Genomic DNA, 54,400 nt, shown 5'->3' on the forward strand with positions numbered 1-54,400 from the left:
GCCGACACCGCCGCATCTGCTGTCGCCACCATCACCGCCGACGGCGGACGCGCAGTCGCCGTGGTCGCGCCCGTCGGCAGCACCGAGACCGCCAGGCAGCTCGTGACGACCGCCGTCGGGCAGTTCGGCCGCCTCGACATCATGGTCACCAACGCCGGCATCCTGCGCGACAAGGTGCTGTGGAAGATGACCGGCGACGACTTCGACGCGGTGATCAACGTGCATCTCAAGGGCACCTTCACGTGTGTCCGGGAGGCGGTGAACCGTTTCCGCGAGCAGGGCGAGGGCGGTCGGGTCATCTGCATCGGCTCCCCCGCCGGGCAGCGCGGCAACTTCGGGCAGACCAACTACTCGGCCGCGAAGGCCGGCATCGTCGGCATGGTCCGTACCTGGGCAATGGAGCTGAAGAGGGCCGGAATCACCGCCAATGCCGTCTGTCCCGTCGCGGTGACCGCGATGACCAAGACCATCCCCGTGTTCAAGCCGTTCATCGACGAGGCCGAGGAGACCGGTTCGCTTCCCGACGTCATCCGTCGCGAGGTCGGCATGGGTACCCCCGAGGACGTCGCGGGTGTCATCGCCTTCCTCGCCTCCGATGCGGCGGCCGACATCACCGGTCAGGCCATCTCCATCGGCGGCGACCGGTTGGCGCTCTGGTCACATCCAGAGCTCACCGAAACCTCCTACCATGATGGCGGATTCAGCGCCGACGACGTTGCCGCGGTGTGGCCCGGCACCTTCGCCAATCATCTCGAGACCGTGGGCGAAGAGTTCCCCGCCGAGGTTCTGGCGGCCGCGAAATGACCCGTACGCGTTACGAGTACGGGATCGACTTCGATGCGATCGATGCGATCGACATCCACACCCACGTCGAGATCGACGGCTGCGGTCACCGTTCCGTCGACGACGAGTTGATGGCGGCGTCGGCGAAGTACTTCAAGTCCGGCGAGGAACGCACCCCCACCATCGAGACGATGGCTGCGCTCTACCGGGAACGCAACATCGCGGCGGTCGTCTTCACCGTCGACGCCACCTCCGCCAGTGGGCATGTGCCCAACAGTGTGGAGGAGATCGCGGAGAAGGCAGCACAATTCAATGACGTGCTCATCCCGTTCGGCTCCGTCGACCCATTGCAGGGCAAGGCCGCGATCAAACGAGTCCATCGGTTGGTCGACGAGTTCGGCGTACGCGGCTTCAAGTTCCATCCGAGCATGCAGGGTTTCGAACCCAACGACCGGCAGTTCTATCCGCTGTACGAGGCGATCGTCGAAGCCGGTGTGCCGGCGTTGTTCCACACCGGTCAGACCGGCATCGGCGCGGGACTGCCCGGCGGACACGGCATCAAGCTGCGTTACTCCGATCCGATGTTGCTCGACGACGTCGCGGCCGACTTCCCCGACCTGACCATCGTGATGGCTCACCCGGCGGTGCCGTGGGTCGATCAGCAGATCTCGATCGCCACCCACAAGGCGAATGTGTACATCGATCTGTCCGGATGGTCACCGAAGTACTTCCCGACACAGTTGGTGCGCGCAGCCAACTCGATGCTGCGCCACAAGGTCCTGTTCGGTTCCGACTTCCCGGTGATCGGGGTCGACCGGTGGCGCAGGGACTTCGAGAACCTCGACATGAAGCCGGAGGTTCTACCGCTGATCTTCAAGGAGAACGCGATGACCGTTCTCGGCATCAAACACTGACACCTTCCCCGGTTCCACAGGAGTATCCGATGACCACCGCAACACCCACCACCACCCACCTGGGCACCCTCGCCGAACTCGACGACCTCGTCGGCACCGTGATCGGCGTCAGCTCATGGCTGCCCGTCGAGCAGGAACGCATCGACACCTTCGCCGACGCCACCGACGATCACCAGTGGATTCACGTCGACCCCGAACGTGCCGCAGCCGAGAGCCCCTTCGGCGGCCCGATCGCCCACGGCTACCTCACCCTGTCGCTGTTCATCCCGATGTGGGCCGAGGTGCTCGTCGTCGACAGCGTCACCATGGCAGTCAACTACGGGCTCAACAAGGTTCGCTTCACCAATCCCGTTCCCGCCGGCGCCCGGGTGCGCCTGCAGGCCACCCTCAAGCAGGTCGATCACCTCCCCAAGGGCGGCGTGCAGATCACCGTCGACGGCATCATCGAACTCGAGAACAGCGACCGGCCCGCCGTCGTCCTCAAGGGTGTGTACCGGTACTTCGAGGGCTGAGGGTCTGGTTCGACCAGCGCGAGTGAATCTGCTAAGGATGCCCACCGGCGGCCGATCGCGCCGCCGTCACCACCGCGAAGATTCCGCCGCCACCGTCGGTGGCAAAACGCACCATTCCCGCCTCGTCGCAGGCCCGAAGCACCTCTGCCACTTCGTGTTCGGCCGTCGGCAACGACATGATCCGACTCTTCCTGCGCGGCATGGACCCTCAGTACGATCCCCGGTTCGGCGCGGCGTTCTATCACGGCGCCTGGAACGCGGGATTCAATCATGCGCAAGCACTTCCGGCGATCACGGTGCTGACGATGCTTCTGCATGCCGACCACTCGTGGACCGACGACGGCACCCTCTTCGGTGCGATGGACCGGAACGACGCCGATCGGGCAATGGGTTTCCTACGCAACGGGATCTACCGGCGCATCGACGCCGAACACGTCATCCACCTGGATACACCCGGGAGGTTCTCTCGGCTGTGCACGAGATCTCCTGCCGACAGCACCAGCAGTAGGGAAAGGGCGGGCGCAGAAAAGATTCCGCGGTCAGGTGATCGTGGTCGACAGACCTCTCGCACGTCCCGCCGAGAGTGTCACCGGCCCGCGCGGAACCTGCTCGGACTGACACCGAAATGCTTGCTGAACGCCCGGGAGAAGTGGGAGACATCCCGGAACCCCAGTTCGGAGGCGATCGCCCCGACGTTGCGGTCGGTGTCGGTGAGCAGTGCCGATGAACGCTCGAATCTCTTGCTGTAGAGCCAGGTTCGGGGTGTCACCCCGATATCGCCGAACAGCTTGTGGACGTAACGCACCGACATCCCCAGCCGGTCGGCGACGTCTGCGAGAGTGATGTCCGGATCGGCGATGTGACGCAGCATCTCCTGCTGCACTGCGCGTAAGTCCTCGGCGTGTGCCCGTTCGGTGGCCGAGACCCCCGGCACCTGGTACGTCAACGCGGCCGACACCACGTCGAGCATCGCCGACGCCACCGCACCAACCGGCCCGGCACCGAGATCGTCGTCGTGGCTCGCCAGGTCGACGAGGATCGACGACGCGATGCGTCCGACGCCGCCGGATGCGTCGACGCGCACCCCGAGGGCGTCGTCGACGAGGCTGCCGATCCGGCCCGCCACCAGTTCACGTGGCACGCGCAGCACCACCTGCTCGAACTCGGTGACCCCGCTGACCACGAACGGCCGCAGCGCGTCGACGACGCCGAACGCGCCGTGGTCGAGGGTGGCGCGTCGGGATCCCTGCGCGATGGTCGCCGTGCCCTTGGTGATCAGGCACAACAGCAGACAGTCGACCGGATCCGACTCGATCATCGCGGGCGTCCGGACCACGGTGTGCGGTTCGGCACGCACCACGCTCAACGCCAGATCACCCACCGGCCGGGCGACGATGTCACCCCCGAACGGCGACGTGAGGCCCGGCCAGTCGACATCCATCTCGCAGAACGTCGAGTCCAGGGTCTCGGCCCAGAGCTCACGGCCCTCCGACGACGCGAGCTCACGGGTCGTCACCGCGACGGCAGTGGACGCTGCGCGGTCGGTGCACTCAGAAGCAACGATCGGTGCACTCTCGGTCATTCTCTGGTCCCACCTCCGCCCATAGTGTTCCAGATCACAGCCATTCCGCCGAGCCCGGCATCGCATCCCGGATACCCGACCGATGTCGATCGTGGCTGTTCGGAATACCCAGACGGAGGAACCCATGACCCTTGCATCTCCGGTGACACCCAGCTGGATCACCGACATCACCATGGCCGAACTCGAGGCCGATCCACGTCCGTTCTACGAGCGTCTGCGCCGTGAGGCGCCGGTGGCGTTCGTCCCGCAGCTCGGCCTGCACATCGTCTCGACCAGGGAATTGTGTATGGAGATCGCCAAGGATTCGGATCATTGGCCTGCGGTGATCTCCCCGGCCGGCGGGCGTACCTTCGGTCCCGGCGCGATCCTGAACTCCAACGGTCCCGAGCATCGGGAACTGCGCGGCATGGTCGAGCCGCACCTGCAGCCGTCGGCGGTCGACACCTACATCGACGATCTGGTCCGGCCGTTCGCTCGGGCGCGACTCGAGGACTTCGAGGGCAACGGCAGCGCCGACATCGTCGCCGAGTATTGCGAGCCGGTCAGCGTCCGCGCCCTCGGCGACCTGCTCGGTCTGAACGACGTCAGCACCGACAAACTCCGCGAATGGTTCCACAAGCTCAGCGTCTCGTTCACCAACGCCGATATGACCGCCGACGGCGAGTTCGCCAATCCGGACGGATTCCTCCCCGGTGACGAGGCCAAGGCCGAGATCATCGCCCACGTCGACCCGAAGATCGACCACTGGATCGAGTGTCCCGATCACACCGCGATCTCCCACTGGCTGCACGACGGAATGCCCGAGGGTCAGACCCGCAACCGCGACGTCATCTACCCCAATCTCTACGTGTTCCTCCTCGGCGCGATGCAGGAGCCGGGTCACGCGATGGCGACCACGCTGGCCGGATTGTTCAGTCGTCCAGAGCAATTGGAGCGGGTCATCGACGATCCGGCACTGATCCCGCGGGCTGTCGCAGAGGGGATGCGGTGGGTGGCGCCGATCTGGTCGGCCGCGGTCAAGGTGGCCACCAGCGAGGTCACCGTCGGCGGCGTCACCTTACCCGAAGGCTCGCTGGTGATGCTGTCCTATGGCTCGGCGAACAATGACGAAACCGCCTATGACGCACCTACGGCATACGATCTCGACCGCCCGGTGATCCCGAACCTCACCTTCGGTGGCGGTGTCCATGCCTGCGCCGGAACCTATTTCGCGAGTGCAGTGGTCCGCATCGCGCTCGAGGAGCTCTTCGAGACCATTCCCAACATCGAACGCGATCCCGGCCACGAGATCGACTTCTGGGGTTGGGGATTCCGCGGACCCAAGGAACTCCATGTGCAGTGGGAGGTCTGAGGTGACCGTCACGACGACAACGGCAGCGTCACCGACACCCACGGCGACGCACCGGGTTCGAGTCGGATCGACCGACCTCGACGTCGGCGCCTATCAGACGATCCTCGACGCCGCCCTGCGCGCCAATACCTGGATTCCGCACTCGTGCACCCAGGGCACCTGCGGCTCCTGCAAACTCGTGGTGCGCGAGGGGATCGTCGACCATCGGGACTCACCGGAGTACACCCTGACCACCGATGAGCGGGAAGGCGGAATGGCGTTGGCGTGCATGGCCACACCGTGCTCCGACGTCGTCGTCGAACCGACCGGGGCGGTCGATGATTCCATCCCGCGTCATCCGTTGCGGGATCTCACCGGCACCGTCGTCGAACTCGACGACATCGCTTCCTGCACGAGGCGTCTGGTGGTGGAGCTCGACGACGACCTGGCCTTCAACGCGGGTCAGTACTGCGAATTACTCGTGCCCGGAACCACAGTGGGACGTCAGTACTCGATGGCCAATCCGCCGGGAGAGACGCGACGCCTGGAGTTCCACATCAAACTCACGCGGGGTGGGTTGGCCACGGAGAACTGGATCTTCGCCACTCTCGCCGTGGATGACCGGATCTCACTGCGCGGCCCACTGGGTCAGTTCCATCTGGTGGCCGAACAGGAGCAATCGGCCATCTTGATCGGTGGCGGTACCGGACTGGCACCGCTGAAATCCATTGTGCAACATTCTCTCGCGCACACGTTGATCCCCGAGATCCACCTCTACCACGGCGGACGGACCCGCAACGATCTCTACGACGTGGACTTCCTCACGACCCTCGCCGAGGAGTACGACACCTTCCACTACCACCCGGTTCTCAGCGAAGAGCAGTGGGGCGGGGCCACCGGTCTGGTGACCGACGCGGTCCTGGCCGACTTCTCGTCCTGCAAGGGCATGAGCGGATTCCTCTGTGGGCCACCGCCGATGATCGACGCCGGCGTCAAAGCCCTCAAACGCCGAAGGATGGCGCCACGACTGATCTTTCGCGAAGAGTTCACCTCCGCATTGCCGACCTCGGTATCCACACCCCTATCGACACCAGAGGAGTAACACCCATGTACGTCATCACCATCATCTACAACCAGCCCACCGACCCGGCCGCATTCGACGAGTACTACACGGCGAACCACGTGCCGCTGGTGCACACGATCGGTGGCGTCGCGACCTTCAGCATGAGCCACTGTGAATCGATGGACGACACCCCACCGGCCGCCTTCGCCATCGCGCGGCTGGGATTCGCATCCAAAGATGATGCGGTGAAGGCACTCTCGTCGCCGGAGGGGCAGGCGGCGGCCGCCGACGTCGCGAACTTCGCCTCCGGCGGGGCGACGATGCTGTTCGGCGAGGTGCCGGACGAGGGCTAGCCGGCCCGGAACCGCCCCGGACTCACACCCACGTGCTTACGGAAGAGCCGTCCGAAATGCGACACATCACGGAAGCCCACCCGCTCACAGATCGCCGCGACCGGATCACCGGTGGTCAGCAGCAGATGCTTGGCACGCTCGATACGCGCCGCGTACAGCCAGCCATTGGCGGTCTGGCCCTGCCCCTGCGCGAGTTTCTGCAGGTTGCGCAGCGACATTCCGCTGCGGTGGGCGACGTCGGCGAGCGTCAGGTCGGCGTCGTGCAGATGGTCGGCGATCACCTGCTCGATGCGGGCGAGGTCCTGCGCACGGTAGCTGTCGGCCGGACTGAGCACCGGAGCCGATTCGAGGATGGTCGCCGACAGCATGCCCAACGCCGAGGTGGCGAACGGCGCCGCGGTGGTGGACGGCAACTCGGTCTGCGCCAGATCGACGAGGATTCGGCCGACGAGAGTTCCGGGCACGCGCACCACCACCTGCCGGAACGTTCCCGGCGCGTGGAAGACGAATGGAGCACCGAGGTCGAGGAGGGCGAAGGCCCCACCGGACAGCGTGGCCGTGCGGCCGCGTTGCTGCACCTCGACCTGACCATCGGTCACCACGCACACCAGAAAGTCGGCGCAGGAGTCGGAGGCGATCATCGCCGGACTCCGGATGACCGTCTGCGCATCGCAGCGGATCGAACTCACGTGCAGGTCGCCGACCGGACGTCCGCCCCATTCGGCATCGAGGCCGCGGCGGGTTGCCGGCCAGTCGACGTCCATCTCGGCGTAGAGCGAGCCCAGCGTGCTGCGCCATTCGTTGCGGCCCTCGGCCACATCGAGTTCGCGGGTGTCCAGCGTCAGGACCCTGTCGGAGCCATCGGCCCGTGTGCGCTCAGAGTCCATCGAGTGTGCGCGCTCAGCCATGTTGTGCCACACCTCCGGGTTCTAGTGTTCTACGTCACAGGGACGTGGCTCCGCCACCATATACCGCTCACACCGAATTGCGCGAGCATCGTCGACCGGCCAAGCGCCGCAGGGTATTCGACCACATCCCTGGTTTCCCACCACTCCAAGGAGGAATCTGTGACCACCGCACCGCTTGCCGAACGAACCACCGCCGCCGGCCCCAACGACGTCCGCCCGATGACGGGTGAGGAGTACCTGGAGTCGCTCCGCGACGGACGCGAGATCTATTTTCGGGGTGAACGCGTCGACGATGTGACCACCCATCCGGCATTCCGGAATTCCGCGCGGTCGGTGGCCAGGATGTACGACGCACTGCACACCCCGGACGCCCAGGGAGTCCTCGCCGTCCCCACCGACACCGGCAACGGCGGCTTCACGCATCCGTTTTTCAAGACCGCGCACAGCGCCGACGATCTGGTGGTCGCGCGCGACGCGATCGTCGCCTGGCAGCGGGAGGTCTACGGCTGGATGGGCCGCTCCCCCGACTACAAGGCATCGTTCCTCGGCACCCTCGGCGCCAACGCCGAGTTCTACGGCGACTACGCGCAGAATGCCCGCGACTGGTACAAGAAGTCGCAGGAACGGGTCCTCTACCTCAACCATGCGATCGTCAATCCGCCGATCGACCGGGACCGCCCCGCCGACGAGACGGCCGATGTCTGCGTCCACGTCGTCGACGAGACCGACGCCGGGCTCATCGTGTCGGGCGCCAAGGTGGTCGCCACCGGATCGGCCATCACCAACGCCAACTTCATCGCCCACTACGGACTGCCGCTGCGCAAGAAGGAATTCGGGCTCATCTTCACCGTGCCGATGGATTCCCCCGGCCTGAAACTGCTGTGCCGCACCTCCTATGAGATGAACGCCGCGGTGATGGGCTCACCGTTCGACTATCCGCTGTCCAGCCGGTTCGACGAGAACGACTCGATCATGGTCTTCGACCGCGTGCTGGTGCCGTGGGAGAACGTCTTCGCCTACGACGTGGAGACCACCAACAACTTCGTGATGCGCTCGGGCTTCCTGAACCGCTTCATGTTCCACGGATGTGCCCGCCTCGCCGTCAAACTCGACTTCATCGCCGGCTGCGTGATGAAGGGCGTCGAGATGACCGGTTCGGCGGGATTCCGTGGTGTGCAGATGCAGATCGGCGAGATCCTCAACTGGCGAGATATGTTCTGGGGTCTGTCCGACGCGATGGCAAAGTCACCCGACGAGTGGGTCGGAGGTGCGGTCCAGCCGAACCTGAACTACGGCCTGGCGTATCGCACCTTCATGGGTGTGGGATATCCGCGCGTCAAGGAGATCATCCAGCAGGTGCTCGGTTCCGGCCTGATCTACCTGAACTCGCATGCCTCCGACTGGGGTAACCCCGACATCGAGCCCTACCTGAACCAGTACGTCCGCGGCTCCAACGGCATCGCCGCGATCGACCGCGTGCAATTGCTGAAGCTGCTGTGGGACGCGGTCGGCTCCGAGTTCGGCGGCCGTCACGAACTGTACGAACGCAACTACGGTGGCGACCATGAGGCCGTCCGCTTCCAGACCCTCTTCGCCTACCAGGCCAGCGGTCAGGACCTCGCACTCAAAGGCTTTGCCGAACAGTGTATGTCGGAGTACGACGTCAACGGCTGGACCCGACCGGATCTGATCAACAATGACGACCTGCACATCGTCCGGGGCCGATGATGGACACCGCGTCTCACCCTGCTACCGGCGCCGATCTGGATCCGTCCCCGCTGCGCATGCGAAAGGCACTGGGCCGCTTCGCCAGTGGCGTCACCATCGTGACCACCGCCGAAGGCGAGAGCGAGGAGTCGGTACACGGCATGACCGCGAACGCGTTCACGTCGGTGTCGCTGGACCCACCGCTGGTCCTCGTGTCCATCGCCAACCGGGCCAGGATGAACGCCAAGATCGCCGAGACCGGTCGGTACGGCGTCTCGATCCTGGCGTGCGATCAGGAACCGCTGTCCCTGCATTTCGCGGGTGCGGCATCGGAACCCGACCTCGTCCGGTTCACCTGGCGGCGTGGGGTTCCGCTGCTCGACGGCGCGCTGGTACATCTGTCGTGCACGGTGACCGACAGTCACCCGGCCGGTGACCACACGCTGCATGTCGGACGCGTCGAAGAACTCTGGTTTGACGACGGGCATCCGTTGCTGTTCTACACCGGCAGTTTTCGCGCCCTCGAACTCCAGGGAGATGACAGCTGGGGGTTCTGATTCCGATGAATCCACCGGCATGTGCCGCTGAGCGGCACATGCCGGTGGACATCCCTCCTCGACCCACACATAGTGGCCTCCCAACCGGGCCAGGCAGGTTCAAGAAAGGTCTATATCCATGGCAGCGTTGCAGACGGTTCAGAAGATCGGACCGGTGTTGGACCTGTTCACCGTGGCCCGCCCCGAATGGGGCGTGTCGGAAGTCTCGGCGGCCATCGGCGTCCCCCGGTCAAGCGCCCACGCGCTGCTCGCGTCGCTGGTCGACATCGGTCTGCTGCAATGTCGCTCCCGCGGCCGCTACCGCATCGGCTGGCGCATCGTCGAACTCAACGAGACCCTGCAGGGTACCGTCGATGTGAAGACCTGTGCCGCACCGATCTTGGCGTCGCTGTCGGAGAGATTCGGTGAAACCACCCATCTGGCCATCATGGAGCGCTACCGCGTCATGTACGTCGACAAGGTCGTCGGCAACCAGGTCATCAACGTGTCCGGGGCACGCATCGGTGCCCACCTCGATGCCCACTGCAGCGCGGTCGGTAAAGCACTTCTCGCGCATCGCCATCCGGGCGAGATCGAACGCAACGTGCTGAATGCGCCGCTGAAGCGATACACGGCGTCGACCATCACGAATCCCGCCGAACTCACCCGTGAACTGAAAGCCGTTCTGCGTCATGGTTGTGCGTTCGACACCGGCGAGGCCGTCGCCGATGTCAATTGTGTTGCCGCACCGATCCGAGACGAGATGGGCGTGGTGGTCGCGGCCATCTCGATCACCGCGCCGGCGAACCGGTTCGTGGCCGCGCAGCAGGAGTTCCGGCGGGCGGTCATCACGGCGGCGGGTGCGGTGACCAAGTCGCTGTCCGAATCCGTGACCGGCGAGTCGGTCGGTGATACCCAGGTCTCCACGCTGCACGCGATAGCCGGATGAGGAGCCCGGATGAGACGCTCAGTGGTGCGTGAGCTGACGCGACAGTCCCAGCGCCGCGGTCCGCACGGCCGCGGCGGCCTCGTCGAGGTTGATTCGGTTGTGCCAGCCCGACACCGAGATCCCGGCCACCACCTCACCGTCGCTGCCGACCACGGGACTGGCCACGCAGACGACGCCGGGACGCGATTCCTCGAGGTCGAAACTCACTCCGCGTGCACGGATGCGGGCCAGCTCCGCGGTGAAGAGACCGGGGTTGGTGATGGTGCGTTCGCTCAGTCGCGGCAATCCGCCTGCGACGATCCGGTCCAGCACATCCGCCGACGAGAAGGCGAGAATCGCCTTGCCGATGGCGGTTCCGTGCGCCGGCCAACGACCGCCGGCCCGGGTGGGCAGCGGCGGCGCCGTCGGGCTGCGCAGCACCTCGAGGTAGACCACAAAGGTGTCGTCGAGAACGGCCAGATGCACCGAATGACCGGTCGCCTCACGCAGATCGGCCATAAACGGCGCCGCCGCGTCGCGCAGATCATTGCGCCGCGGAACCCGCTGACCGAGCACGAACAGATGCATGCCCAGGCGGTAGCGAGTGCCGTCCCGTTCGAGCAGGCCACCCGCCACGAGTTCGCCGGCGGTCCGCTGCGCACTGGACTTCGAGATGTCGCTGCGGCGAGCTATCTCCGAAATCCCCAGTCCGAGTTGCGAAGCGGCCACGACATCGAGGATGCGAATCGCCCGCGCCACGGTACCCGGGGTCGCGTTGCCACGTCCGTCGTCCCGTTCTCCGGCACGATTGCTCTGCATGTCGGAACAGGGTGCCGCACACCGCTCGCTTCACGCAAGCACACCCACACCCTTCCCCCACACAGAAAGCACACCCATGCCCGATGATGTCCAGGTGACCGCCGAGGCGTTCCTCGACGCATATCGCCACATGCGGCCGATCGATCCGATCACCGACCGATTCACCGACGCCCCACTCTCCACGGCCTACGAGATCGCCCTCGCCCAGGTCGAGGACTGGGTGAAGAACGGCGACACCATCAAGGGCCACAAGGTCGGGCTCGCCTCTCGCGCGATCCAGCGCCAGATGGGGGTGGATCAACCGGATTTCGGGCACCTCACCGCGAGCATGTTCCACCTCGAGAACGCACCCATCCCGGCAGGCACCTTCATCCAGCCGCGCATCGAACCCGAGGTCGCGTTCGTCCTCGGTAAACCTCTGCGCGGACCGGGAGTGACCGTTGCCGAGGCCGCCGCCGCCGTCGACTTCGTGCTGCCGTCGCTGGAGATCGTCGACTCCCGCATCACCGGCTGGAAGATCGGCATTTTCGACACCATCGCCGACAACGCCTCCTCCGGTGGTGTGGTCCTCGGCAGCCGCCCCTCCCGGCTGTCCGATGTAGACCTGCGGCTGTCGGGCTGCAACCTGCACGTCAACGGCGAACTCGTCGCAACCGGCGCCGGAGGTGCGGTGCTCGGCTCGCCGCTCAACTCCCTCGTGTGGCTGGCCAATACCGTGGGACCGCTGGGGGTGACGCTGGAGCCGGGACACGTGGTGCTTCCCGGATCGATGACGAAGGCGGTCCCCATCTCCCCCGGCGACACCATCGTCGCGGACTTCGCCGGAATCGGCAGTGTCACCGCACTTCTGGAGGGAACGAAATGACCACAGCATCGGAGACCCCCACCACCGCCTGGAGCGCCGGGCGGGTGGCCGATACCCTGCTGAGCGCCGAACGCTCACGGACGGCACGGACGTCGATCCGCGCCGAATGGCCGGACCTGACACTCGACGTCGCCTACGCCGCACAGGATATCGCCCTCGCCGATCGCCGGGCACGCGGCGAGACCGTGGTCGGCATCAAGCTCGGACTCACCTCACGCGCCAAGCAGCAGCAGATGGGTGTCGACGAACCGTCGGTGGCCTGGCTGACCGATGCGATGGCGTTACCGGCCGGGCTACCGGTTCCGCGTGATCGGCTGATCCACCCGCGCGCCGAACCGGAGATCGCCTTCGTCCTCGGACGCGAACTGAAGGGACCGGGCGTCACCGCCGCCCAGGCGATGGCCGCCGTCGACTACGCGGTGGGCGCCATCGAGATCATCGACAGCCGCTACTCCGGGTTCAGGTTCAGCCTCGAAGACGCTGTCGCCGACAATAATTCGTCCGGCGTGTACATCACCGGGCCGGTGATGCGCCGACCCGAGGAACTCGATCTGGGATTGGAGGCCTGCCTGCTGGAGGTCGACGGCGACGTCGTCGACAGTGCGACCGGTGCTGCCGTCCTCGGCCATCCGGGGGAGGCGTTGGCGTTCGCCGCCAACACCTTCGGCGCGCGTGGGGTAACCCTGCAGCCGGGTTGGGTGGTGCTCACCGGCGGGATGACCGACGCGGTCCCCGTGGCGCCGGGTGCTCGCGTGGCCGCGCACTTCACCTCGCTCGGCTCCGTCACCGTCGCAGGGGGCTGAGCGTGCCGTTCATCGACGTGACCATCGCGCAGGGACGCAGTCCCGAACAGGTTCGCGCGCTCATCCACGAGCTGACCGAGGCGGCGCACCGCACGCTGGGCGCACCGATCGCCAACATCCGGGTGGTGGTGCGGGAGGTCCCCACGACACACTGGGCCGCCGGTGATGTGACGATCGCCGAACGGAAGGAGCCGAACACCGTGTCGTCGCGGGAGTAGCAGCGTCTCGCGGGCGAGGGGAGATGGTCGAGGCCGCGAGTGCCGAACCTGCTCACCGGCCGATCAGCAGCCGCACCCGACCATCGGCGTCGTCGCGCCGGGCGGCGACGCCGTACACCCGCGTCACGCATTCGGCGGTGAGCACGTCCGCCGGCCGCCCGTCGGCGACGACCTCGCCCTGATCCATCATCACCACCCGATCGCAGTAGGCGGCAGCGAGATTCAGATCATGAAGAGCCAGCACGGCGGTGATCGGTGAATCGGCCACACGAGCCAAGATCTCGTGTTGGTGTCGCAGGTCGAGATGGTTGGTCGGCTCGTCCAGGATCACGATCCCGGCGCGCTGAGCGAATGCTCGTGCCAGCAGCACCCGGCGGCGTTCACCACCGGACATCTCGGTCAGGGTGCGGTGGAGCAGCCCGGTCAGTTCCCACGTGCGGGCCAGGTCCTCGATCGCGGCGTGGTCGGTCTCGCGGTAGGGCCGCCAATCGGGCAGACCCGCCGAACGTCCCAGCAAGAGTACGTCTCGAGCCGTGAAAGGCAGGTCGGTGTGTTCGTCCTGTCCCACGGAGGCGATGATGCGGGCGCGCTCGGAATCGGAGTGGTCACCGATGTCGCCGTCCCCGGATGCGGCAGCACCCGCGGGTGGGTTTCGCGATTCCCGCCAGCACCCTCAGCACGCTGGTCTTACCCGACCCGTTGGGCCGACGAGGGCGACGGTCTCACCCTCGTGGACCCGCACGCATACCTCACGCGCTGCCGGCACACCCCGATGCTCTACGAGGACGCCGACCGCTTCCACTGCTGCGGTGCTGGATGTGGTTCGTGCACCGCCGGGTCCGGCCGCGCCGGCAGTCACCGAGAACTGTCCTGCGAACCGGTGGCCGCCACCACCTGTTCGAGACCGGCCACGGCCGACGGCGACGGATTCGACGAGGCAGCCGGCACCATCACGATCCGTCCGGCGCGGACGGCATCGAGGGCCGCCACACCGGGTTCGGCGAGGAACTTGGCACGGGCCGCTTCCTCGGTCTCGCCGTATCCGCCGTAGTTGAGCACAATCCACTGTGGCTGACGCTGAATGAGGCTCTCGGTGGAGATCTGCGCATAGGTGTCGGCCTGGTCCGCGTAGGCGTTGCTCAGTCCGGCCGTGGTGAGTACCGAATTCGGCAGCCCCGCACCGCCATAGGCCGAGAGCGGGTCCTCGGACGAGAAGTAGTACAACCACGCGGCCGACTGCCCGGTGGGGTCACGGCGGGCCGCTGCCACTCGGGCGTCGAGCGCATCGGCGGCGTGATCGGCGGTCGCGGAGGTTCCGAAGACAGTGCCGACGCGCCGGACATCGGCGGTGATCGTGACGAGATCCACTGCCGGCGCCGCATCCGCCTCGGCGTCGTGCCCGCACCGCCTTGGACGGTCAGCAACGTGATCCCGGAGTCACGGATCAGCGGGCACGACGGGCATTGGCCGTGCGCGGTGGCATCGAACAGGGATTGATCGAAGCATCCACCGTCGGGATTGTGCTGACGGCTCTCGGTCTGTCCGTTCAAGCGGTCAGCTCGGGGACATTGGCCCCCACCATGGTTCCGGTGATCGTGACCCTCGCCGCCGCCGGCGTCTCACCGGCCGTCGCCATCACCGGCGCCGTCGGCAAACTCGGCGAGACCTCTGCCGCCGCCGCGCGAGTGGATGAACTCATCACCACCCCCGGAGTTCGTCCACAGACGAGTCCCGACGAACCCGAACCGGCCATCACCTCGGCCGAGGTGCGGTCGGACGCACTGACGGTTCGCTACCCCGGCACCACCGAACCCGCCGTGCGCGACCTCGATCTGGACGTCGACGACGGCGAACTGGTGGCCATCGTCGGAGCCAGTGGCGCAGGCAAATCCACCATCGCACTGGCGCTCACACGACTCATCGCCGAGGAATCCGGTCGAATCTCCATCGGCGATGTGGACGTGGCCCGGCTGTCGCCGGAACGGACCCGCGAGCACGTCGTCCTCGTGGGTCAGCACACCCACATCTTCCATGCGAGTGTGCGTGAGAATCTGCTGCTGCCCGCGGCCGACGACGTACGCATCTGGGAGGCCCTAACCAACGCCCGACTGGCGGAACGGATTCGACGGCTTCCGAGAGGACTCGACACCGTCCTCTCCGAGCGGGGTGCCGATCTCTCCGGTGGCGAGCGGCAGCGACTCGGCCTCGCACGTGGCCTGCTGAGATCCCCCGATGTGCTCATCCTCGACGAGCCGACCGCGGGGCTGGACCCGAACACCGAGGCCGAGTTCCTGTCCGCTCTCGCCGCCGCACGGCGCAACCGCACGACCATCGTCGTGACCCACCGCGCCTCTGTCATGGCGGCGTGCGATCGAGTCGCCGTACTCGCGGCCGGAACCATCGTCGCGACCGGTCGTCACGACGATCTCATCGTCAGCTCACCGCACTATCGCGAGCTGCACGGATCATCCGACGATGACGGTGCGACGCCCTCGTGAGTCGCACTCTCGTTGTCCCCCAACCGATTCATCACGCACACACTGAGAGGAGGTGAAACATGTCGGAGATCACGATCGTCGCTGTCGAAGAGGCGCGTGCCGAGGAGGCGGTGCTTGCACCGAACTCCAACCATCACGGCCACGTGGCAACCGCCTTCTCCTGGGAGTGATCCCGGGCCGGCGGTGACGCGGCCCCGGTAACCACCGGGGCCGCGTCCCTCCCCGTCGGTCGCCACACCTGTTGTCCTGCACGACACTTCCCTGGAGAACTCCATGTCCGCCGCCTCCGAGTCCATTACCTCCGAGTCCGTTACCGCCATCTCCACACCGGTTCCCCTCGTCACCGAGACACTCCGCCCGGTCGTCGGCGTGGAGATACGATCCCTCGACGACCGGTCATGCGTGATCAGCCGCGGCGAGGCGCACCACATCATCGGGCTGCCGGCCGCAACCGTGACGATGCTGATCGCCGCCTGGCAGGCCGGACGCGACGAGTTGGTGAGTGCGGACCTCACGCGCGCCGCGCATCCGCTGCGTGCGTTGATCGGAGATCGTTCCGTCGAAGGCGCGAGTACCGTGCGGTCGGTTGCGCCACAAGACATCCGGCGACGGGGTATCGATGCACTCATCAGCGGCGATGGTGAGGCCGTCGATGCGATGGTCACGCTCACTCATCCTGACGACCGCCTCATTCCCGTCGAATGGACCGGGGCGCGCGCTGTGGTGAATCAGGCGTTCACCACCAGATCACCTCTGGTGGTGGTTGTTCAGGGCTCACGAGAGTCGGATCTGATCGACATCGACCGGATGTGCCACGACATGCGGGTCACCTGGCTCCCGGTGGAGATCACCCGCGGACGCCTGTGGGTGGGTCCCGTGGTCACGCCGGGACTCGGCGCCTCGTATGAGGATGCGGCGGCGCTCCGACTCGCGGCAGCACGCGACCCACGGGTCCATCGTGTCCTGCGGACACCGCCCATCACCGGCGATCACGGTCCTCGTCCACGTTCGCTCACAACGCTTCTCGACGCCGCACTGGACATCATCGCCACCACATCACCGTCAGCAGCCCGCGCAGGGGCCGGTGATGTCGTCCACGAACTCTGGATCGACCCAACCGGAGACGTCGACCACCGCAGACACCCGGTACTCCCGATGCCGTCCCGGCGCACCACACACCGCCCCCATACCATCGACGACCTCGTCGACGACCGAACCGGTGTGATCGTAAGGGTCCGCACCGTCACCCACGACGCGAGCGTTCCGGCCGCCCTCGCCACCCGACAGGCCGACGTCGGCGACATCCGTGCAGTCACTCCGTGGGCCAACAACATCCTCTGTCAGGGTTCGGCTTTCGACGACCCACGCTCCGCTGAGTTGGCGGCGTTGGGAGAGTCGGCCGAACGATACTGCGGCAACATCCTCGATACCCTGCCGGTCACCTGGGGCTCCTATCACGAACTCGTACGCCGGGGTGTTCCGACGCTTGATCCGGCCGAACTCATACTCTACAGCGATACCCAATATCGTTCTCCGGGTTTTCCTTTCGTCCCTCTGACCCGTGATCTGCGGATCCACTGGGTTCCCGGGCGGAGGCTCGGCGATCGCTCGGAGATCCTCGTTCCCGCGTCGCTGGTCTATGTCAATTGGTACTCGGCCGGGTTCGCGGCCGCCCCACCGACCAACTTCTGCGCCTTCGCCGGGATCGCGGCCGGACCCGATGAGGACTTCGCCGTCGCGAGTGCACTCGAGGAGATCATCGAGCGTCACGCCACCATGATCTGGTGGCTCAACGCCTTACCCCTGCCCGCTGTCGCCGGTGTCGAGTTACCCATACTTGCAGACGGACTGCGTCACCATGTGATCCGTCTCGACAACGAGTTCGGCGTACCCGTGGCGGCCTCGGTGGTGCACGACGATGCCCACTCGTTGGTCAACGTGGGCTTCTCGGCGCGACCGCGGTTCGGCGACGCCGCACTCAAAGCACTCACCGAGGCCTTCACCCTGCAGGAGGGATCACGCGATCTGTTGCGTGCCAACGGCCTGCACTGGAAGGTGATGGCCGACGGCGAGCTCAACGGCCGAGCCTTCAAACCGTGGCGAGCCGATCGCGCATACCTGGATGACTTCCGCCCCGACATGCACGACTGCGACGACCTCATGGTGCAGCAGCAGGTCTACCTGGATCCGCGGGCCGGTGAACGTATGGCGCATCTGCTGAAACCGGCCGCCCGGATCGCGATCTCCGACATCGCCGAACTGCCCTCCCGATCGGCATCGCAGTACGGTGACACGTTGCACGCCAACGGTATCGACCCGGTCGTCGTCGACATCACCACCGACGACATCGGCAGTACCGGCATGCGGGTGGTTCGTGTGCTCGCCCCGGGCACGGTCGGGAATGCTCCTGCCGCCTTCCCGTTTCTCGGTCGGGCACGAGTCATGGACGTACCTGTTCAGCTCGGCTGGCGCGAGCGCCCGCTCGCCGAGACAGATCTCAACTACTTCCCCATGCCCCATGCCTGAGATGTTGCACGCCATCCGGATCCGCCATTCCGCCGATATCCCTGAGGCATTCCGGCACCACCAGATATCGCTGCCCCGCCATGATGGTGTCGACGCGCAGGCCGTGGTGGTCGATCTCGATGAGTCCGATGACGCGGATCGTCTTCGCCTCGCGGCGGTGCGTCATTGGTGGTCGGCCGACCATTCCCGGCTGCCTCGCCGGGTCGGACGGATGACCGAGTTGTCCGAGGAACATTCGCCCGCGCTGAACGTCGCCGATCTGGGATTGATCAATCCGGCGCTGGTCGCCGAACCGGGCTGCCCCGTCACCACACCGGGAGCCGACGTCCGACGAACCTGGGTGGCGGCGACCCGATATCGCGTTACCGAGAGTGACCGGCCACCGCAGAAGCGCTGTGGATGGGTGCCGTACACCCTCGCGTTTGCTCGGGGATGGGATACCAAACCTGCTGAGCCCAAGGATCATCCACCCTTCCTATCCGGGCTGGGTGCCGGCCTCACCCACGCTGCCGCGGTAGACGATGCGTGGGCCGCGCTCGCCGTCGAGGATGCCTTGTGGCGGTGGTGGGCCGCCGAACAGCCCGAGGTGATCGAGACGGCGTCCGCGATGCATCCCGAGGTGAGTGATCTTCTGGGCCCGGCGCCAGGGCCGGTGACCCTGCAGGTGCTGCCCGCCCGCCTCGGCGGCGTGGTGACCCTGGCCGCGGTCGACGATGGCGAGATCATCGCGTTGGGCGGTGGATACGGAAACGATGCTCGGGCACAACGCTCCGCGATCGCGCGAGCGTTCTGGCAGCTCGTCGTCGCCCGTTCGTTGAGCGACGCGGGGAGCGCAATGTATCGCGCCGGTACCTCGGGGCTGCCGGCACATCGGACCGACCGAGGATATCTCGCAGCCTCCGGTCCCCGACACCGGACTTTGCTCGATCCCATTGCGCACGTTCAACTTCTCATCGATCCGGTGGTGCGCAACCTCATCCGAGATCGCCTGGATGCTCCGGCACGCCTTGACGATCGGAAAACGGCCACGGACTCCGGCGGGCGCGTCGCCGCGTTGTCGACACCACCGCACGACGTCGCGTGGCGGATCGACCTGTCACCACCGGACAATCCGTCCGGCGTGTGCGTCCGACTCCTCGTACCCGGCACAGCGACGATTCCGCTCGGCGCTTTCCCGCCCGATGCGGTCGTGACCGCGACACCCTCGGGAGTGACGCCGTACCCCGGGTGGTGATATTCGCAGTGGCCATCACCGATCACACGGTGAACACGCGACCTGCGTTGCAGACCCAACTGTCTGCTGACCGGATCGGATGCACAGTCGACGCTGAGTGGCGCACGCTCGAAAGGAAAGGGCGCACACTCGACGCAGAGTGGCGCCCACTCGACGTGAAACAGCGCCCACTCGGCGCACGAGGGTCAGGGGGTACCTGCGCGGGCTCTGATCTCCGATGCACGCGCGCCCGACGCCGGACGGCCCGCGATCCCCCAGTTGTCCGGGTCGACCTCGATGATCTGTCCACGCACGCCGGCGCGGTCGACGTCGAGGACGTCCACGATGAGGTCGGTGAACCCCGCGAGTAGCTCCTGCCGCTGCTCGACGGGACGTCCGGCCAGGACGATCGCGGTGAAATATGGTGCGACAAACCCACTCTCGGCGACGAGCTCCCCGGCCACCGTGAGGTGAGCGGGGTCATAGTGCACCAGGAAGGTCCGCACCCGCTCGATCGGAGAGTCGAGGACTCGCGAGTAGGCTGCCGCCGCCTCGGTCAGCAGTCGGCGCTCCTGATCGGGTGTCGCCGCTCCGACGGGCAGGTGAAAGTGGGCTACCGGCATGGTCTTTCCCTTCTAGAGAAGTCCGTGGCGCACGCCGCCGTCGGCGGTGAGGACGGCGCCGTGCAGGACGTCGGCTTCCGGCGCCAACAGCGTTTCCACCACCCAGGCGATCTCCTCGAGCGTGGGTAGACGGCCCAGCGCGGTCTTGGCGCGGTAGCGCGCCCAGATCTCCTCGATCGCTTGCCCGGTCTGCTGCGACTCGGTCTCGATGATCGCGCGCAACCGAGGCGTGTCGATGGGCCCGGGCGCGACGGTGTGCGTGGTGATTCCCTTCGGCCCGTACAGCGCACTGATCTGCCGCATCAGGTTCAGCAGTGCGGCATTCGCGGTGCCCGGGCCGGCATCGAGCGGACCGGGTTCGATACCGAGCGATCCGGCGATCGCCACGAACCGCGATCCCGGCACGAGGTGAGCCCGCACCGCGTGCAGCAGCCGCACCGGCCCGGCCACCTTGACGTTGGCAGCGGTCGCCAGCGCCGACGGCGTGATGGTGTCCACCGAACCCTTGACCGGCAGACCGGCCGCGAAGATCGCCATCCGGACGGGCGCGTCGAGCGCTGCCCGAATGTCGTCGACCGCGGCGTCATCGGCGATATCCGTGCGGCACGACACGATCAGAGGGCTCGTCGTCGCGAGTTTGTCGAGCTGCTCCTGTGAACGGGCCACCGCCACCACCCGATGGCCGCGACCGACGAGTCGCTCGACGATGACCGATCCCATCGCGCCCGTGGCGCCGACCACCACACAGGTCTCTGCCGCGGCGTGCTCAGACATGCCTGCCGCACTCACTTGCGTAGCCGGATGGTCACCGCGCGGGGCTCGGTGAAGAATTCGCGGGAGTACTGACCGCCTTCGCGGCCGAGTCCGCTGATTCCCTCCCCACCGAACGGCAGGCGCAGATCCCTCTCGAAGAAGGTGTTGATCCAGACGGTCCCGGCCCTCCATCGCGCTGCCATTCGATGAGCGCGATCGAGGTTCTGCGTGAACAGCATTCCGGCCAGGCCGTACGGGGAGTCGTTGGCGATCCGCAGCGCCTCGTCCTCGGTGTCGAAGCCGATGACCGTCTCCACCGGGCCGAAGATCTCCTCGCGAGCGGTGCGGGACTCATTGGTGAGCCCGGTGATCACCGTCGGCGGGTAATAGAAGCCCTTGGCATGTGCGGCACCGGTGAGCCGCTCGCCTCCCGTGATGACCTTCCCACCCTCCTCCTGAGCGAGTTCGACGTACCCGGCGACCTTGTCGAGGTGACGTTGTTCGATAAGCGGCCCCATGAATGTCCCGGAATCCTTGGGATCGCCGACGGTGAGCTTGGCGGCCTCTTCGGCGAAACGCTCGATGAAGGCTTCGCGGATCGAGTTCTGCACCAGTAGTCGTGAACCCGACAGGCACACCTGACCGTTGCCCCCGAAGATCGCACGAATCGACATCGGCACCGCCACATCGAGATCGGCGTCGTCGAAGACGACATTGGCCGACTTGCCACCCATCTCCGCCGACACCGGTGTGTGATTGAGTGCTGCCGCCTGCAGGATGTGGACGCCGGTGGCGCTCGACCCGGTGAAGGTGATGCGGTCGACTCGCGGGTCGGAGGTCAGTGGTCCGGCAACGCCTTCGCCGCCGAAACCGTGCACCACATTGAGCACTCCGGCAGGCAGGCCGGCCTCCAGGGCGATCTCGGCGAACCGGTTGGCGGTCAACGGGGTTTGTGGTGCCGGTTTGAGCACCACGGTGTTACCGAAGGCCAGCGCCGGTGCGATCTTCCAGGTGGCCAGCATCAGCGGCGCATTCCACGGACTGATCGCCGAGACGACTCCGGCCGGCGGGTAGAGCACATAGGACAGCAGGTCGCCGTCGGGGTAGGCCTCGCTCGCGGCCATCGACACATAGTCGGCGAAGAATCGCAGATTGTGGGCGACCCGCGGGATCTCCGCGTGCAGCGACTGCGTGATCGTCTTGCCCCCGTCACGGGTTTCCAGCTGCGCCAGTTCTTCTCGATGCTCGTCGACGGCGTCGGCGACGGCGCGCAGGACGGTGGCGCGTTCCTTGGGTGACATCTGCGGCCACGGTCCTGTGTCGAAGGCGGTGCGCGCCGCGGTGATGCCGGCCGCGCCGTCGTCGGCGGTTCCGCGGGCCACATTCGCCAGCAGTGTGCCGTCGTGCGGATCTCGGGATTCGAAAGTTGTTCCGTCCGAGGCACCATGCCAGTCGTCACCGATCAGGTGACGAATCTCGACGGGTGTTGAAGTCGGTGCTGGTGTGGTGGTCATACCGCCGCCACCTCCGGGGTCTCGTAGGTGCGGCCGGCCAGTTCGGAGGCAACATCGATGATCATGTCCTCCTGCCCGCCGATTACCCCACGCCGGCCGAGTTCGAGCAGGATGTCGCGGGTACTGACGCCGAACTTCTTGGCGGCGCGTTTGGTCGGGTGGAAGAAGGTCGAGTACACACCGGCGTAGCCGAGGACCAACGCCGTCTCGTCGACGATCTGCGGTTCCTTCATCAGTGGCGCGACCACGTGTTCGGCGGTGTCGATGAGCGGGAAGAGATCCACTCCGGTGTCCCATCCGGCGCGTTCGAAGGCCGCGGCGAGAACCTCGGTCTGGGCGTTGCCGGCGCTCGCGCCGAGACCGCGCAGCGAGCCGTCGATAAAGGTGGCGCCGTTCTCGGCTGCGGTGAGCGCGTTGGCGATTCCGACGCCGAGGTTGTTGTGGGCGTGGAATCCGATGTCGGCGGAGATTGCCGACCGTAGTGCGGCGACCCGTTCGCCGGCCTGCTGCGGCACCATCGCACCTGCGGAGTCGACGACGTAGACGACGTCGGCGCCATATGAGTCCAGCTTGGCCGCCTGTTCGGCGAGTGGCTCGGCCTCGAGTTTGTGGCTCATCATGAGGAAGCACATGACGTTCAGGCCCTTGTCTTTTGCCCACTCGACCGGTTGCTGACCACAGTCGGCCTCGGTGCAGTGCACGGCCACCCGGACGGTGGAGATGCCCGCGTCGATGGCGCCCTGCAACTCGTTGAGGGTGGCGATTCCGGGGACGTACAGCGCGGCGATCTCGGCGTTCTCGACGGCATCGACGGCTGCGCGTACGTATTCGGGATCGGTGGCGGCGGCGAAGCCGTACTGGATCGACGAGGCGCCCAGCCCGATGCCGTGGGCGACCTCGATGGTCGGTACCCCGGCACGATCGAGTCCGGCGGCGATCGCCGCGACATTCTCAGTCGTGAATTGGTGTGACACGCTGGACATTCCGTCGCGCAGCGTGGTGTCGACGAGGGTGATCTCGCGGTTCGTGGTCGGCTGGTCGGTCATCGTGTTGCTCCTGCGACGAGGTTCTGCTGGGCCATCACGTCGGCGACGCGGACGGCGGCGGCGGTGATGATGTCGAGGTTGCCCGCGTAGGTGGGCAGGAAGTCGCCTGCGCCAACGACTTCGAGCATCACCGTGACGAGATCGCCTTCGACGTCGACGAGTTTGAGGGTGTACCCCGGCACGTACTCCTGCACTCGGGCCACCATGTCGACAACGGCACGTTCGATGGCTGCGGCATCGGCGTTGCGCACCTTCGCATAAACGGTGTCCCGCATGTTCATCGGTGGTTCGGCCGGATTGATGACGGAGATGGCCTTGGCCTTGTCGGCCCCGGCGACCTGCGCGAGGGCACGTCCGGTTTTCTCGCTGAACTCGCTGAGATTCTGCCGCGTTCCGGGGCCGGCGCTCGCCGACGCGATGGCGGCGACGATCTCGCCGTAGGCGGCCTCGGCAACCTCGTTGATGGCGTACAGGATCGGGATGGTGGCCTGTCCGGCGCAACTGACCATGTTCACATTGGGCGCGCTGAGGTGCTCGTCGAGATTGACGGCCGGAACCACATACGGACCCACCGAGGCCGGCGTGAGGTCGATGGCGGTGATACCGGCATTCGCATACCGCGGGGCTGCCGCAGCGTGGATCTTCGCCGAAGTCGCCTCGAAGACAAGATCGGGCAGATCCGGTTGCGCCAGCAGCCAATCCACTCCTCCGGCGGAGATCGTGAGGCCTTCGGAATCTGCGCGGCGCAATCCCTCGCTGTCCGGATCGATCCCGATCATGTACACCGGATCGACATGCTCGGATCGGAGCAGTTTGTACATCAGGTCCGTCCCGATGTTGCCCGACCCGACTATTGCGGCGGTCAACCGACTCATCGTGTTCTCCCTTGTTCGCTGACGCGTTGGCACCGACGCTAGGCAGTTGGTCCCTGCTCGTGAGCCCGGTCACGGGGTATCCGGACAGACGAGCCCGTCCCGACGACGTTGTTCGGTATTGCCGAACGGCAGTGATGGCGGTCACAGAGTTGGTCCATCCTCGTCTCATCCGCAGATGGATGGCACCGCCCAAGCGGTTCGCCAATGAGTCACCACAGGAGATCCGATGACCGAAAATCCCGGCCGTTTCGACGTTGCCCATCTGGCACGCTGCGAGCTGCTCAGCCCCAAGCCTCAGGAGACCGAAGATTTCTTCACCCGGTTCCTCGGTATGTACGTCACCAAGCGCGAGGGGCAGTCGGTATACCTGCGCGGCTATGAGGACCCCTACCAGTGGAGTCTGAAGATCACCGAGTCCGCACAGCCGGGCATGGGCCACGCGGCAATGCGCACCAGCTCACCCGAGGCGCTCGAGCGGCGCGCGAGGTCCCTTCAGGACGGAAACGTCGAAACCTCCTGGCACGAGGATGAATTCGGCTACGGAAAGACGCTGTCATACAACACCGCCGACGGCCACGACTTCGCACTGCTGTGGGAGGCCGAGAAGTACGTCGCGCCGGCGGAACTGCAGAGCAAGATCCTGTCCCGGCCGTCGAAGAAGCCGCTGCAGGGCATCCCCGTCAAGCGCATCGATCACCTGAACCTGATGGCATCGGATGTGACCGCGGTGAAGAACGAGTTCGAACGTCACCTCGGCTTCCGCACCACCGAGCGCGTCGTCGACGGTGACGTCGAAATCGGCGCCTGGATGAGTTCCAACCTGCTCGGTCACGAGGTCGCCTGCATGCGCGACATGACGGGCGGTCGGGGCAAGCTGCACCACCTCGCCTTCTATTACGGCACCGGCCAGCACAATGTCGATGCTGCGGAGATGTTCCGCGACTACGACATTCAGATCGAGGCCGGTCCCGACGTGCACGGCATCACCCAGGGCCAGTTCCTCTACGTCTTCGAACCCGGCGGCAACCGGATCGAGCTGTTCGGTGAGGCCGGCTATCTGCACCTCGATCCCGACGCGCAGACCAAGACCTGGAACATGGCCGAGATCGACACCGGTCTGGCCATCGGCGGCGCGAAACTTCCGTGGGAGACCTACTTCACCTACGGGACCCCGAGCCCGCTGTCACTCGATCAGCACATCGAGCAGTTCGCCCACTTCGGTCCCGGCGCCGAACTACCCGAGGCCGAAGCTGCGGCGGAGAACATCCCGGCCGAGATCGATCACTCGCGCGCGGTCGCCGGCGCCCCGGTGTAGGCGCGCCACATCACGCCGCCATCACGCACATCGGCGCGGAACCCTCAGGTTCCGCGCCGGTGTTGTGTTCGCCGATGTTGTGTTCGTGGAAGACTACTTTCCCGGCCCGGGCTGCGGCGGTCGTCCACACTGAACCCAGTTCCCCACCAGGACAGCGTGGGCCAGCGCGGCGACCAGGAATCCGACGGAGGCCACACCGAGTCCGGTCTGCGTCGACCAGTAGCCGAGTACCGACAACGGCACCGCGATCGCACTGATCGCCGAGGCCACCCAGCACCAGCCGAATCGTCGTAACGTCACGGCGACGGTGGACATCAGCGCGCCGGCCACGCCGAGTCCGATGGCGATCTCACCGAGGATCGTGCGGACACCGTCGGCGTCGCTGGTGATCCACGCGGTGACGGTCGCCGCCGCAAGCACCACGATCGTGGTCCAGATCACCCGGACCGAGCGCGGACGCAGCGGGACCTCTGCCAGCACCTTGCGCTCGATCTTGCGCAACGAAGCCGCGAACCCCGGGTCCAGTTCGAGCCCTGCCACTACTCTCCGATCGTCGGCCACTGCTACCAGTGTGCTCCCCGTGTCGAGGGACGGCATGGACCGGGGTGACGCGGCCAGCCCACTGACAGCGCTCTCCTCCTCGCTGACAGCGCTCTCCAGCCCACTGACAGCGCTCTCCTCCTCGTTCACAGCGCTCCCAGGTTGATCGGCTCCAGCCGATTCTTACGAGGCCTCGGGGCTCGTCGCCATCTCTGGATCCAGTGCACGGCACGTGACCGCCACCGACAGTGCGCACTCTCCCGCATCGGAGGCATCCCTCGCCGCACCCACTCGACGCTGAACGACACCCACTCGACGCGGACGAGCGCACACTCGACGGGAATGAGCGCACACTCGACGAAAAGGACGCCCAACTCGACGAGGCGTGTTACACAGATCGGCCGTTCAGTTGTTCCGTTTGTAACCACCACGAAATACGCTGGCGGTCTACTTGATGCGTGGCCGAGAGTTCGACGGCCCGCCCGGAACCTGATCCGGAATCTCCCCGGCAATGTCGCCGAATCTGAATCTTCACTTCCTGCAGAGCTTTCCGCACCCTCAAGGAGTCCCATGTCCCTCGACGACACCATCACCGAGAACATCGCCAAGTCGCTCGCCGAGATCCCCCATCCTTCGCTGCCCAAGGGGTCGAACATCTACGGCGGCACCAAGATCTTCCCCGACTACCAGGCCGAGGACGGCGAGACGTACTTCACCCTCGTCCACGGTATCGCGCACGAGTCGTCGGTGTCATTCGTGGCGGTGCTGCAGGCCACCCGCGCACTGCGCAAGGGATTCGAATCCGCCATCTACTTCTACGGCCCCGGCGCCATCAATTGCCTTGCCACACGCGGCTTTCCGAAGACCGGCGACTCCGGATTCCCGGGTGAGCAGAACATCAACGACTCCCTCGCCACGTTCATCTCCGAGGGCGGCACCGTCTTCTGCTGCCGGTTCGGCCTGGCATTGCACGGCGGCCGCGAAGAAGACCTCATCGAAGGTGTCATTCCCGCGCACCCACTCGACGTGCAGGACGCGGTCATCCACTACGCCCGCAAGGGCGCCATCATCAACTCGACCTACATGGTCTGACGAGGATGCCATGACCATCATCGGATCGGTCGCGGCCAACTTTACCCGCGACCTCGAGCAGAACTTCCAGACGATCGCCGAGTATGTGGCGCAGGCTCGTGAGCACGGCGTCGACTTCCTCGTCTTCCCCGAGGCCGCCATCGGCGGCTACCTGTCGAGCCTCGGCAATCACGGTGACACCATCAAGAACACCCAGCGGTCACTGCCGCCGGCGATTCGTCTCGACGGCCCGGAAATCGCTCGGATACAGTCGATTATCGGTGACATGCTCATCGCCATCGGTTTCTGCGAACTCGCCGACGACGGCGAAACCCGTTACAACGCGGCCGCACTCCTCGACGGCACCCGAATCTACGGCAGTTACCGGAAGGTGCACCAGCCACTGGGCGAGAACATGTCGTACTCGTCGGGCACCGACTACGGGGTCTTCGAGACACCCATCGGCCGAGTCGGTCTCCAAATCTGTTACGACAAGGCGTTTCCCGAAGCCGCCCGGATCATGGCCCTCAAAGGTGCCGAGGTCATCGCCAGCCTGTCGGCGTGGCCGGCCGCGCGGACGGCAACCGCGGAGAACCTGCAGGAGGATCGCTGGACCTACCGGTTCAACCTCTTCGATGTCGCCCGCGCCCTGGACAATCAGGTGTTCTGGGTGGCGTCTAATCAGGCGGAAACCTTTGGCTCCCTTCGCTATGTCGGCAACGCCAAGATCGTCGACCCCGGGGGAAACATCCTCGACTCGACCCTGCTCGGGAGCGGACTGGCCATCGCCGACGTCGACATCCCCGACACCTTCCGCACCATGCGCGCAGGCATGTTCCATCTCCGCGATCGACGGCCCGACGTCTACGGCACGTTGACCGATGTCGACGCCACCGGCGCGGCGGCCTGGCGGAGTCTGTCGCATGCCTGAGATGACCTTCACCGTACGTTGGCCCGATGGTGCTGTGCGCGAATATTATTCACCCAGTCTGGTCATGCACGATCACCTGGATTCGGGAGCGGACTACACCGTCACCGAACTGCGTGATCGCGCCACCACCGCTCTCGGCGAGGCGGCCGAACGCGTCCGCGCCAAGTACGGATTCGCATGCACGTCGGCCGCCGCCTCCGCGGCCGACATCACCTCCACCGCAGGCGGCTACGACGACGATGCCACCGTCACCGTGATCACCATGTATCCGCCACTGCCCCAACCCACTTCCTCCAGCTCCTCCTCCCACCACCCGGAGTCACCATGAGCACACCGGCTCATCCCACCCACCACATCCCTGTCGTCATCGTCGGCGGCGGCCAGGCCGGCCTGTCGGTCAGCTGGTACCTGCAACGAGCCGACATCGACCACCTCGTCGTCGAATCCGGCACCCTCATGCACGCCTGGGCCGACAAGCGGTGGGACAATTTCACTCTCGTCACCCCGAACTGGCATTGCCGACTGCCCGGACACACCTACGACGGCGCGGACCCCGACGGATTCATGACCCGCGACGAGGTCGTCGCGTGGTTGTCGAGGTGGCTGGATACCTTCAGTCCTCCCGTACGCGAGCACACCACGGTCACCCGCGTCCACCAGCCGACCGCGCACGGGTTCCAGGTGACACTTCACTCGCAGGTTGCCGACGCCGGAGCCGGCGACGAGATCCTCACCTGCGATCACGTCGTGATCGCCACCGGCGGGTACCCGCTGCCGGTGCTACCGCCCTACGCGTCATCACTCGATCCTGCTGTTGCCCAGATTCATTCGGAACAGTACTTCCACCCCGACCAACTCCCCGAGGGCGGCGTGCTGGTCGTCGGATCGGGCCAGTCCGGCACCCAGATCGCCGAGGACCTGCATCTGGCCGGCCGCGAGGTCCACCTCGCCATCGGCAACGCACCCCGCGTCGCGCGGACCTACCGCGGCCGGGACTGCATGACGTGGTTGGCCGAGATGGGTGTGTATGACATTCCGGCGCAACAGTATCCGGGCGGACGGGCGGCGCAGGAGAAGACCAACCACTACGTCACCGGCCGGGACGGTGGCCGCGACGTCGACCTGCGCCAGTTCGCCCGCGAAGGAATGCGCCTCTACGGTGCGCTCACCGGCGGCAAGGACGATCACCTCACCTTCGCCCCGACTTTGACCGGATCGCTGGACCGGGCCGACGCGGTGTACAACTCCATCTGCTCCGACATCGACCGCTACATCGACACCCAGGGGATCGACGCTCCCCCGGCGTCGCGGTACGAGCCGGTGTGGACACCCGAGGCCGGTCCCACCGCACTGGACCTCACCGCGGCCGGGATCACCAGCATCATCTGGGCCATCGGGTACCGGCCGGACTATCGCTGGATCGAGGCCAGCGCCTTCGACGGCGCCGGCCGCCCGATGCAGACCCGCGGAATCACCGCGGTCCCCGGACTCAGCTTCATCGGACTACCGTGGATGCACACCTGGGGATCCGGCCGATTCCTCGGAATCGACCGCGACGCCCACCACGTCGCCGACAGCATCACCACCGCATTGCGCCGGGGCAACCCCGGTACGCACGCCAGTCCGGTCGGCATCGCGTCCTGATCGACCCGCCTCACCCACACCCGCACCAGCCACACCCGATCGATCCGCAACGACGCGGCACCGACCTCGCCCCAGCGCATCCCGCGAGCGAACGGAGCACACCATGACAGCATCCACCCGGGTCGACCTCGCACTCCTCGGTATCCGGGGCACACCCCCGGTCCATCGAACCGGCGGTGCCGGCCCCAGCGACGACGGCCACCTCATCGTCGATGGCCTGGACGCGGCCATCCCCCGAAACCCCGACAGTCCCTTCGTCTTCGACGGCAGCCGGGTGCTGCGCGACGGCGACGACACCGGCTTCGAGATCGGAGTGATCGGCCGCCCGAGGTTCTACGATCTGCGCACCGACGACGGCATCGCCTACGAACAGATCGCCAGACTCCACGGCCGGAATGTGCTGGCCACCACCGTGGTTCAGACGTGCATCCGCTACGGCGAGGATCAGCGCTGCCGATTCTGTTCCATCGAGGAATCCCTGCGATCCGGTTCCACGGTGGCGGTCAAACGCCCCGAGCAACTCGCCGAGGTCGCACGGGCAGCAGTGGAACTCGACGGCGTGACCCAGATGGTGATGACCACCGGCACCTCCGCCGGAAAAGACCGGGGCGCAAGACACCTGGCGCGCTGCGTTCGGGCGGTGAAGCGGGCCGTACCGGATCTGCCGATCCAGGTGCAGTGCGAACCGCCCGCCGACCTCTCAACCATCACCGACCTGCGAGATGCCGGCGCAGACGCCATCGGCATCCACGTCGAGTCGCTCGACGACGCCGTCCGCCGGCGCTGGATGCCCGGCAAATCGTCGGTCCCGTTGAGTGAGTACCGCGCGGCGTGGGCCGAGGCGGTACGTGTCTTCGGGCGCAATCAGGTCTCCACCTACCTCCTCGTCGGACTCGGCGAGGACCCCGACGAGATGATCTCCGGTGCAAAGGAACTCGTCGACTTGGGGGTGTATCCGTTCATCGTTCCGTTCCGTCCGCACGCCGGGACCCTCGCCGTCGACGTGGACAAGGCGCAGGCTCCCGACCCGGCGATCGTCGAGAAGATCAGTCGGGAGGTTGCCGCCCACCTGGCCTTCACCGGAATGGCCGGCACCGACCAACGCGCCGGATGTGCGGCCTGCGGCGCCTGCAGCATCCTGGCGAGCGTGGGAGGCTGACATGCTCGACGGACGGCCCCGGCCCGGCACACTCGCGCACACCACACCCGCCCCCGCCGCATGTCCCGCACCCCGGGAACTCTCGATTCTCGCCGGCCGGCGCGCGGCACCCGCGCCTGCCTTTCTGATCCGGGTGGCCGACGACCCGACCACACTGGCCGCGTATCACGCTCTGCGACATCAGGAATTCGTCGTACACCAAGCACTGTTCGCCGGCTCCGACCGCGATCACGTCGACGACGACCCGCGCACCGATGTGCTCGTGGCCGTCGCCGGTGACACCGTCGTCGGCGGAGTGCGTGTGGCACCGATGCACTCGCCCGACATCGGCTGGTGGGCGGGCAGCCGATTGGTGGTCGCCCACACCGCGCACGCCGGCGGGATCGGACGGGCGCTGGTGCGGGCCGCCTGCGCACACGTCGAGCAGGCCGGCGTCCTGCGTTTCGACGCCACCGTGCAGGCCAGGTACGCCACGATGTTCGCCTCCCTCGGGTGGGACGACACCGGGACCGGGGAGACCATCGGGGAACGTGCCCACCGTCGAATGCGGTGGCCGCTGCACCGGATTCAGCGGACCGCGGACTCCACCAAATCCCTCCTCGCCGATGTGCTGGCCCCGCTACGTCACCAGGACGGCGGTCTCGGTCCGGACGGATTCCGCGGTGACGACGGAGTGCCCCTGGACGGTTCCGACATGATCGCCGCCTGCGATGCGATCATTCCGGCCATGGTGGACCGCGACCCGGAATGGGCGGGGTGGTGCTCGGTTCTGGTCAACATCAACGACCTGTCGGCGATGGGGGCCACACCGACAGCCCTTCTCGATGCGGTCGGCGCACCCACCACCGCACACCTGCGCCGCATCGTCGGAGGTATCGCGGGGGCGGCGCAGGCCTGGCGCACCCCGGTGGTGGGTGGCCACACGCAGGTCGGCGTTCCCGCATCGCTGTCGGTGACCGCGCTCGGTCGCACCACCGAGCCGATCGCGGCAGGCGGCGGGCGCGTCGGCGACGTCGTGTCCGTGGCGGCCGATGTCGGCGGCTCGTGGCGACCGGGGTATCACGGCAGACAGTGGGACAGCACCAGTTCGCGCAGCGCCACCGAACTCGGCGAGCTGGCCGCACTGGTACAGCGGCTACGTCCGGCCGCCGCCAAGGACGTCAGCATGGCCGGGCTCGCGGGCACCCTCGGCATGCTGGCCGAGGCGTCGGGGACCGGAGCCGAGCTCGACGTCACCGCGATTCCCCGACCCGACGCGGCGACGATGGGTGACTGGCTCACGTGTTTCCCCGGATTCGCCATGCTGATCGCCGACCGCCAACCGGCCGCCGACGCGGGTGGTCCGGCGGTGACCGCATCCTGTGGTCGTCTCACCGCCGCACCCGGGGTTCGGCTGCGCTGGCCCGACGGTGAGGTGACCACCGCCGTCGCGTCGACGGTCACCGGACTGGGGGTGGCGTGATCACCGTGCCCGCCCGCGCCAACCGCGGCGCGTTCCTCAGTAGAGTTCGCTGACATGAGCACGGTCACCCTGGGCGCGCTGGCCGGGCACTTCGGCCGCGACCTCACGCGCGGAGTGGACAAGGCCGTCGGGATCATCGAGGCCGCCGCCCGCGACGGCGTCGACCTTCTGGTGTTTCCCGACGCCGCGCTCGGCGGATACATCGGTGACCTGCGACATCCCGACCCCGAGGATCTGCCGCCCGCCATCGACCCGGCCGGGCCCGAGGTGGCGGCGATCATCGCGGCGGCGGGCCCGATGACGGTGTGCATCGGATACACCGAGGCCGCCGGCGACGTCCACTACAACGCGGCGATCTGCGTCAACGGCGACGGCATCCTCGGGTCACATCGCAAGGTCCACCAACCGGCCGGCGAATCGGAGGCGTACGCGGCGGGCGATTCGTTCCGCACCTTCGACACCCCGGTGGGACGGATCGGTATGCTCATCGACTACGACAAGACCTTCCCCGAATCGGCGCGTACCCTCGCCCTGCACGGCGCCCGGGTGATCGCGGCGCTGTCGGCGTGGCCGGCCAGTGTCACCGACCGCGCCACCCGATTACCCGCCGACCGGCAGTCCCGGCTGTTCGACCTGTATGACTGCGCCCGCGCCGCGGAGAATCAGGTGTTCATGGTGTCGTCCAACCTCACCGGCATCACCGGGTCGTTGCAGTTCCTCGGTCAGGCCAAGGTGGTCGGGCCGGGCGGCGACGTGCTGGCCACCACCCGATCCAAGGGCGGCCTGGCCAAGGTGGAGGTCGACATCGACGCCGAGATCGGCCGCGCCCGAAGGGTTCTCAACCATCTCACCGAACTGCGTCCCGACATCTACGCCACCGATCCGGTGCGGGAGAGGTGAACCATATGCGGGTCGCACTGCTGACCTATTCGACGAAGCCTCGCGGCGGTGTCGTGCACACACTGAACCTGGCCGAGGCGTTGGCGGCGCAGGGCGCCGAGGTGACGGTGTGGAGCCTGGCCCGTGGTGGCGACGAGGGATTCTTCCGTGACGTCGATCCTGCTGTGCAGCAAATACTTCTGCCGTTTCCCGACCGCGCCGACGAGACGGTCACCGACCGCATTCTGCGCTCCATCGACACTCTTCGCAACGGTTTCCGCCCCGACGAGTACGACATCGTCCACGCGCAGGACTGCATCAGTGCCAACGCCGTCGGACGTTGCATCCGCACCATCCATCACCTCGACCAGTTCACCACGCCCATCCTCGTCGAATGCCACGAGAAGGCCGTCGTCACCCCCTACGCACGCATCTGCGTGTCGCAGGCGGTGGCCGACGAGGTGCATGCCGGTTGGGGTCTGACACCGAACGTCATCCCCAATGGTGTTGCCTACGAACGTTTTGCTGCGGCTTCGGCGGATACATCGACCGCTGTCGCGGCCCGCGGAGAGTGGCGATCTCGACTCGGTCGGTATGTGCTGGCCGTCGGCGGCATCGAGCCCCGCAAGGGCAGCATCGACCTATTGGCGGCGTGGGCACGGCTACGACGCGACGACCCCGACCTCGGACTCGTCTTCGCCGGTGGCGAGACACTCTTCGACTATCGCGGCTATCGTGCCGAGTTCGACAGTCTCCAAGAGACTTTGGGTGTGCATCCGGTGGTGCTCGGCAATGTCGCCGATCCCGACCTGCCGTCCCTGGTGGCCGCCTGCGAGGTGTTCGCCTTCCCGTCGACGAAGGAGGGCTTCGGTCTGGCGGCGATGGAGGCTCTCGCGGCCGGTCGGCCCGTCGTCGCGCGTGATCTGCCGATACTGCGAGAAGTGTTCGGCAACAGCGTGTCCTATGCGACCGACATCTCGTCGCTGGCCACCGCATTGGCTGCCGCGGGTGAGGACGGTGGTCGCCGCGAGCGTGGACGAGCCCTGGCCCGGTCGCTGACCTGGGAGCGCGCGGCTGCGGCACATCTGGAGTTCTATCGACGACATCCGTTGCGGGGGTAGGGCATTTCGGTGGTGATCCCGCGCCGGCGTCAGCTCAACGAGCCTCGATATCTGGTCGATGCCCGCTGCGGTGATGCTGGGACACAACCGGGATTCCTACCCGAACCGTTCCGTCCGGATCAGCGCGCGGTCGTGCCCGGCCTCGATCATCCATTGGGCACAGTTCTCGACGAAGCCGTTCGGTCCGCAGATGTAGACGTCGGGTCGTCGGTCGGGAGCGATCGTGGCGTCGGCGAGCTCGGTGGACGTGAGTCGCCCTGGTGGCCGTGACTCGCCTGCGGGTGCGACTCGGGTGTGAAAGAGATTGAGCGACAGCCGATGATGGTCGGCGAGCTGGCGCAGGTCATCGGTGAAGAGCGTTCGGTCCGGCGACCGCAGGGAGTACACGAGGTTGAACCGAACCTGTGGCGCCGACGCCTCGCGGGCACGGATCATCGACATCAACGGAACGATGCCGGAACCCCCGCCGATCAGTTGCACCGACCGCGGACTGCTCGGCTCCCAGGTGAACCAACCGCCGTGCGGTCCGCTGATCTCCAGCGGATCACCGGCCTCGACGACGTCGACCAGATATGGCGACACCTCGCCGTCGTCGGCACGTTCGACGGTGACCTCGGTGGTGGCGCGTTCCCGGGTATCCGACAGCGAGTATGCCCGTGCGGTGGTGTAGCCGTCCTCGGCGGTGAGCCGAATGTCGATGTGCTGGCCGGCAATTGCGGTGAACGGCTCCCCCAGCGCCAGTCGCAGCGACACCGATGACGGACTCTGCCGGATCGTGGAGATCACGGTGGTGACCTGCCAGCCGTCACTCACGAGTAGCGCTCCTCTTTCCACGGGTCACCGTAGATGTGGTAGCCGCGCTCCTCCCAGAAGCCGGGGGTGTCACGCGGCATGAACCGTAGGCGCCGAACCCATTTGGCGCTCTTCCAGAAGTACAGGTGCGGGACCAGCAACCGCACCGGGCCGCCGTGCTCGGCTGCCAGTGGCTCACCGTCGAAGGTGTCGGCCAGCCAGCCCTTTCCGTCGACGAGGTCGGCGAGTGGGACGTTTGTGGTGTAGCCGCCGTAGCAGTGCGCCATCACGAAATCGTCCGGCTGCCATGGCAACAGCGCCAGCAGGGTATCGAAAGACACGCCCCGCCATCGGGTGTCGAACTTCGACCATCGGGTGACGCAGTGGATGTCGGTGGTGATGTCTGCGTGGGGCAATGCCGAGAACGCGGCCCAGTCCAGACTGTGCGCACGATGATCCGACGACTGGATCGTCAGCTTCCACGACTCGAGCGGTAGCGACGGGGTGGGTTCGGCGGACAGGACCGGGAAGTCGACCGTCGAATACTGCCCGGGCGGGAGCCGTCGGGCGGTGCGATCGCGCCGCCCGACGAATCCACGGTTGACGATGGCCATGTGACCGATCCAGCCTACAGCCGGCCCAGCAACTCGGCCTTCTTGGTGGCGAACTCCTCGTCGCTGAGGATGCCGCGCTGATGCAGACCGGCCAGCTGCTCGATGGCCGCGAAGATGTCGTCGGAACCCGAGGACGGCGCCTGATGCGACGTCGGCGTTACCGGTGCCTGATCGAACTGCGGCGCGGGTTCGGGTTGGGACACGAATCCCGGCTGGGACACGAATCCGGGTTGGGACGCGAATCCGGGTTGGGACGCGAATCCGGGCTGGGACACCGATCCGGGGTCTGGGGCCGGTGCGGCCACCGGCGTGGCGTCGACCTGCCGATCGGTGAGTTCGGTCAGGCTCGACACATCGAAGGTGCCGAACTGGCTGGTGAAGCTCACGGTGCCGGGGTAACCGCCCTGCTGCTGTTGCACGCCGCCGATCTGGTGGTCGCCGGTGTCGAAAACGCGCGTGACCCCGTTCTGCTGGATGGCCAGTCGCCGGGTTCCGGGGAACACCGCATACCGAGAGTCGTTCTGCCCACCGGTGGAACTCGGCACGCCGAGCTCGGTGGGCCACCAGTTGTTGGCCGTACCGAAGCCGTAGTTCGCGCTTCCGCCGGCGGGGTGCGCCGGGGGCGGCGGGAACACGATCGTGGTCGCCAGGAGCTGCGACAGCTCATTGCAGAGCGAATCGACGCGTGCCTTCAGGGCGTTGTCGAACATGTTGCCCACCATGGTCATACCGCCGCGCATCCACTGTCCGGATCCGCCGAGTTCGGGGATCGAGAACTGCGCCATCGTGCCGCCACCGCTGTTGACGGCGTACAGCATCGCCAATACGGCGTCGTGGGAGATGCCGTAGCGTCCGGCGATCTCGTTGACCGATTGCTCGGCCTCGGGGGTGAGGGCACCCTGCATGATGTGACTCTTTCGTCGAGGAAATCCGACACAAGTGTACGGCTACCACGCAACGGAATTCAGCCCGCGCAGGCGGCCCCTGCTCGCACGCGCACGTCCGTTCCTCAGGTGGTCGGCGGCGGAACCACCGCACCGCGGACATGTGCCGCACGACGGCGCGCCACCGGCGCCCAGAGCATTCGTTGTGTCCACAGGGTGAACCAGCCGGCCACGGTCATTCCGACGATGTTCACCAACAATTGCAATGCCGAACCTCGTACCTCATGCCATTCGGCGAAGGCCGCCGCCAGGGCGATGTTCCCGGCGGCCGGAATCGTGGTGACCGAAATGAACACCCCGGCCAGGCCGCCGAGGCGCGCCGAGGTGATCGAGAGGATGCCGGCCACCGCGGCGAGGACCGCCACGACGAACGACCACCGGTCCGGTGAGTAGATGAAATCGGTCTCCGGGTGGTGCTGCAGATCGTCGAGGTCGACCCATCCGATCCCGCGCATCACCCAGGACAGGGCGTATGTCACGGCCATCGCGACCGCGAAACCGACCACCAGGGTGCGTGCGGACATGCCGAGCAGATTCCATCGCCGGAGTACCAACGCCACCCCGAGCGCCGAGATCACCCCGAACTCGGGTCCGAGGACCATCGCCCCGATCGTCAGGATCTGTGACTCCAGCACGATGGCGATGGCCGCCAGCATGGTGGCGAGCACCATGAACCCGAGGTAGGTGAAGTTGAGTTCGGAGTCTGCGTAGGCGCGGCGACCGACCTGCGCCCACACGACGGCATCCGAGCCGAAGCCGGGCGCCGCGCGTTCGGCCTCCAGGGCGTGCCGGGACAGGAAGGTCTCCACCTCTTCGGCGCGGACGCACCCGTCATCGGCGACGCCCATGCTCCGCAGGGTCATGATCAGGTCGTCGGCGGCTTCGCGCGCGACGTCGAGGGTGATGACGTCGCCCTGCGGCTTCACCGACGCACCCCGCATGACCGCCACCGAACTGACCGTCTCATCGTCGACGACGAGGTCGAGCACACCGGCGGTCTGTGCCGTCGGCACCGAGATCTCGAGATGGAGCATGCCTCATTGTGGCGCCTGGTCGGCGTCGTCACGCCTGCGAAACACCGGGTTTCAGATGTCGAGTGCGAGATCGTCGAGTTGTGCGAGACCCTCACCGCGGGCCAGGAGTTGCTGATAGGCGGCCAGGCGCACGCGGTCGATGTCGGTGTTGCTCACGCCCTTCTTCCAGTAGCCGAACACCGCGACGTCGTCTTTGCCGAGTCCGACCGAGTTGCGGAAGTACCGGCGAATCGTGCGCATATCCTCGCGTTCGCCGGCGGCCCACACCACGACCTCGGCGGGATGCTCGATTGTCCGTGCCGCGGCTTCGAGCCCTCCATCGGCGACGGTCACCCGGTGCACGGCGATCTGTGCCGAACGGGGCAGTTCGTCAAACGCAAAGTCGCTGTGGCTGAGGACGAATGCGTCGGCTCGGCGATGCGACGGCCACTGGCGGAGGATCTCATACAGCGCCGGGATCGCCGAGTCATCGGCGAACAGGACCGCGTCGGCGCGGCCCTCGGGTACCACAAAGTGAGGTCGTGGCCCGACGATTGTCACCTGATCGCCCGCCCGCACTGCCGCCGACCACCGCATCATCGGACTGCTGGATCGATGCCGGACCACGTCGAGGGTGATCAGCGACCGGGATCGGTCGGCGTCACGGACAGTGTAGACGCGCTACGCGTCGTCGAACCGCGGTCCCAGATTGACCCGGACGGCCACGTTGGGTTGCTCCCAGGTCGGATCCGTTGCGGCATCACCGATGTCGATGGTCAGCCGCATCAGATGCGGGTCGGGACACTCACGCGCGACGACCGTCGCGGTCAGCGTCGTCAACTCGCCGGCGTGGTCGTCGTTCTCGAGCACGTCATCGGGCTTGTCGGCAGTCATCGATCCCACCTCTGCTTGGTTAGTTTATGGACCCTCTACTTATTTAGTATAGGGGTACTATACAAACCATGGGAAGCGTCGGCCGGCCACCAACGATCAGCGCCGAGAGGATCGTCGCCGTGGGCACCGAGATCACCCTCCCCGCGATCACCTTTGCCCGCGTCGCCAAGGAACTCGGCGTCACACAGCCCGCCCTCTACAAACACGTCTCCGGCGTCGACGAACTCAAACGGCTGATCGCCGAGCACATCTTCCTGTCCTGGGCTCTTCCGGCGCCGTCCGCAGATGACTCGCTGCCGACCTATCTGTTCGGCTTCGGCCACTCGATGTATCTACTGGCGCAACAGCATCCGGGGATCACCGGTTTCCTCACCCGGCGCGATGACACGACACCCTCGATGGTCGACAAGATCGCCGAGCACCACCGCGAGGTTGCCGCCACCTACCGGCTGCCCCGCGCCACCGCGCAGTGGCTGTTGTCGACCATCGCATTTCACTGTGTCGCACTGGCCGACACCTTCTACGCCACCCGCGACGGCGCCGCAGACCACGACACCGGCGACGCCGATCGCGAATTCGACTGGGGTCTGAAGTCGTTGATCCTGGGATCACTGCGCGTTCTCGACATCGACACCGAGCCCCCGCGCGGTTGGACCTTGCGACGGCCGCGGATCCACTGAACGGCGAGGTCCCTGTCAACGTTGAGGCGAGCGCTGTCAACGTTGAGGCGAGCGCTGTCAGTGATGGCAAGAGCGCTGTCAGTGATGGCAAGAGCGCTGTCAACGTTGAGGCGAGCGCTGTCAGTGGGTCCAGGGATCAGGTGGTGGCACGCATCACGAGTTCGACGGGCAGCCGGATGGTTTCGGGTTCCCGGCCCTCGATGAGGTCGAGGAGTCGACGCACCGCGGTCTCACCGATCCGGTGGGCGGGCGAGCGGATCGTGCTCAGCGGGACCGGCAGTTGTGCGACGGTGGGGATGTCGTTGAACCCGATGAGTGCCACGTCGTCGGGGATGCGGATGCCGAGATCGCGGGCCGCGCCCATCACGCCGATCGCGACCGTGTCGGAGACCGCGAAGATCGCGCGCGGTGGGCGCGGCGCGTCGAGCAGTGCGCGACCGGCCGCGACGCCCCCGTCGACGCCGAAGCTCGACTCGACGATCCGCTCGGGGGCCAACACGACGCCCGCGGACTCGAGAGCCGAGAGGAACCCGGCCGTCCGGTCCCGCCCGGTACTCGCATGCGCCGGACCGGTGATCACCGCGAGGTCGGTGTAGCCGCGATCGAGCAGGTGCCGCGCGGCGAGGATCCCGCCGTTGCGGTCGTCGGCGCCGACGAACGGCAGCCCGGCATCAGCGTGCCGGGTGACCGTCACCATCGGCAGATCCCGAACCGGGAGTGAGTCGATGAACGGTTTTCCGGGGATGTGCAGGCCACCCAGCAGCAGGCCGTCGACCTGACGTCCGGCGAGCATCTCGATGGCGCGGCGCTCGGCGTCGAGATCGTCGGGCGGAGACGACAACAGCACCGAGTAGCCCGCGCGCGTGGCGCCCTCCTCGATGCCCTGATAGGTGGTGGCGACGACGCCGTCGGTCAACCGTGTCATCACCGCGCCGATGGTCGTGGTCTTGCGTGTCCGCAGACTCGCCGCCCAGCGGTTGGGCTGATAGCCGAGTTCGTCGGCGATCTCTCGAATCCGTCGCGCCGATTCCGACCAGCCACCGGCCGGCTCACTCTGCCGCAACACGCGCGACGCGGTCGACACATGAACTCCGGCGCGTTCGGCGACCTCCTTGAGGGTTGCCACCCGCGGAGTGCTCGACATCGCCGCACCTTCCTTCCTGATCCGCCGACTCCCGGGCCAACGCCTGTCACCGTCGATCTTGACGGCACGCCGTGGTGCTGCCTACAGTAGCCACCAGAAATCGATTGTGCAATCGTTCTCACCTGGAGGTTTAGATGTCCAAGCTGCAAACACTGAGCCAGTTGTTCGCCCTCGACTCCCTGCTCGACGACGAGGAGATCGCGATCCGCGACACCGTCCGAAAGTTCGGCGACGAGCGCCTGCGGCCACACATCGCCGACTGGTTCGAGGACGCCACCCTGCCTGCCCGCGACCTCGCCGTCGAACTCGGCTCACTCGGCGCGTTGGGCATGCACCTCGAGGGCTACGGCTGCCCCGGCACCAGCGCAACCGCCTACGGGCTGGCCTGCCTGGAACTCGAGGCCGTCGACTCCGGCATCCGCAGCCTGGTGTCGGTGCAGGGATCACTCGCGATGTTCTCCATCCACCACTGGGGCAGCGAGGAGCAGAAGACCGAGTGGCTGCCGCAGATGGCGGCGGGCAAGGCGATCGGCTGCTTCGGTCTGACCGAGCCCGACTTCGGCTCCAACCCCGCCGGCATGCGCACCAACGCCAAGCGTGACGGTGACGACTGGATCCTCAACGGCACCAAGATGTGGATCACCAACGGTTCGATCGCCGACGTCGCCGTCGTCTGGGCCAACACCGACCTCGAAGAGGGCGCCCGCGGCATCCGCGGCTTCGTCGTCCCCACCACCACCCCCGGCTTCTCCGCCCCGGAGATCACCAAGAAGATGTCGCTGCGCGCGTCGGTCACCTCCGAACTCATCCTCGAGGACGTCCGCCTGCCCGCCTCGGCGATGCTGCCCAAGGCACGCGGACTGTCCGGACCGCTGACCGCCCTCGGCGAGGCCCGCTTCGGCATCATCTTCGGCGCCATCGGCGCCGCCCGCGACTGCCTCGAGGTGGCCGTGGAATACGCGCAATCCCGCGAGGTCTTCGACAAACCCCTTGCGGCGTACCAGATCACCCAGACCAAGCTCGCCGACATGGCACTCGAGGTCGGCAAGGGCCACCTGCTGGCCTACCATCTCGGCCGCCTCAAGGACCGCGGCGAGATCACCCCCGAGCAGGTCAGCACCGGTAAGCTCAACAACGTCCGGGAATCCATCGCGATCGCCCGTGAATGCCGAACCATTCTGGGCGCCAACGGGATCACTCTCGAGTACCCGGTGATCCGGCACGCCAACAACCTGGAGTCGGTGCTCACCTACGAGGGCACCTCCGAGGTCCACCAGTTGACCATCGGCAAGGCCCTGACCGGTGAGGGTGCATTCCGGTGAGTGGCGCTCTCGGCGGGCTCGTCGTCGCCGACTTCGGTCGCGTGCTCGCCGGGCCGTACGCCACCATGCTGCTGGCCGACCTGGGTGCCGAGGTCATCAAGATCGAGCGACCCGGCTCCGGTGACGACACCCGCAGTTGGGGTCCCCCGTGGGTGGGCGATCAGTCGTCGTACTTCCTGTCGGTCAACCGCAACAAGCAGTCCCTGTCCATCGACCTCACCGATCCCGCCGGGCTGGCCCGGGCTCGTGATCTGGTGGCGCGGGCCGACGTCGTCGTCGAGAACTTCCTGCCCGGCACGATGGACCGCCTCGGCCTCGGCTACGACGACGCGCGAAAGATCAACCCGGACATCGTGTATTGCTCGGTCACCGGCTTCGGTGGCGACAATCAACTACCCGGCTACGATCTGCTGATCCAGGCCGTCGGCGGACTGATGAGCATCACCGGCCCCGATCCCGACACCCCCACCAAGGTAGGTGTGGCCATGGTGGACGTGATCACCGGGTTGCATGCGACGGTGGGAATCCTTGCCGCCCTTCGTCATCGCGACTCCACCGGCGAGGGTCAGCGCGTCGAGGTAAATCTGCTGTCGTCGTTGTTGTCGGCGTTGGTCAATCAGTCCTCGGCCTATGTGGCCGCCGGTGTGGTCCCGCACGCGATGGGCAACCGACATCCGAGTATTACGCCGTACGAGGTGTTTTCGGCGTCGGACCGACCGCTGGTCCTCGCCGTCGGCAACGACCGCCAGTTCGCCTCCCTCGCCAAGGCCATCGGGCTGCCGGATCTCGCTGTGGATGATCGGTTTTCGACCAACACGGCACGCGTGGCGCACCGTGAGGAACTCGGTCGCATCCTCAACGACGCCCTCGCCGCCGACACCGCCGACAACTGGTTCACCGCGCTGACCGCCGAACGGGTGCCGTGCGGCCCGCTGAACGACATCGACGACGCCATCGCGCTCGCCGAACGGCTCGGCCTGGCACCGGTGATCACCATCGACGACGACCGACGCGATACGCCGATCACTCAGGTGGCCAACCCGATTCGACTCAGCGCCACCCCGGCCACCTACCGGTCGGCGCCACCGCTGCTGGGTGAGGACGACCCCGGGCGGTGATGCACGTGGCAGACCACGACCGCCCGGATCATATCCGTGCTGCGGCGGCGGGCAGGACAATCGTCGGGTCGGCTGCGACGAGTCGTCGGCGGACCCGATCCCGCGCAGCTCGGAAGTACGGTGCCCGACGATCGTGCGCACGCGCGTTGGGTGACTCGGACCCGTGGCGTGCGAGCATGTCGATCATCCGGTCCTCGACGAGCATCACCCGCCCGCACGGTCCGGCGGTTTGATCGGCGATGGTGAGTGCATCCGACAGCGCGTCCTCGGTGAAATCGAAAGCCGCGAGCACGGACCCCAGTCCACGTTCGTCGGCGACGAATCGGGCGCCGGAGTGATGGGCCACCAAGTCGGCGATCAGCTTCGGCCACGTGTGCGCGCACAGATAACGTGCCCCGTCGACCGGGTGGAATCCGGTGTCGCGGAGTGCCGGGACATATCCGATGTCGTGGAGCCAGGCCGCCGCGACGAGGATGTCGCGGTCGGCCGGGTCGACGGTGATGGCCAGCTTCTCGGCCTGGGACGCTGCCGTGACGACATGATCGAGGCGCCGAGGGTCATCGGCGAGAAGTGTCTCGGCCAACGTCTGCGCGGCACCGACGAGAGAGATCCGCGGTTCCTCGGCAGTCGTATTCACACGTTTCCCCGATCGCCACTGATTGACGAATCGGACGGTACTCCTGATTGCGTCCACTTGCCGGGTAACGCGTAGCCGCACGCACCGGGGGGACCGACCCACGATTCGCGTCAGGCGATCTTGCCGAACGGGTCGTGTTCGGCGATGAGGCGATCGACGCGGGCCTCGTCGAGCCGGACGCGAACGGACTCCTGCTCCTGCCGGTCGCGGACCACCTTGGCGAGGGTGAATGTGCTCGAGGTCAGAAACAGCAGCGTGATGGCGAGGAAGCCCCGCTGCCACGGGTCGATCGGGAGGTAGAAGATGCCGACACAGGCAGTGGCGAGACTGACGCCGAAGGCGATGGCGGCCTGCAGGAAGAAGGCGGCGGTGGTGGCGGTACGGGACACATCAGCGGAAGAAGTCATGCGATGAGGATGACAATCCAGGGGGTCTGTGGAATGGGTGAATCTACCCAGATGGCGTGGGTAGATGGCGCGGACCAGGTGGCGTCACGCCCCCCGAGTGATGATCTCGGCCATGTTGCGTTCGGCCACCGCGGTGATCGTCAACGACGGATTGGACGCACCCGCCGAACCCGGCAGCATCGCGCCGTCGTTGACGTAGAGGTTCTGGTAGCCCTTGACGCGGCCGTACTCGTCGCATGCGGTGCCCAGTGTCGCGCCGCCAAGGCAGTGGGCCCACGTCAGGTCCGGTTCGTAGACGACACCGTTGACCGGGAGCCCGGAATGGTCGGCCAGCCGATGCCCGATCCGCACGCAGTTGGCCGCCACGTCGCCGTTGCCCGCGGCAGGCCAGTCGAGCACCACCCGCCGAGTGTCGCGGTGATAGCGGAAGGTGCCACGGGAATGGTCGACGGAGGTGATCCCGACCTTGATGGCCGAGGTGTCCAGTGCAGCCGCAGCTGAGTCCAGTGGGCCGAGCGAGAAGGTGCTGTTGACGACGGCGCGGGCGAACCCCGGCCTTGCCGACGTTGTACGCGGCCATGCCACCGGCCGCCGAGAATGCCGCCGCCGACGCCACGTTGATGAGTCCGGCGCGACTGGACTCTCGTAACTGCGGCAGGAAGATCTCGGAGCCGTACACCATGCCCCACAGGTTGATTCCCAGCGCCCACTGCCAGTCGGCAGCACCGATCTCGCCGACGGTCCGACCGCCGATGCCGACTCCGGCATTGTTGATCATCAAACTGGTGGGCGCGTCGAAATAGTCGCGGGCGCGGTCCGCGAGCGACTCCATGTCATCGCGCCGCGAGACGTCACAGAAGACCGCGTCGCCACCGCCCTGTCCGGCGGCACGGATGAGGTCGGCGGTCTCATTGGCGCGGTCGATGTCGATGTCGGCACACAGCACCCGCCCACCCCGGCGCGCGATCTCGAGCGCGAACGACCGGCCGATGCCGCTACCTGCTCCGGTGATGACGGCCCGGGCGCCGGTGCTGCGTGTGTCGCCCATCAGATCATCACCTTCGCTGTTGTCCGGATGAGGAAGTCGGCCACCGAGTTCAACGCCGGAGTGGCTTCGGGGATGAACATCGGCAGCGCCTGGAAGACGTGCATCTGACCGGGCCACACCTGGAGCTCACAGTCGGCGCCCGCGTCCGTCAGCATCCGAGCCGCAGCGCGCGCGTCATCGAGAAGCATCTCGGCACCGCCGGCCTGGATCAGGGTCGGCGGCAGAGTGCCACTTGCGTTGAGTGCCAGACGGAGTCGGGGAAGGTCGTCCGGCTGTCCGACGGTGTAGTGGCGGACGAGTCGCCGCGCCGCACGTGCGGAGATAAGGGGGTCGCGCTTGCCGGTCTGCTCGCGCCCCAGTGCCAGTCCCAGGGTGAGGTCCACCAACGGCGACATCAGCACCGCCGCCCCCGGTTGGGGTATGTCACGTCGGGCGTTCTCGGCCAGCAGGTCGAGGATCAGGTGTCCCCCTGCGGAATCACCCACTACCGCAATGTCTTCCGGCCGGACCCCGGCGTCGAGGAGACCTCGGTAGGCAGTCTCGACGTCCTCGGCGGCCGCCGGGAATCGATGCTCCGGGGCGAGGCGATAGTCCACGACAAAGGTCGACATCCCGGTCAAGCGCGCCAGCCGGGACGCGATGCCGCGGTGCGTGCGGGCCGAGCAGATCGCATAGCCACTTCCGTGGACGTACAGGATCACCGGCCGCGTGCGCTCCGAGCCGGGTGGATGAATCCAGTCACCGTCGACGGACCCACGTGTAACTCGCTCGACGCGCACTCCGTGCGGGGGCGGACACCCGGCGAACATCGCCGCGGCGACGAGAGCGCGGGACACCCGGATCTGTGGCGCGCCGGGCGGGAGAAGATCGGCGAACGGGCGCAGCGTCCAGGACATCGTGTGTGCCAAGACGGCAGACCTCACTGAGACGACGGTCACAAGCACAATGTCACTACTAATTGTGCCAGTTGTCAATGCCACATTCGCGCCGCGTCGTACAGTAGGGTTCTCACCAGGCAAGACAACGGAAGAGGAGACCTGGGTGGCGCGACGTTCGGCATCGCTGTCGCACCAACTCGCCCACGCGGTGGGTCGCCTCGCCCGGACCCCCTCGGCGGTCGGGAAACAATCGCGGGAAATCGAGGTGGCCGTCACCCGGCTGATCGACTCCACGGTGCGTCAAGCGCGTGGGCGATCCGCCGACACGCCGCAGTACCGGGTCGATGAACTTGCTCAGATCACCGGAACCACCACCCGCAACATTCGTGCGTACCGCGAACGCGGACTCCTCCCCGCACCACGCAAAGTGGGTCGGGTCACCTTCTACAGCGACGATCACGTCGAACGTCTGGAGCTCATCAACTCGATGCTCGGCCGCGGTTACTCCATCGCACACATCGACGAACTGCTGACGGCCTGGCGAGATGGCAAGCAGCTCAACGATATTCTCGGAGTCAAGCCCGACCTCACCCTGCCGACCGAGACCAGCGGAGCACACACGACCGTCGACGAGCTCCTTGCCGGCGGTATGGATGCGAGGTCCATCGATCGTCTGCAACGACTGGGTCTTCTCGGGCTCGACGAGTCCGGGGCCGTGTCGTTGCGGTATCCCGACATCGTCGAGGCGCTCACCGCACTGATCACGGCATCGACGCCGGCCGAGCAGGTGGTGGAATTGGCCGAGCGACTCACGCCGGCGTTGATCGAACTCGAGCGTGTCCTTGTCGCGGCCGCCACCGACCTGACCGATGCCACCGAAGACGAGGAGGACCTTGCCGAACTGACCGTCCGACTCGTGCGATTGCGCATGCTGGGACAGGCAACTCTCGACGCCGTTCTCGACCAGGTGACGGTCAGCCTCCTGAACCGGGAGACAGAGTCGGAGACGTCATGACCGACCACACCCCCGCCGACGCCGTTCGCGAGGCCACCGACAGCAAGTGGTTCGAGCGGCTCGCCCGCGCGGGGCATGTCGTCAGCGGTTTGCTGCACCTGCTGATCGCCTACATCGTCGCGCGCCTCGCCTTCGGCGATCCGGGCAATGCCGATCAGTCCGGGGCGCTCGGCCTGTTCGCCTCCACGCCCGGTGGCCGCGCCGCCTTGTGGATCGCGGTCGTCGCCTTTGTCGCGATGGCATTGTGGCGCGTCGCGGAGGTGATCCTCGGCCCGCATCCGGCCGATCCGGCGCCCGACGATGACGACGGCTGGCTCGACCGCGCGAAGGCGGGCGCACTGGCCGTGGTGTATCTGGCTTTCGCGTGGTCGGCGGCGCAGTTCGCCCTTGGCCATGGGCAATCCAGCGGCCGTCAGAATGCCGGTCTGAGCGCACGATTGATGGGATCGGCGCCGGGCAAAGTCCTGCTCGTCGTCGTCGGGCTCGTGATCATCGTGGTGGGCGCCTACCACGTCTACAAGGGTGTGACGCGATCCTTCTTCGACGATCTCAAGATCGACGAGAACGACGCGGTGAAGGTCACCGGGATCGTCGGTTACACCGCAAAGGGACTGGTGCTGGCCGGTGCCGGACTACTCGTCATCGTCGCGGTCGCGACCGTGGATCCGTCCAAGGCCACCGGCATCGACGGGGCGGTGAAGACCGTCGCCGGGTGGCACGCGGGGCAGGTGCTGCTCGTCGTCGCCGCGCTCGGACTCGCCGCCTACGGGATCTACTGTCTCGTGATGGCGCGGTACGCGCGGATGTGAGGCGACCGGACCAAGGCACCGCATACCAGACACTTCCGGCCAATCCCGCACCTCGGAGCGGATTGGCAGGGAGTTGCCAGCCGATCGACACCGACCATCGAGGAATCGTCCGCACGATCGATCCCGTGAGTTTTCTCCACGCCCAGCCCGTGAGTCCCGACATCGCGTCCACCGCGTCCCCGGCAGCCGGAACCCCGGCAGCCGCGTCGACGAAACCGACGGTCCGCGACCACATCCTGCTCGCCGTGCTGCTGGTGGGCACCGCCGTCCTGTATCTGGCGAACATCACCGCCAACGGCAACGCCAACACCTTCTACGCCGGGGCGGCGTGGGCGGGTTCGCGGAACTGGGAGGCGCTGCTGTTCGGGTCGGTCGATCCGTCGAACTTCATCACCGTCGACAAACCACCACTGTCCCAATGGGTGATGGGGTCTCGGGGCAGATCTTCGGTTTCTCTTCGGCGAGCATGCTGATCCCGCAGGCACTGATGGGCGTCGCGTCGGTGGCCCTGGTCTATGCCATGGCCACCCGGGTCAGCGGACGCACGGCCGGGCTGATCGCCGGTACCGCACTGGCACTCACCCCGGTCGCGGCAATGATGTTCCGCTACAACAATCCTGACGCGGCGATGGTGTTGCTGATGACGACGGCCGCCTACTGCACGGTGCGTGCACTGCCCCGAGCGTCGATGAAGTGGCTGATATTGGCCGGGGTGGCATTGGGATTCGCGTTCCTGGCCAAGATGCTCGAAGGTCTGATGATCCTCCCGGCGCTGGGTCTGGTCTACCTCGTCGCCGCACCCACCACGTGGGGGCGACGATTCGGCCACCTGCTCGCAGCCGCCGGCGCGATGGTGGTGTCGGCGGGATGGTTTGTGCTGCTGACCATTCTGTGGCCGGCATCCTCACGTCCGTATCTGGCCGGCTCCACCGACAATTCGTTCATGAATCTCGTCCTCGGATACAACGGGCTGGCCCGGATCGAGGGCCGCGAGGGCGGAGCCGGTATGGGCGGACAGCACGGTGGCATGCGGGCCGGCGGAATGGGTACCGGGGGGATGGACGCGTTGACACAGCACGGCGCGACCGGCGCCGGTGGTGGTGGCGGTCGCTTCGGCGGTGGTCGTGGCATGTTCGGCTCGTCGCCGGGCATCACCCGACTGTTCACCGGGGAGTTCGGTGCGGAGATCTCGTTCCTGCTCCCATCGGCATTGATCGCCTCCGTGCTGCTGCTCGTACTCCGCGGACGCCGCCGCCGGACCGACCTCATCCGCGCCACCACCCTCCTCTTCGGTATCTGGCTCATCGTCGACGGTCTGGTGCTGTCGTTCATGAACGGCACCACCCACCCGTACTACAGTCTCGCGATCGCACCTCCCATCGCCGGACTCATCGGCGTGGGCGCCGTGCAGCTGTGGCGGGCACGCGAGGACACCGATGCGGTGCGCGCCGGCACCGGGCGGTGCGGGCTCGCGGCGATGGTGCTCGCCGGCGGCATCTGGGGATTCGTGATCCTCGACCACGCACCGAGTTGGCAACCGTGGCTGCGGTGGCTGGTCCTCGTCGCCGCGATCGCGTCGGCCATCGCACTGATGATTCCGGCGTGGTCGCGTCGCCGGATCGCGGTGATCGCCGCCGGAGTCGGTCTGGTCGCACTGATCTCGGCGCCCGCGGCGTACGCGATCAACGGCGACACCGTCGCCCACACCGGTGGTGGGCCGTCGGTGCTGCCCACGTCGTCGTCGACACATACCGGCGCCGGCGGCTGGGGCGGTGGTGCCGGTGGACGGACCGGATCGGCTGCGGGTGGTCAGTCGGGGACGCGTATGGGCGGATTCGAGAACCAGGCAGCACCCGCACAACTGACCGCCATGCTGCGGGGCTCGAGCGCCCGCTGGGCCGCCGCGGTCACCAGCGCGAATGCGGCCTCCGGCATCGAGCTCGCCGCCAAGGTTCCGGTCATGGCCATCGGCGGATTCAGCGGCAGCGATCCAACGCCGACGCTCGCACAGTTCCAGCGCTACGTCGCCGACAAGCAGATCGGCTACTACCTGGTCGTCGGGACCGGCAACTCCATTGGCGGAGCAACCCCGGGTGGTCCGAGGGGCGAGCGCCGTTCCGGTGTCGGCACCGCCATCAGCGAATGGGTGACCAGCACCTATCACGGAGTCCGAGTCGGCAATTACACCGTTTACGATCTGAGCTGATCGCGCGTAGGTTGGCCTCATCGAGGTCAGGAGGCCCAGGTGACACACCAGATGTCCCGTCCCGACGCGGTGGTCGTCGGGGCGGGAATCGCGGGCCTGACCGTGGCCCGGCTGCTGTCTCGCCACGGTCGATCGGTGGTGGTGCTCGAGGCGCGTGACCGGATCGGTGGTCGTGTCCACACCGATCGCTCCGACGGGACGGTCACCGATCTCGGCGCCTCGTGGATTCACGGCATCGACGACGCCCCACTGTTCGACGCGGTCCGCGGGTTCGGGATGCGATCGGTCGAATTCACCGTCGGCAGTTATCAACCCGATTCCCGGCCGATCGCCTACTACGATCCCGACGGCCGACGCCTCGACGCCGCCGCCGTGGCGGCCTTCGCCGCCGACATCCGAGGCTGCGATGCACACCTGTCGCGATACATCGCCGACATCGGCTCGGGCACATCGTATGCGGCGGCCATGGAAGAGCCCCTCGGCGCGGTGGGCTGGTCGGCGGGACGAATCGAGCGGGTCCGGGAATTCCTGCACCACCGTACCGAAGAGCAGTACGGCGTCGATGCACACGATCTCGATGCCCATGGACTCGACGACGACGAGACCCTCGGTGACGAGGTGGTCTTTCCCGAGGGCTACGGCGTCCTTGCCGACTCCCTGGCGGTCGGTCTCGATATTCGTCTGGGACACATCGTCACTCGCGTCCAGAGGGATGCCGAGGGTGTTGTCGTCCACACCGATCGGGACGTCGTCGACGCGGCGGTCGCGGTCGTCACCGTTCCGGTGGGCGTGCTCAGATCCGGCACCATCGTGATCGAGCCACCGCTGCCCGAACCGGTTGCCGGCGCACTCGGCCGCCTCGAGATGAACGCCTTCGAGAAGATCTTCCTGAGGTTCCCGGAGAAGTTCTGGGACGACGACGTGTACGCGATCCGGCGTCAGGGCCCGGCGGGAGCGTGGTGGCATTCCTGGTATGACCTCACCGCACTGCACGGCACCCCCACCTTGTTGACCTTCGCCGCCGCCGACTGCGCACGAGCGATTCGTGGGTGGGACGACGCGCAGATCGTCGAGTCGGTGCTCGACGCACTTCGGGACATCTACGGCGACGCGGTTTCCACACCCACGCAGGTGAAGGTAACCCGTTGGCAGGACGACCCTTTCGCGCGCGGCTCGTATGCGTACATGACCGTGGGTTCGACGACCGCCGATCACGACGTCCTCGCCACGCCGGTCGGTGGGGTGCTGCACCTCGCCGGTGAGGCCACCTGGACCGACGATCCGGCCACCGTCACCGCGGCGCTGATGTCGGGCCACCGGGCGGCGTGCACCATCCTCGGACGCGACATCCCGATCGAGGACCTGTGGACACCGGCCTCGTGATGTTCGTCCTGGTCCTCGGCTGCGGCGTGGTGGCCGCGGTGTGCGCCCTCGCCGCCGCTTACGTGTACCTGGCAGGCGCGGGTGACGATGTGCACGGTGACCGGGTCGACAGGGACCGACGGGCCCGCCAATGGCTGATCGGCACAGTTGTTTTCGGTGTCGGCGCCATCGTGCTGCGGTTCGTGTGAGCGCTGATGTGACGGTGGTGTACGTCGGAGGATCCCCCGCACCCCGTGGTCCCTGTACCCCGAAGAGATGAAAGTTCACCCCGACGGGCCGTCCGCGGATCGTCGCGTGCGGGTTGCCGTTACGATCATCGCCTGTCGAATGAAAGGCCCTCATGTCCATGCGTTCTCGCACGTACGCCCACCGCCGGTGGGCGTTGCTCGTGGCCGCGGTGACGGCCGTCCTCGCCGGCGCCGGATGCAGCGCCGAGACGGGAACCGCGGTTCCGGAGAACGCGGCGGTGTCAACGGTGGGCGGCAGTGGCGCTACCGCAAGCCCGACGGCGACGGTCGATCCATGTGCCGGGGCATCGGGGACCTGCCAGGTGGTACGCATCGTCGACGTTGACGGTGACGGCACACCGGATCCGGTGGCGATCGCGTACTCCTCCGATGCGCCTGCACCTGGGATCGCCTTCGGCACATCGCACATCACCACCCGGGTCGGGATCAACGGAACGGTCCACTCGGTCACCCAGAATGTGTCAGGCAGCGCCTACACGACCCCGTTTGACATCTTCCGCGGCGCATTCGCGATCAGCCGCGCGCACGGCGCCGATCTCGCCCTGCATCTGGTCCGGGGGCAGGGCAATGCCGAACAGTTCTCTGTGATCGGCTGGAACGGAGCCGAATTGGTGCCATTGCCCCAGCCGCCCATCCCGGGTGCGACGAGTATGGCCACCCCGGGTATCTGGTATCTCGGTTCGTCGCACGGCAGGCAGGATTCGATCGTGTGCCGAACGCCGGGCGAGATCGCCGTCGTCGGTCTGAGTGCGGCGACCCAGGAAGGGATTCCGATTCCCGGCGGTGGCCGGCGATCGGAGAACTACTTCACCTTCAGCGCGAATGCGTGGCAACCACGCGGGTCGAACTCCACCGCCGACAGCAGCTTCTCCTATGCCTGGGATGCACACACCAACGCGTTTCAGTGCACCCCACTGGGCACCGCCGGGTGAGCGTGCGCCGTCACACCGCCGTCAAACGGAACACACGGATCTCGCGATCCGTACGCGGCCGGTATTCGCCGTAGACCTCGATCAGATTCGCCATCTCGCCGAACACCCGGTCCCGCTCTTCACCGTCGAGAAGGTCTGCGTTCGAGGCAATTTCGGAGTCACCGATCGTCACCCAGCAACGCGGATCGGCGAGCAGGTTCCAGGTCCAGGCGGGATGGTGCTCCTGCCCGAAGTTGGAGCCGATGAGGAAGATGTGCGGGTCCTCACGGTAGTAGAGCAGCGGGGAGGTGCGGCGCTCACCCGACTTGCGTCCGATCGTGGTCACCAGCGCGGTCGGTGCCGCGATCGGTCCGAGCGTGGTGAATCGGCCGTGGGAGCGTTTCATCAGGGCCCGGTCGAGTGGCGTCATCGTACGGATCACCCAGGAGCCCGGCTTGGTCTTCGCGAATGCGACCAGCGGCGCACGCAGTGAACTGCTCTCCGATCCCCATCGGACGTCGGGGTATGGCGATCCCATGGCGAGACTCCTTCGGCTTGGGCGATCCGGCTGTGGTGTCCCAAGTGTGGGGGATCGCGCATACGGTCCGGTCCGGATTCATCACAATCCCCGATTGTCGGAGGGGCGGAGTAGCGTCGCCTCCACATCCCCGCGATTGGAGCACGATGGCCACCCACACCGTCACGCACCACGTCCTCGGTTCGTGGTCACTCGACGTCAGCCGGGAGTTCTGGGAAGGATTCACCCCGTCGGCATTGGGCGGTAGCCAGGAACCGGGCCGGCTGTCGACGGTGTTCCGGGTCGACGCGGACTGGTCGGCGGCGCACGTCACCGTGGAGCAAGACGATCAGGACGCACAGATCGTCGTCACCGGTGACGGTGACCTCGAGGCCGCGGCGACGCAGACCGCACGGTTCCTCGCGCTCGACGTCGACGCCCGCGGCTGGCCGGAGGTCGGGGCGCGTGATCCGGTGATCGGGGCGGCGCAGGCATCGCTTCCGGGACTGCGGCCGTGCGGTTTTCACTCCGCTTACGAGGCCGCGGCGTGGACGGTGCTCTCCCAGCGCATCCGCATCGTGCAGGCCGCGAAGCTCCGTGCCGACATCACCACCCGGTACAGCGGCGACGGCGCGTTTCCCGCGCCATCCACCCTGGCCACCCTCGATCTCGACCTCCCCGGCCGCAAGGCCGAGTATCTGCACGCCGTCGCCGACGCCGCACTGGACGGACTCCTCGACACCGGCCATCTGCGGTCGATCCCGCCGGCGGAGGCGGTGTCGGCGCTGCAGGAGATCAGAGGCATCGGCCCGTTTGCGTCGGAGTTGATCGTGCTGCGCGGAGCCAACGCCCCCGACATGGTGCCGACGCACGAGCGGCGGCTCGCGGCCGAGGTGCACGAACACTACGGACCCGACCGCACGGTTGCCGACGTGTCGGAGGCGTGGAAACCGTTTCGGACCTGGGCGTCGGTATATCTGCGCGCCGGCCGCGAGCACCGCACGCACGAGATCGCCGGCGGCTGATTAACTACTACGTGCACGATGTCCCCTCGCAACCCGGTCGAGCGTCGCGCGTGAAGGAAATGTGATGGGTGTGGCAGAGCGGTCGGGCCCGACGAGATCGTCGACACTGCGTCGTGCCGGCGTCGCGAGTTGGTCACTACTGGGAGTGATCGCGCTGATCGTCGTTGCGGCCACGGCGATCGGTGCGATCAGTGGCATCCTCGTCCCGCTGGTGATCGCCGTGATCATCGGTCTCGTCCTGGAACCGCTGAAGGAACGCCTCGAACGGTGGGGGCTCCCGTCGACGCCGGCGACGATGGTGACG

General features: G+C 66.7%; 60 protein-coding genes and 2 pseudogenes (2 of these 62 cut by a window edge). 36 read left to right on the forward strand and 26 right to left on the reverse strand.

Annotation, left to right across the window (positions count from 1 at the left end; translation table 11 throughout):
* The 3 genes in view from ACWDPV_RS20785 to ACWDPV_RS20795 are tightly spaced (at most 29 nt apart) and all read left to right on the forward strand, a layout consistent with a single transcriptional unit that may run on beyond the window.
* Positions 1-804, forward strand: partial view of an SDR family oxidoreductase gene (locus tag ACWDPV_RS20785; protein WP_449744487.1) — the 3' portion only. 114 nt of this gene lie to the left of the window's left edge; only the last 804 of its 918 coding nucleotides appear in the window; its start codon lies off the left edge, out of view; the stop codon is at positions 802-804.
* On the forward strand, positions 801-1,697 hold the full coding sequence (couO, locus tag ACWDPV_RS20790) for a 4-hydroxyphenyl-beta-ketoacyl-CoA hydrolase (protein WP_449744488.1): 897 nt from the start codon (positions 801-803) through the stop codon (positions 1,695-1,697). Before ACWDPV_RS20785 ends, couO begins: the two co-directional genes overlap by 4 nt.
* Before the next feature lie 29 nt (positions 1,698-1,726).
* A complete protein-coding gene (locus ACWDPV_RS20795) occupies positions 1,727-2,209 on the forward strand; it encodes a MaoC family dehydratase (RefSeq protein WP_449744489.1) in 483 nt (160 codons plus the stop codon).
* 31 nt (positions 2,210-2,240) lie between these two features.
* Here the strand turns inward: ACWDPV_RS20795 and ACWDPV_RS20800 are convergent, their stop codons facing one another.
* Both ACWDPV_RS20800 and ACWDPV_RS20805 read right to left on the reverse strand, forming a co-directional pair.
* Complete coding sequence (locus ACWDPV_RS20800) at positions 2,241-2,387, reverse strand: hypothetical protein (protein ID WP_449744490.1); 147 nt, start codon at positions 2,385-2,387, stop codon at positions 2,241-2,243.
* 408 nt (positions 2,388-2,795) lie between these two features.
* On the reverse strand, positions 2,796-3,791 hold the full coding sequence (locus ACWDPV_RS20805; protein WP_449744491.1) for a helix-turn-helix domain-containing protein: 996 nt from the start codon (positions 3,789-3,791) through the stop codon (positions 2,796-2,798).
* A gap of 124 nt (positions 3,792-3,915) precedes the next feature.
* On the opposite strand from ACWDPV_RS20805, the gene ACWDPV_RS20810 reads away from it, so the two are divergent.
* Genes ACWDPV_RS20810 through ACWDPV_RS20820 form a run of 3 tightly spaced genes read left to right on the forward strand, consistent with a single transcriptional unit; the run spans position 3,916 to position 6,537 of the window.
* On the forward strand, positions 3,916-5,142 hold the full coding sequence (locus ACWDPV_RS20810) for a cytochrome P450 (protein WP_449744492.1): 1,227 nt from the start codon (positions 3,916-3,918) through the stop codon (positions 5,140-5,142).
* A gap of 1 nt (position 5,143) precedes the next feature.
* Positions 5,144-6,223, forward strand: a complete 1,080-nt coding sequence (locus tag ACWDPV_RS20815; RefSeq protein ID WP_449744493.1) for a 2Fe-2S iron-sulfur cluster-binding protein — start codon at positions 5,144-5,146, stop codon at positions 6,221-6,223.
* A gap of 5 nt (positions 6,224-6,228) precedes the next feature.
* On the forward strand, positions 6,229-6,537 hold the full coding sequence (locus ACWDPV_RS20820) for an EthD family reductase (protein ID WP_449744494.1): 309 nt from the start codon (positions 6,229-6,231) through the stop codon (positions 6,535-6,537).
* Here the strand turns inward: ACWDPV_RS20820 and ACWDPV_RS20825 are convergent.
* Complete coding sequence (locus tag ACWDPV_RS20825) at positions 6,534-7,445, reverse strand: AraC family transcriptional regulator (RefSeq protein ID WP_449744495.1); 912 nt, start codon at positions 7,443-7,445, stop codon at positions 6,534-6,536. The two genes, ACWDPV_RS20820 and ACWDPV_RS20825, sit on opposite strands and share 4 nt — an antisense overlap.
* Before the next feature lie 219 nt (positions 7,446-7,664).
* Between ACWDPV_RS20825 and ACWDPV_RS20830 the strand changes: the two genes are divergently transcribed.
* From ACWDPV_RS20830 to ACWDPV_RS20840, 3 genes are all read left to right on the forward strand, one after another.
* Positions 7,665-9,173: a 4-hydroxyphenylacetate 3-hydroxylase family protein gene (locus tag ACWDPV_RS20830; RefSeq protein ID WP_449744539.1), complete on the forward strand. Its 1,509-nt coding sequence runs from the start codon at positions 7,665-7,667 to the stop codon at positions 9,171-9,173.
* Entirely contained in the window at positions 9,173-9,709 is a 537-nt protein-coding gene (locus tag ACWDPV_RS20835; protein WP_449744540.1) for a flavin reductase family protein, read from the forward strand. The genes ACWDPV_RS20830 and ACWDPV_RS20835 overlap by 1 nt, the downstream gene beginning before the upstream one ends.
* Positions 9,710-9,827: 118 nt before the next feature.
* The gene (locus tag ACWDPV_RS20840) at positions 9,828-10,637 is read left to right on the forward strand and encodes an IclR family transcriptional regulator (protein WP_449744496.1); all 810 of its coding nucleotides are present in this window, start codon (positions 9,828-9,830) and stop codon (positions 10,635-10,637) included.
* A gap of 18 nt (positions 10,638-10,655) precedes the next feature.
* Here ACWDPV_RS20840 and ACWDPV_RS20845 read toward each other — a convergent pair whose 3' ends face one another.
* Positions 10,656-11,435 carry an IclR family transcriptional regulator gene (locus tag ACWDPV_RS20845; protein ID WP_449744497.1) on the reverse strand — a complete coding sequence of 260 codons (780 nt, stop codon included), beginning with the start codon at positions 11,433-11,435 and terminating at the stop codon, positions 10,656-10,658.
* 76 nt (positions 11,436-11,511) lie between these two features.
* On the opposite strand from ACWDPV_RS20845, the gene ACWDPV_RS20850 reads away from it, so the two are divergent.
* The 3 genes from ACWDPV_RS20850 to ACWDPV_RS20860 are packed head-to-tail and all read left to right on the forward strand — an operon-like array spanning position 11,512 to position 13,321.
* Positions 11,512-12,300 carry a 2-keto-4-pentenoate hydratase gene (locus ACWDPV_RS20850; protein WP_449744498.1) on the forward strand — a complete coding sequence of 263 codons (789 nt, stop codon included), beginning with the start codon at positions 11,512-11,514 and terminating at the stop codon, positions 12,298-12,300.
* Entirely contained in the window at positions 12,297-13,103 is an 807-nt protein-coding gene (locus ACWDPV_RS20855) for a 2-keto-4-pentenoate hydratase (RefSeq protein ID WP_449744499.1), read from the forward strand. The genes ACWDPV_RS20850 and ACWDPV_RS20855 overlap by 4 nt, the downstream gene beginning before the upstream one ends.
* A 2-nt stretch (positions 13,104-13,105) precedes the next feature.
* On the forward strand, positions 13,106-13,321 hold the full coding sequence (locus ACWDPV_RS20860) for a tautomerase family protein (RefSeq protein ID WP_449744500.1): 216 nt from the start codon (positions 13,106-13,108) through the stop codon (positions 13,319-13,321).
* 52 nt (positions 13,322-13,373) lie between these two features.
* On the opposite strand, the gene ACWDPV_RS20865 is transcribed toward ACWDPV_RS20860, so the two are convergent.
* The gene (locus ACWDPV_RS20865; protein ID WP_449744541.1) at positions 13,374-13,934 is read right to left on the reverse strand and encodes an ABC transporter ATP-binding protein; all 561 of its coding nucleotides are present in this window, start codon (positions 13,932-13,934) and stop codon (positions 13,374-13,376) included.
* Positions 13,935-14,176: 242 nt separating this feature from the next.
* Complete coding sequence (locus ACWDPV_RS20870) at positions 14,177-14,689, reverse strand: ABC transporter substrate-binding protein (RefSeq protein ID WP_449744501.1); 513 nt, start codon at positions 14,687-14,689, stop codon at positions 14,177-14,179.
* Between the two features lie 221 nt (positions 14,690-14,910).
* Here ACWDPV_RS20870 and ACWDPV_RS20875 point away from each other — a divergent pair, with 221 nt between their 5' ends.
* From ACWDPV_RS20875 to ACWDPV_RS20885, 3 genes are all read left to right on the forward strand, one after another.
* Positions 14,911-15,819, forward strand: a complete 909-nt coding sequence (locus ACWDPV_RS20875; RefSeq protein ID WP_449744502.1) for an amino acid ABC transporter ATP-binding/permease protein — start codon at positions 14,911-14,913, stop codon at positions 15,817-15,819.
* A gap of 273 nt (positions 15,820-16,092) precedes the next feature.
* On the forward strand, positions 16,093-18,345 hold the full coding sequence (locus ACWDPV_RS20880; RefSeq protein WP_449744503.1) for a YcaO-like family protein: 2,253 nt from the start codon (positions 16,093-16,095) through the stop codon (positions 18,343-18,345).
* The gene (locus ACWDPV_RS20885; RefSeq protein WP_449744504.1) at positions 18,338-19,579 is read left to right on the forward strand and encodes a hypothetical protein; all 1,242 of its coding nucleotides are present in this window, start codon (positions 18,338-18,340) and stop codon (positions 19,577-19,579) included. The genes ACWDPV_RS20880 and ACWDPV_RS20885 overlap by 8 nt, the downstream gene beginning before the upstream one ends.
* Positions 19,580-19,764: 185 nt before the next feature.
* On the opposite strand, the gene ACWDPV_RS20890 is transcribed toward ACWDPV_RS20885, so the two are convergent.
* From ACWDPV_RS20890 to ACWDPV_RS20910, 5 genes are read right to left on the reverse strand one after another with little or no spacing between them, the layout of a single operon-like run.
* The gene (locus ACWDPV_RS20890; RefSeq protein WP_449744505.1) at positions 19,765-20,181 is read right to left on the reverse strand and encodes a tautomerase family protein; all 417 of its coding nucleotides are present in this window, start codon (positions 20,179-20,181) and stop codon (positions 19,765-19,767) included.
* Positions 20,182-20,193: 12 nt separating this feature from the next.
* Positions 20,194-20,955 (reverse strand): SDR family oxidoreductase, encoded by a 762-nt coding sequence (locus ACWDPV_RS20895; RefSeq protein WP_449744506.1) that lies wholly within the window; start codon positions 20,953-20,955, stop codon positions 20,194-20,196.
* Between the two features lie 11 nt (positions 20,956-20,966).
* Complete coding sequence (locus tag ACWDPV_RS20900; RefSeq protein WP_449744507.1) at positions 20,967-22,448, reverse strand: aldehyde dehydrogenase; 1,482 nt, start codon at positions 22,446-22,448, stop codon at positions 20,967-20,969.
* The gene (dmpG, locus tag ACWDPV_RS20905; RefSeq protein ID WP_449744508.1) at positions 22,445-23,494 is read right to left on the reverse strand and encodes a 4-hydroxy-2-oxovalerate aldolase; all 1,050 of its coding nucleotides are present in this window, start codon (positions 23,492-23,494) and stop codon (positions 22,445-22,447) included. Before dmpG ends, ACWDPV_RS20900 begins: the two co-directional genes overlap by 4 nt.
* The gene (locus ACWDPV_RS20910) at positions 23,491-24,369 is read right to left on the reverse strand and encodes an acetaldehyde dehydrogenase (acetylating) (RefSeq protein WP_449744509.1); all 879 of its coding nucleotides are present in this window, start codon (positions 24,367-24,369) and stop codon (positions 23,491-23,493) included. The genes dmpG and ACWDPV_RS20910 overlap by 4 nt, the downstream gene beginning before the upstream one ends.
* A 226-nt stretch (positions 24,370-24,595) precedes the next feature.
* Here ACWDPV_RS20910 and ACWDPV_RS20915 point away from each other — a divergent pair, with 226 nt between their 5' ends.
* Positions 24,596-25,684: a VOC family protein gene (locus ACWDPV_RS20915; RefSeq protein WP_348809849.1), complete on the forward strand. Its 1,089-nt coding sequence runs from the start codon at positions 24,596-24,598 to the stop codon at positions 25,682-25,684.
* 93 nt (positions 25,685-25,777) lie between these two features.
* Here ACWDPV_RS20915 and ACWDPV_RS20920 read toward each other — a convergent pair whose 3' ends face one another.
* Positions 25,778-26,224: a hypothetical protein gene (locus tag ACWDPV_RS20920; protein WP_449744510.1), complete on the reverse strand. Its 447-nt coding sequence runs from the start codon at positions 26,222-26,224 to the stop codon at positions 25,778-25,780.
* Between the two features lie 570 nt (positions 26,225-26,794).
* Between ACWDPV_RS20920 and ACWDPV_RS20925 the strand changes: the two genes are divergently transcribed.
* From ACWDPV_RS20925 to ACWDPV_RS20960, 8 genes are all read left to right on the forward strand, one after another.
* A complete protein-coding gene (locus tag ACWDPV_RS20925) occupies positions 26,795-27,316 on the forward strand; it encodes an MSMEG_0572/Sll0783 family nitrogen starvation response protein (RefSeq protein WP_348806035.1) in 522 nt (173 codons plus the stop codon).
* A 10-nt stretch (positions 27,317-27,326) separates the two neighbouring features.
* Complete coding sequence (locus ACWDPV_RS20930) at positions 27,327-28,226, forward strand: carbon-nitrogen hydrolase family protein (RefSeq protein WP_348809851.1); 900 nt, start codon at positions 27,327-27,329, stop codon at positions 28,224-28,226.
* Positions 28,219-28,554 carry an MSMEG_0570 family nitrogen starvation response protein gene (locus ACWDPV_RS20935; RefSeq protein ID WP_348809852.1) on the forward strand — a complete coding sequence of 112 codons (336 nt, stop codon included), beginning with the start codon at positions 28,219-28,221 and terminating at the stop codon, positions 28,552-28,554. Before ACWDPV_RS20930 ends, ACWDPV_RS20935 begins: the two co-directional genes overlap by 8 nt.
* Complete coding sequence (locus ACWDPV_RS20940) at positions 28,551-29,870, forward strand: MSMEG_0569 family flavin-dependent oxidoreductase (RefSeq protein ID WP_348809853.1); 1,320 nt, start codon at positions 28,551-28,553, stop codon at positions 29,868-29,870. Before ACWDPV_RS20935 ends, ACWDPV_RS20940 begins: the two co-directional genes overlap by 4 nt.
* 103 nt (positions 29,871-29,973) lie before the next feature.
* Positions 29,974-31,029, forward strand: coding sequence for an MSMEG_0568 family radical SAM protein (locus tag ACWDPV_RS20945; RefSeq protein ID WP_348809854.1), 1,056 nt, complete (start codon positions 29,974-29,976; stop codon positions 31,027-31,029).
* A gap of 1 nt (position 31,030) precedes the next feature.
* The gene (locus tag ACWDPV_RS20950; RefSeq protein ID WP_449744511.1) at positions 31,031-32,491 is read left to right on the forward strand and encodes an MSMEG_0567/sll0787 family protein; all 1,461 of its coding nucleotides are present in this window, start codon (positions 31,031-31,033) and stop codon (positions 32,489-32,491) included.
* Between the two features lie 54 nt (positions 32,492-32,545).
* The gene (locus tag ACWDPV_RS20955) at positions 32,546-33,391 is read left to right on the forward strand and encodes a carbon-nitrogen hydrolase family protein (RefSeq protein WP_449744512.1); all 846 of its coding nucleotides are present in this window, start codon (positions 32,546-32,548) and stop codon (positions 33,389-33,391) included.
* A gap of 5 nt (positions 33,392-33,396) precedes the next feature.
* Entirely contained in the window at positions 33,397-34,491 is a 1,095-nt protein-coding gene (locus ACWDPV_RS20960; RefSeq protein ID WP_348809857.1) for an MSMEG_0565 family glycosyltransferase, read from the forward strand.
* Positions 34,492-34,587: 96 nt separating this feature from the next.
* Here ACWDPV_RS20960 and ACWDPV_RS20965 read toward each other — a convergent pair whose 3' ends face one another.
* The 7 genes and pseudogenes from ACWDPV_RS20965 to ACWDPV_RS20995 all read right to left on the reverse strand — a co-directional run bounded on the left by ACWDPV_RS20965 (position 34,588) and on the right by ACWDPV_RS20995 (position 38,748).
* A complete protein-coding gene (locus tag ACWDPV_RS20965) occupies positions 34,588-35,304 on the reverse strand; it encodes an FAD-binding oxidoreductase (RefSeq protein ID WP_348806042.1) in 717 nt (238 codons plus the stop codon).
* Positions 35,301-35,897 (reverse strand): sulfite oxidase-like oxidoreductase, encoded by a 597-nt coding sequence (locus tag ACWDPV_RS20970; RefSeq protein ID WP_348806043.1) that lies wholly within the window; start codon positions 35,895-35,897, stop codon positions 35,301-35,303. Before ACWDPV_RS20970 ends, ACWDPV_RS20965 begins: the two co-directional genes overlap by 4 nt.
* Before the next feature lie 14 nt (positions 35,898-35,911).
* A complete protein-coding gene (locus ACWDPV_RS20975; RefSeq protein ID WP_348809858.1) occupies positions 35,912-36,802 on the reverse strand; it encodes an SHOCT domain-containing protein in 891 nt (296 codons plus the stop codon).
* Positions 36,803-36,906: 104 nt separating this feature from the next.
* Complete coding sequence (locus ACWDPV_RS20980) at positions 36,907-37,875, reverse strand: DUF389 domain-containing protein (RefSeq protein ID WP_449744513.1); 969 nt, start codon at positions 37,873-37,875, stop codon at positions 36,907-36,909.
* A gap of 51 nt (positions 37,876-37,926) precedes the next feature.
* Positions 37,927-38,433 carry a siderophore-interacting protein gene (locus ACWDPV_RS20985; RefSeq protein WP_449744542.1) on the reverse strand — a complete coding sequence of 169 codons (507 nt, stop codon included), beginning with the start codon at positions 38,431-38,433 and terminating at the stop codon, positions 37,927-37,929.
* Positions 38,407-38,523 (reverse strand): annotated as a pseudogene (locus ACWDPV_RS20990) (siderophore-interacting protein); the annotation flags it as partial. The pseudogene ACWDPV_RS20990 and the gene ACWDPV_RS20985, both read right to left, overlap by 27 nt.
* Positions 38,524-38,535: 12 nt before the next feature.
* Entirely contained in the window at positions 38,536-38,748 is a 213-nt protein-coding gene (locus ACWDPV_RS20995) for a hypothetical protein (protein ID WP_449744514.1), read from the reverse strand.
* Positions 38,749-38,816: 68 nt separating this feature from the next.
* Here ACWDPV_RS20995 and ACWDPV_RS21000 point away from each other — a divergent pair, with 68 nt between their 5' ends.
* A complete protein-coding gene (locus ACWDPV_RS21000; protein WP_348806047.1) occupies positions 38,817-39,428 on the forward strand; it encodes a TetR/AcrR family transcriptional regulator in 612 nt (203 codons plus the stop codon).
* A gap of 136 nt (positions 39,429-39,564) precedes the next feature.
* Here ACWDPV_RS21000 and ACWDPV_RS21005 read toward each other — a convergent pair whose 3' ends face one another.
* On the reverse strand, positions 39,565-40,572 hold the full coding sequence (locus tag ACWDPV_RS21005; protein WP_449744515.1) for a LacI family DNA-binding transcriptional regulator: 1,008 nt from the start codon (positions 40,570-40,572) through the stop codon (positions 39,565-39,567).
* Between the two features lie 134 nt (positions 40,573-40,706).
* Between ACWDPV_RS21005 and ACWDPV_RS21010 the strand changes: the two genes are divergently transcribed.
* Together ACWDPV_RS21010 and ACWDPV_RS21015 are read left to right on the forward strand one after the other, a co-directional pair.
* On the forward strand, positions 40,707-41,894 hold the full coding sequence (locus ACWDPV_RS21010; RefSeq protein ID WP_449744516.1) for an acyl-CoA dehydrogenase family protein: 1,188 nt from the start codon (positions 40,707-40,709) through the stop codon (positions 41,892-41,894).
* Positions 41,891-43,012, forward strand: coding sequence for a CaiB/BaiF CoA transferase family protein (locus ACWDPV_RS21015; RefSeq protein ID WP_449744517.1), 1,122 nt, complete (start codon positions 41,891-41,893; stop codon positions 43,010-43,012). The genes ACWDPV_RS21010 and ACWDPV_RS21015 overlap by 4 nt, the downstream gene beginning before the upstream one ends.
* Positions 43,013-43,040: 28 nt before the next feature.
* Here ACWDPV_RS21015 and ACWDPV_RS21020 read toward each other — a convergent pair whose 3' ends face one another.
* The 5 genes and pseudogenes from ACWDPV_RS21020 to ACWDPV_RS21040 form a co-directional block, all read right to left on the reverse strand.
* Positions 43,041-43,649 carry an HD domain-containing protein gene (locus tag ACWDPV_RS21020; RefSeq protein WP_348809861.1) on the reverse strand — a complete coding sequence of 203 codons (609 nt, stop codon included), beginning with the start codon at positions 43,647-43,649 and terminating at the stop codon, positions 43,041-43,043.
* A 110-nt stretch (positions 43,650-43,759) separates the two neighbouring features.
* Positions 43,760-44,056: a YiaA/YiaB family inner membrane protein gene (locus ACWDPV_RS21025; RefSeq protein WP_348809862.1), complete on the reverse strand. Its 297-nt coding sequence runs from the start codon at positions 44,054-44,056 to the stop codon at positions 43,760-43,762.
* An 84-nt stretch (positions 44,057-44,140) separates the two neighbouring features.
* Positions 44,141-44,641 (reverse strand): GMC oxidoreductase, encoded by a 501-nt coding sequence (locus ACWDPV_RS21030; RefSeq protein ID WP_449744518.1) that lies wholly within the window; start codon positions 44,639-44,641, stop codon positions 44,141-44,143.
* Positions 44,604-45,104, reverse strand: a pseudogene (locus ACWDPV_RS21035) (SDR family NAD(P)-dependent oxidoreductase); the annotation flags it as partial. The pseudogene ACWDPV_RS21035 and the gene ACWDPV_RS21030, both read right to left, overlap by 38 nt.
* The gene (locus ACWDPV_RS21040; RefSeq protein WP_449744519.1) at positions 45,104-46,027 is read right to left on the reverse strand and encodes an alpha/beta hydrolase; all 924 of its coding nucleotides are present in this window, start codon (positions 46,025-46,027) and stop codon (positions 45,104-45,106) included. The gene ACWDPV_RS21040 and the pseudogene ACWDPV_RS21035, both read right to left, overlap by 1 nt.
* Before the next feature lie 118 nt (positions 46,028-46,145).
* On the opposite strand from ACWDPV_RS21040, the gene ACWDPV_RS21045 reads away from it, so the two are divergent.
* From ACWDPV_RS21045 to ACWDPV_RS21075, 7 genes are all read left to right on the forward strand, one after another.
* Complete coding sequence (locus ACWDPV_RS21045) at positions 46,146-46,997, forward strand: MerR family transcriptional regulator (RefSeq protein WP_449744520.1); 852 nt, start codon at positions 46,146-46,148, stop codon at positions 46,995-46,997.
* Positions 46,994-47,806, forward strand: coding sequence for a DUF1206 domain-containing protein (locus tag ACWDPV_RS21050; RefSeq protein ID WP_449744521.1), 813 nt, complete (start codon positions 46,994-46,996; stop codon positions 47,804-47,806). The genes ACWDPV_RS21045 and ACWDPV_RS21050 overlap by 4 nt, the downstream gene beginning before the upstream one ends.
* A 125-nt stretch (positions 47,807-47,931) precedes the next feature.
* A complete protein-coding gene (locus ACWDPV_RS21055) occupies positions 47,932-48,279 on the forward strand; it encodes a hypothetical protein (RefSeq protein WP_449744522.1) in 348 nt (115 codons plus the stop codon).
* Complete coding sequence (locus ACWDPV_RS21060; RefSeq protein ID WP_449744523.1) at positions 48,225-50,012, forward strand: ArnT family glycosyltransferase; 1,788 nt, start codon at positions 48,225-48,227, stop codon at positions 50,010-50,012. The genes ACWDPV_RS21055 and ACWDPV_RS21060 overlap by 55 nt, the downstream gene beginning before the upstream one ends.
* Before the next feature lie 39 nt (positions 50,013-50,051).
* Entirely contained in the window at positions 50,052-51,395 is a 1,344-nt protein-coding gene (locus ACWDPV_RS21065) for a flavin monoamine oxidase family protein (RefSeq protein WP_449744524.1), read from the forward strand.
* Positions 51,377-51,583: a hypothetical protein gene (locus ACWDPV_RS21070; protein ID WP_449744525.1), complete on the forward strand. Its 207-nt coding sequence runs from the start codon at positions 51,377-51,379 to the stop codon at positions 51,581-51,583. The genes ACWDPV_RS21065 and ACWDPV_RS21070 overlap by 19 nt, the downstream gene beginning before the upstream one ends.
* Before the next feature lie 158 nt (positions 51,584-51,741).
* A complete protein-coding gene (locus ACWDPV_RS21075) occupies positions 51,742-52,575 on the forward strand; it encodes a hypothetical protein (protein ID WP_449744526.1) in 834 nt (277 codons plus the stop codon).
* A 10-nt stretch (positions 52,576-52,585) separates the two neighbouring features.
* On the opposite strand, the gene ACWDPV_RS21080 is transcribed toward ACWDPV_RS21075, so the two are convergent.
* The gene (locus tag ACWDPV_RS21080; protein ID WP_449744527.1) at positions 52,586-53,092 is read right to left on the reverse strand and encodes a nitroreductase family deazaflavin-dependent oxidoreductase; all 507 of its coding nucleotides are present in this window, start codon (positions 53,090-53,092) and stop codon (positions 52,586-52,588) included.
* Positions 53,093-53,238: 146 nt separating this feature from the next.
* Between ACWDPV_RS21080 and ACWDPV_RS21085 the strand changes: the two genes are divergently transcribed.
* Positions 53,239-54,096, forward strand: coding sequence for a DNA-3-methyladenine glycosylase family protein (locus tag ACWDPV_RS21085; protein WP_348806061.1), 858 nt, complete (start codon positions 53,239-53,241; stop codon positions 54,094-54,096).
* 64 nt (positions 54,097-54,160) lie between these two features.
* Positions 54,161-54,400: the 5' end (the start) of an AI-2E family transporter gene (locus tag ACWDPV_RS21090; protein WP_449744528.1), read on the forward strand. It continues 846 nt past the right edge of the window; 240 of the gene's 1,086 nt are visible here — the first part of the coding sequence; it begins with the start codon at positions 54,161-54,163; the stop codon falls past the right edge of the window.

It is taken from the genome of Gordonia sp. NPDC003504 (assembly GCF_053587995.1).

What these genes read in the sequence shown, in the direction of transcription:
- couO (WP_449744488.1), top strand. Translation starts at nt 801, where the DNA reads ATGACCCGTACGCGTTACGAGTACGGGATCGACTTCGATGCGATCGAT.
- ACWDPV_RS20795 (WP_449744489.1), top strand. Translation starts at nt 1,727, where the DNA reads ATGACCACCGCAACACCCACCACCACCCACCTGGGCACCCTCGCCGAA.
- ACWDPV_RS20800 (WP_449744490.1), bottom strand. Translation starts at nt 2,387, where the DNA reads ATGTCGTTGCCGACGGCCGAACACGAAGTGGCAGAGGTGCTTCGGGCC.
- ACWDPV_RS20805 (WP_449744491.1), bottom strand. Translation starts at nt 3,791, where the DNA reads ATGACCGAGAGTGCACCGATCGTTGCTTCTGAGTGCACCGACCGCGCA.
- ACWDPV_RS20810 (WP_449744492.1), top strand. Translation starts at nt 3,916, where the DNA reads ATGACCCTTGCATCTCCGGTGACACCCAGCTGGATCACCGACATCACC.
- ACWDPV_RS20820 (WP_449744494.1), top strand. Translation starts at nt 6,229, where the DNA reads ATGTACGTCATCACCATCATCTACAACCAGCCCACCGACCCGGCCGCA.
- ACWDPV_RS20825 (WP_449744495.1), bottom strand. Translation starts at nt 7,445, where the DNA reads ATGGCTGAGCGCGCACACTCGATGGACTCTGAGCGCACACGGGCCGAT.
- ACWDPV_RS20830 (WP_449744539.1), top strand. Translation starts at nt 7,665, where the DNA reads ATGACGGGTGAGGAGTACCTGGAGTCGCTCCGCGACGGACGCGAGATC.
- ACWDPV_RS20835 (WP_449744540.1), top strand. Translation starts at nt 9,173, where the DNA reads ATGGACACCGCGTCTCACCCTGCTACCGGCGCCGATCTGGATCCGTCC.
- ACWDPV_RS20840 (WP_449744496.1), top strand. Translation starts at nt 9,828, where the DNA reads ATGGCAGCGTTGCAGACGGTTCAGAAGATCGGACCGGTGTTGGACCTG.
- ACWDPV_RS20845 (WP_449744497.1), bottom strand. Translation starts at nt 11,435, where the DNA reads ATGCAGAGCAATCGTGCCGGAGAACGGGACGACGGACGTGGCAACGCG.
- ACWDPV_RS20850 (WP_449744498.1), top strand. Translation starts at nt 11,512, where the DNA reads ATGCCCGATGATGTCCAGGTGACCGCCGAGGCGTTCCTCGACGCATAT.
- ACWDPV_RS20855 (WP_449744499.1), top strand. Translation starts at nt 12,297, where the DNA reads ATGACCACAGCATCGGAGACCCCCACCACCGCCTGGAGCGCCGGGCGG.
- ACWDPV_RS20880 (WP_449744503.1), top strand. Translation starts at nt 16,093, where the DNA reads ATGTCCGCCGCCTCCGAGTCCATTACCTCCGAGTCCGTTACCGCCATC.
- ACWDPV_RS20885 (WP_449744504.1), top strand. Translation starts at nt 18,338, where the DNA reads ATGCCTGAGATGTTGCACGCCATCCGGATCCGCCATTCCGCCGATATC.
- ACWDPV_RS20890 (WP_449744505.1), bottom strand. Translation starts at nt 20,181, where the DNA reads ATGCCGGTAGCCCACTTTCACCTGCCCGTCGGAGCGGCGACACCCGAT.
- ACWDPV_RS20895 (WP_449744506.1), bottom strand. Translation starts at nt 20,955, where the DNA reads ATGTCTGAGCACGCCGCGGCAGAGACCTGTGTGGTGGTCGGCGCCACG.
- ACWDPV_RS20900 (WP_449744507.1), bottom strand. Translation starts at nt 22,448, where the DNA reads ATGACCACCACACCAGCACCGACTTCAACACCCGTCGAGATTCGTCAC.
- dmpG (WP_449744508.1), bottom strand. Translation starts at nt 23,494, where the DNA reads ATGACCGACCAGCCGACCACGAACCGCGAGATCACCCTCGTCGACACC.
- ACWDPV_RS20910 (WP_449744509.1), bottom strand. Translation starts at nt 24,369, where the DNA reads ATGAGTCGGTTGACCGCCGCAATAGTCGGGTCGGGCAACATCGGGACG.
- ACWDPV_RS20915 (WP_348809849.1), top strand. Translation starts at nt 24,596, where the DNA reads ATGACCGAAAATCCCGGCCGTTTCGACGTTGCCCATCTGGCACGCTGC.
- ACWDPV_RS20925 (WP_348806035.1), top strand. Translation starts at nt 26,795, where the DNA reads ATGTCCCTCGACGACACCATCACCGAGAACATCGCCAAGTCGCTCGCC.
- ACWDPV_RS20930 (WP_348809851.1), top strand. Translation starts at nt 27,327, where the DNA reads ATGACCATCATCGGATCGGTCGCGGCCAACTTTACCCGCGACCTCGAG.
- ACWDPV_RS20935 (WP_348809852.1), top strand. Translation starts at nt 28,219, where the DNA reads ATGCCTGAGATGACCTTCACCGTACGTTGGCCCGATGGTGCTGTGCGC.
- ACWDPV_RS20940 (WP_348809853.1), top strand. Translation starts at nt 28,551, where the DNA reads ATGAGCACACCGGCTCATCCCACCCACCACATCCCTGTCGTCATCGTC.
- ACWDPV_RS20945 (WP_348809854.1), top strand. Translation starts at nt 29,974, where the DNA reads ATGACAGCATCCACCCGGGTCGACCTCGCACTCCTCGGTATCCGGGGC.
- ACWDPV_RS20950 (WP_449744511.1), top strand. Translation starts at nt 31,031, where the DNA reads ATGCTCGACGGACGGCCCCGGCCCGGCACACTCGCGCACACCACACCC.
- ACWDPV_RS20955 (WP_449744512.1), top strand. Translation starts at nt 32,546, where the DNA reads ATGAGCACGGTCACCCTGGGCGCGCTGGCCGGGCACTTCGGCCGCGAC.
- ACWDPV_RS20960 (WP_348809857.1), top strand. Translation starts at nt 33,397, where the DNA reads ATGCGGGTCGCACTGCTGACCTATTCGACGAAGCCTCGCGGCGGTGTC.
- ACWDPV_RS20970 (WP_348806043.1), bottom strand. Translation starts at nt 35,897, where the DNA reads ATGGCCATCGTCAACCGTGGATTCGTCGGGCGGCGCGATCGCACCGCC.
- ACWDPV_RS20975 (WP_348809858.1), bottom strand. Translation starts at nt 36,802, where the DNA reads ATGCAGGGTGCCCTCACCCCCGAGGCCGAGCAATCGGTCAACGAGATC.
- ACWDPV_RS20980 (WP_449744513.1), bottom strand. Translation starts at nt 37,875, where the DNA reads ATGCTCCATCTCGAGATCTCGGTGCCGACGGCACAGACCGCCGGTGTG.
- ACWDPV_RS20995 (WP_449744514.1), bottom strand. Translation starts at nt 38,748, where the DNA reads ATGACTGCCGACAAGCCCGATGACGTGCTCGAGAACGACGACCACGCC.
- ACWDPV_RS21000 (WP_348806047.1), top strand. Translation starts at nt 38,817, where the DNA reads ATGGGAAGCGTCGGCCGGCCACCAACGATCAGCGCCGAGAGGATCGTC.
- ACWDPV_RS21005 (WP_449744515.1), bottom strand. Translation starts at nt 40,572, where the DNA reads ATGTCGAGCACTCCGCGGGTGGCAACCCTCAAGGAGGTCGCCGAACGC.
- ACWDPV_RS21010 (WP_449744516.1), top strand. Translation starts at nt 40,707, where the DNA reads ATGTCCAAGCTGCAAACACTGAGCCAGTTGTTCGCCCTCGACTCCCTG.
- ACWDPV_RS21025 (WP_348809862.1), bottom strand. Translation starts at nt 44,056, where the DNA reads ATGACTTCTTCCGCTGATGTGTCCCGTACCGCCACCACCGCCGCCTTC.
- ACWDPV_RS21050 (WP_449744521.1), top strand. Translation starts at nt 46,994, where the DNA reads ATGACCGACCACACCCCCGCCGACGCCGTTCGCGAGGCCACCGACAGC.
- ACWDPV_RS21060 (WP_449744523.1), top strand. Translation starts at nt 48,225, where the DNA reads ATGGGTGATGGGGTCTCGGGGCAGATCTTCGGTTTCTCTTCGGCGAGC.
- ACWDPV_RS21075 (WP_449744526.1), top strand. Translation starts at nt 51,742, where the DNA reads ATGCGTTCTCGCACGTACGCCCACCGCCGGTGGGCGTTGCTCGTGGCC.
- ACWDPV_RS21080 (WP_449744527.1), bottom strand. Translation starts at nt 53,092, where the DNA reads ATGGGATCGCCATACCCCGACGTCCGATGGGGATCGGAGAGCAGTTCA.
- ACWDPV_RS21085 (WP_348806061.1), top strand. Translation starts at nt 53,239, where the DNA reads ATGGCCACCCACACCGTCACGCACCACGTCCTCGGTTCGTGGTCACTC.